This window comes from Streptomyces sp. NBC_00250, from assembly GCF_036192275.1.
Classification (GTDB): domain Bacteria; phylum Actinomycetota; class Actinomycetes; order Streptomycetales; family Streptomycetaceae; genus Streptomyces.
In genome coordinates this window covers 5,162,335-5,220,005 of record NZ_CP108088.1, presented here as the reverse complement: position 1 = coordinate 5,220,005, position 57,671 = coordinate 5,162,335, and the positions used below count along the sequence as shown (strand labels likewise).

The following is a 57,671-nucleotide window of genomic DNA, read 5'->3' as shown; positions in this document are numbered from 1 at the left end:
GCTGGAGGACGCCCGCCCGGCCCTGGTCCCGGCGCGGCGCAGCGCGGACATACCGGCGGTCATCGGCTGGACGGGACCGCTGAACCACGAGAACGACGTGGCGCGGCTGTGTGCGGTGCTGCGGTCCTGGGAGGACCGTTTCGGGGCCCGTGTCGTCGCGCTGACCTTCGACCAGCTGGTGGTCTCGGTGGCGGCCCCGCCCGGGACGGTGGAGGAGGCCGAGGCGGTGGCGGCGGAGCACTTCGCGTTCTGCCCGGACACCATCACCCAGGGCAGCCACGACGGACTGCGCAAGTACGCCCGGACGGGGCTGCTGGACAGCCCCGTCTGGACCTTCTGGTGGGACTAGCCCTGCCGCGGCCAGCCTCGCCGCGCCCCGGCTAGCCGCGCGCGGCGGACAGCTTCTGGGCGACCTCGGTGGCCCAGTAGGTGAGGATCAGCTGCGCGCCGGCCCGCCGGATGCCGGTCAGGGTCTCGAAGATCGCCCGGTCCCGGTCGATCCAGCCCTTCTCGGCGGCGGCCTCGACCATCGAGTACTCACCGCTGATCTGGTACGCGACGACGGGCACGTCCACGGACTCGGCGACCTTGGCGACCACGTCGAGGTACGGGCCCGCCGGCTTGACCATCACCATGTCGGCCCCCTCCTCCAGATCGAGGGCGAGCTCGCGCAGGGACTCCCGCAGGTTGGCGGGGTCCTGCTGGTAGGTCTTGCGGTCGCCCTGGAGGGAGGAGCCGACGGCCTCGCGGAAGGGGCCGTAGAAGGCGGAGGAGTACTTCGCGGTGTACGCGAGGATCGACACGTCCTCCTTGCCGATGGTGTCCAGGGCGTCGCGGACGACGCCGACCTGGCCGTCCATCATTCCGGAGGGGCCGACGACGTGGACGCCGGCGTCGGCCTGGACCTGGGCCATCTCGGCGTAGCGCTCCAGCGTGGCGTCGTTGTCGACGCGGCCGTCGGCGTCGAGGACGCCGCAGTGGCCGTGGTCGGTGAACTCGTCGAGACAGAGGTCGGACATGATCACGAGCTCGTCGCCGACCTCGGCGCGGACGTCCCGGATGGCGACCTGAAGGATCCCGTCGGGGTCGGTCCCGGCCGTTCCCGCCGCGTCCTTCTTCTCGTCCTCGGGCACGCCGAAGAGCATGATCCCGGAGACCCCGGCCTCCACCGCCTCGGCCGCGGCCTTCCGCAGGGTGTCGCGGGTGTGCTGGACGACCCCGGGCATGGCCTGGATCGGCACGGGCTCGGTGATCCCCTCGCGCACGAACGCGGGGAGGATCAGGTCGGCGGGATGCAGCCGCGTCTCGGCCACCATCCGCCGCATGGCAGGCGTCGTCCGCAGCCGCCGCGGCCGCGCCCCGGGAAAGGATCCGTACGAGTTCATGACCCCGAGGCTACGCCCGCCCGAAGAGTGCTTTTACCGACCACTTGTGGGCATGCGCTCCCGCCTCCGCTGCGGGACACGACACGCACTCCCGCACCACCAGGCCCTGCAAGCCGAAGGGGCGGGGCCCGAGTAAGGCCCCGCCCCGAAGAAGCACCCGACTACGTGGTCCGCCGTCGCCTGGCGCCAGGACGCCGCTCACTGGGCCGGGTCACAGGATCCCCCGCCTCAAGCGCAGCCTCCCGCCGCCGCAGCCCGAAGTCCGCCAGCGCCTCGGCCAGCTTGTGCACGGACGGCTCGGGCGACAGCACGTCCACCCGCAGCCCGTGCTCCTCGGCGGTCTTGGCCGTGGCGGGACCGATGCACGCGATCACGGTCACGTTGTGCGGCTTCCCGGCGATGCCGACCAGGTTCCGCACGGTCGAGGACGACGTGAAGAGAACGGCGTCGAACCCGCCCCCCTTGATCGCCTCCCGCGTGTCCGCCGGCGGCGGCGAAGCCCGTACGGTCCGGTAGGCGGTGACGTCGTCGACCTCCCACCCGAGCTCGATGAGCCCCGCGACCAGCGTCTCGGTCGCGATGTCGGCCCGCGGCAGGAAGACGCGGTCGATCGGGTCGAAGACCGGGTCGTACGGCGGCCAGTCCTCGAGCAGACCGGCCGCGGACTGCTCCCCGCTCGGCACCAGGTCCGGCTTCACACCGAAGTCGACGAGCGCGGCGGCCGTCTGCTCGCCCACCGCCGCGACCTTGATGCCGGCGAAGGCACGCGCGTCGAGCCCGTACTCCTCGAACTTCTCCCGCACCGCCTTGACCGCGTTGACCGAGGTGAAGGCGATCCACTCGTAGCGTCCGGTGACCAGGCCCTTGACGGCCCGCTCCATCTGCTGCGGCGTGCGCGGCGGCTCGACGGCGATGGTCGGCACCTCGTGCGGCACGGCGCCGTACGAACGAAGCTGGTCGGAGAGCGACGCGGCCTGCTCCTTGGTGCGCGGCACGAGCACCCGCCACCCGAAGAGCGGCTTCGACTCGAACCACGACAGCTGGTCCCGCTGCGCCGCGGCGCTGCGCTCGCCGACCACGGCTATGACCGGCCGGTGGCCCTCGGGCGAGGGGAGGACCTTGCCCTGCTTGAAGACCTGGGCGATGGTGCCGAGCGTGGCGTTCCAGGTCCGCTGCCGGGTGGTGGTGCCGCCGATGGTGACGGTGAGCGGGGTGTCCGGCTTACGGCCGGCCGCCACCAGTTCACCGGCGGCGGCGGCCACCGAGTCGAGCGAGGTGGACACGACGACGGTGCCGTCGGAGGCGCCGACCTCGGTCCAGCACCGCTCGTCGGCGGTGCGGGCGTCGACGAAGCGCACGTCGGTGCCCTGCGCGTCACGCAGCGGCACACCGGCGTACGCGGGTACGCCGACGGCCGTGGCCACGCCGGGCACGACCTCGAAGGGGATGCCCTCGGCGGCGCAGGCGAGCATCTCGGCTCCCGCGTTGCCGTCGAGGCCGGGGTCGCCGGTCACCGCACGGACGACCCGCCTGCCGCCCCTCGCGGCCTCCATGACAAGATTGGCCGCATCCCTCAACACGGGGACACCGGCGGTTGTTGACGCCTCGTCAACAACCGTCAGCTCCGGCGTGCTCACCCCCGCGCGCGCGTGGCACCGAACGACCTCGAGCACCTCCGGCTCGGCGATCAGGACATCCGCTCCGGCGAGGGCCTCGACGGCCCTGAGGGTCAGGAGTCCGGGGTCACCGGGTCCTGCGCCGAGGAATGTGACGTGCCCATGGCCTGCAAAAGCCGGGGACAGCGGGCTGGTGGTCGGGCTGGTGGGGTTCAAAGTGCTCGCTCCCCCATAAGACCGGCCGCACCCTTGGCGAGCATCTCGTCCGCGAGTTCGCGTCCGAGCGCCATGGCCTCGTCGTGCGAGGTGGGTACGGGTCCGGTGGTGGACAGCTGCACCAGCGTCGAGCCGTCGGTGGTGCCGACGACGCCGCGCAGGCGCATTTCGGTGACAACCTGCCCGTGACCGGGGTCGTCGGCCAGCAGGTCGGCCAGCGCACCCACAGGTGCGGAGCAGCCGGCCTCCAGGGCGGCGAGCAGGGATCGCTCGGCGGTCACGGCGGCCCGGGTGAGCGGGTCGTCGAGCTCGGCGAGCGTGGCGACGAGTGCGGCGTTGGACGCCAGGCACTCGATCGCCAGGGCCCCCTGGCCGGGGGCGGGCAGGACGGAGTCGACCGACAGGTGGTCGAGCGACAGGGAGCCGGTGAGCTCCGCCGTCCCGCCGATGCGGTTGAGGCCTGCCGCGGCGAGAACCACCGCGTCCAGTTCTCCGCTGCGTACGTAGCCGACCCGGGTGTCGATGTTGCCCCGGATCGGGACGCAGGTGATCTCCAGGCCGTGATTGCGCGCGTACGCGTGGAGCTGGGCCATGCGTCGCGGCGAACCGGTGCCGATCCGAGCGCCCTGGGGCAGCCGGTTCAGCGTCAGGCCGTCGCGGGCGATCAACACGTCGCGCGGGTCCTCGCGCTCCGGGATCGCGGCCAGCACCAGGTCGGGGTGCTGCGCGGTCGGCAGGTCCTTCAGGGAATGGACGGCGAAGTCCACCTCGTCGGCGAGCAGCGCGTCCCGCAGCGCGGCGACGAAGACGCCGGTGCCGCCGATCTGCGCGAGGTGCTCCCGGGAGGTGTCCCCGTACGTCGTGATCTCCACGAGCTCGACGGGCCGGCCGGTCAGCTGCCGGACGGCGTCGGCCACGTGCCCGGACTGGGCCATGGCGAGCTTGCTGCGCCTGGTCCCGAGCCTCAGTGCCCTGTCGGTCATACTCGCCCTCGGTTCTTGACGTCGGCGTCATTCAGGTCGGCCCGGCTGACAGAAGCCACCGTCTCCGGGTCGAGGTCGAAGAGTGTCCGCAGCGCGTCCGCGTACCCGGCGCCGCCGGGCTCGCTCGCCAGCTGCTTGACCCGCACGGTCGGCGCGTGCAGGAGCTTGTCGACCACGCGGCGCACGGTCTGGGTGATCTCGGCGCGCTGCTTGTCGTCGAGGCCGGGCAGCCGGCCCTCGAGCCGGGCGACCTCGCCGGCCACCACGTCGGCGGCCATGGTGCGCAGGGCGACGACGGTGGGGGTGATGTGGGCGGCGCGCTGGGCGGCGCCGAAGGCGGCGACCTCGTCGGAGACGATGCCGCGCACCTGGTCGACGTCGGCGGCCATGGGCGCGTCGGCGGAGGCCTCGGCGAGCGACTCGATGTCGACGAGCCGGACACCGGGGATGCGGTGGGCGGCGGCGTCGATGTCGCGGGGCATGGCGAGGTCGAGCAGGGCGAGCGGGGTGCGGCGGCCCTGTACGGCGGTCTCGATGTCGGCCCCGGTGAGGACGAGGCCGGTGGCGCCGGTGCAGGAGACGACGACGTCGGCACGTGTCAGTTCGTCGCCGACGGCAACCATATCGACCGCGTGGGCGGTCACACCCGTGCCACCGGGCTCGCTCAGGATCTGTGCGAGCCGCTCGGCGCGGGCGAGGGTGCGGTTGGCGATGACGATCTCGGAGACGCCGGAACGCGCGAGCGTGGCGGCGGCGAGCGAGGACATCGAGCCGGCCCCGATGACGAGTGCCTTCTTGCCCTTGGCCCAGGTGTCGACGTCGGTGCCGTCGGCCAGCTGCTCAAGACCGAAGGTGACGAGCGACTGCCCGGCCCGGTCGATCCCGGTCTCGCTGTGGGCGCGCTTGCCGACCCTCAGGGCCTGCTGGAACAGGTCGTTGAGGAGGCGGCCGGCGGTGTGCAGCTCCTGGCCGAGGGCGAGGGCGTCCTTGATCTGGCCGAGGATCTGGCCCTCGCCGACGACCATGGAGTCCAGCCCGCAGGCCACCGAGAAGAGGTGGTGGACGGCCCGGTCCTCGTAGTGCACGTAGAGATAAGGGGTGAGCTCGTCCAGGCCGACGCCGCTGTGCTGCGCGAGCAGCGTGGACAGCTCGGCGACACCGGCGTGGAACTTGTCCACGTCGGCGTAGAGCTCGATGCGGTTGCAGGTGGCCAGGACGGTGCCCTCGGCGGCCGGTTCGGCGGCGAGGGTGTCCTGGAGGAGCTTGGCCTGGGTGTCCGCCGCGAGTGCTGCCCGCTCCAGGATGGAGACAGGGGCGCTGCGGTGGCTGAGGCCGACGACGAGGAGGCTCATGCCGGCATCACGGCGGGGACGTCCCCGTCGGGTCCCTTGCGGTTGCCGCCCGTGGCGCCACGGGGGGCCGGCGGCGCGACGGCCGCGGCGGTCTCCGCCTCGGCGCCCGCGTCGGCCTCGGCGTTCGACTCCTCGCCGGCCTTGCGCTGCTCGTGGAAGGCGAGGATCTGCAGCTCGATGGAGAGGTCGACCTTGCGCACGTCCACGCCGTCGGGCACGGAGAGCACGGTCGGGGCGAAGTTCAGGATGGAGGTGACTCCGGCGGCCACGAGCCGGTCGCAGACCTGCTGGGCGACACCGGCCGGGGTCGCGATGACGCCGATGGAGACGCCGTCCTCCTCGATGATCTTCTCGAGGTCGTCGCTGTGCTGGACGGGGATCCCGGCGACCGGCTTGCCGGTCATCGCGGGGTCGGCGTCGATCAGCGCGGCGACGCGGAAGCCACGGGAGGCGAAGCCGCCGTAGCCGGCGAGCGCGGCACCGAGGTTACCGATACCGACGATGACGACCGGCCAGTCCTGGGTGAGCCCCAGCTCACGGGAGATCTGGTAGACGAGGTACTCGACGTCGTAGCCGACACCACGGGTGCCGTAGGAGCCGAGGTAGCTGAAGTCCTTGCGCAGCTTCGCGGAGTTGACCCCCGCCGCGGCCGCGAGCTCCTCGGAGGAGACCGTGGGTACGGAGCGCTCCGAGAGCGCGGTGAGTGCGCGCAGATACAGCGGAAGCCGGGCGACGGTGGCCTCGGGAATTCCTCGGCTACGGGTCGCCGGTCGGTGAGTTCGGCCAGTTGCCACGGTGCTCCTGCGGGATGAGCGGGGCTGCAGGCGGCCATATGTCCCAAGACCGCCCCGTCGAATGCAGGCTATGTCTTTGTGAACGCGTGCACAAAGATGGTGTCCGTTTTGTCCGGCCAAAGTGACCGGGGTCACGCGGCTGGTTCGCATCGTCGTGGAACCGCGCGGCGCGTCAGCGCGTTGAGAACCCGAAGGGGGCAAAACCGCACACTCTCCTCACGACGCCGCCCCCGAAGCCCAACAAAACGTCCACGATGGTAGCCGTCTTTCGGTCACGCACCCAGTTCGCGCCGGAGCCGCCCGGCGTCGACACGCCAGAAGGTGTGCTGCTCCCCGTCGACCAGGACGACGGGAATCTGCTCCCAGTACGCCCGGTGGAGCTCCTCGTCCTGGGTGATGTCCTTCTCCTCCCAGCGTGCCCCCGTCTCCGCGCACACGGCCTCGATCACCGCGCGGGCGTCGTCACAGAGATGACACCCCGACTTGCCGATCAGCGTCACCGTGCGCGACCCGGCGTCCGTCTTCTTCTTCGTCCGTCCGAACATGACGTCCATTCTGTCCCGCCGGCCGCGCGGACCCCCACCACGACCGGGCGCACATGACACCGCCCGATTAACAGGGGAGCCCCACAGTGTTCACACCCCGGCATCGTCACAAGTCGGGAAGTACCGAACAGACTGGCTATGCTCACGGCATGGCCGCTCTGGGATGGCTCACCCCCCGTAGGCGCTCCGCCACCGCGCGCAGCGTCCTCGCAGGCGAGGCCGCTGCCGAGGCAGCGCGCAAGTCCTCGCTCCAGCTGGAACGGGAGCGGGAGGAGGCGGCGGCCACCGGGACCGCGGAGGCCGAGACACCGCCCGAGCCCGAGTTCCCGGTCGTCGGCGACGTACGGGCGGCCGCGTTCTTCGATCTCGACAACACCGTGATGCAGGGCGCCGCGATCTTCCACTTCGGCCGTGGCCTGTACAAGCGGAAGTTCTTCCAGCGCCGCGAACTCGCCCGCTTCGCATGGGCGCAGGCCTGGTTCCGGATCGCCGGCGTCGAGGACCCCGAGCACATGCAGGACGCCCGCGACAGCGCCCTGTCCATCGTCAAGGGCCACCGGGTCTCCGAACTGATGTCGATCGGCGAGGAGATCTACGACGAGTACATGGCCGACCGCATCTGGCCCGGCACCCGCGACCTCGCCCAGGCCCACCTGGACGCGGGCCAGAAGGTCTGGCTGGTCACGGCCGCCCCGGTCGAGACGGCCACGATCATCGCCCGCAGGCTCGGCCTGACCGGCGCCCTCGGCACGGTCGCCGAGTCCGTCGACGGCGTCTACACGGGCAAGCTGGTCGGCGAGCCCCTGCACGGACCCGCGAAGGCGGAGGCCGTACGGGCTCTCGCCGCCGCGGAGGGCCTCGATCTGAACCGCTGTGCGGCCTACAGCGACTCGCACAACGACATCCCGATGCTCTCGCTGGTCGGGCACCCGTACGCGATCAACCCGGACACCAAGCTCCGCAAGCACGCGAAGGCCCGGGACTGGCGGCTGCGCGACTACCGGACCGGCCGCAAGGCCGCGAAGGTCGGCATCCCGGCCGCCGCGGGCCTGGGCGCCCTGGCCGGCGGTACGGCGGCCGCGGTCGCCCTGCACCGCCGCCGCCACTGAGGCCCGCCGCCACTCCGTTCCTCCCCGGCGCGCCGGGGACCTGCCGATACGTTTCGGCTGCGATCGTCTGCGACAACCCCGGACCAGGCGCCCTCACCCGTCCGTGGTCGAACACCACCGCACAGGTCGACTCCCAGGCATTCGGGGCTCCTTACCCCGCAGCGGCCCCGATCACTCACCGGTCCCGCACTTGAGCACAACGCATCGCCCGCGCGATCACACTCGGAAGCAATCCGATCAACAATCGGTCACTAACCGCACCTTGATCCGACTGCAAGCAGTAACAGAACCGACGGAACCGGTGATTTGAGCAACTGGGTGTAGCGCTGCCTGTACGAAGCGTTATTCTCCTCAGACGCACAAAGGACCCCTCACGTCGCTACGACGGGTGAACGGTCCCGCACTGCACGTGATGGAAGCTCTGCCTCTGGGAGTCCCGTGTACCCACACGTCGGGGTTGACACCTCGGGCCTGGCTACGCTGCGCGCAACGGTCCTCGACCACTTGCGCGGCTTCGTCCCCACCGCGTACGCCGGCCCCGTCCCCGCCTTCGCCTTCGCCGCACCGGCACCCGCCAGCCCTTGCTATGCCCTGGCCGACGGCAGCGCCGCCGTGGGCAGACGCGGTGCCCGCTCCGCAACCTCGACCACCCCGCGCCGCCCCACCGCCGACAGCGACAGCGCCCGCATGATGGACCTGGTCGAGCGCGCCCAGGCCGGCGAGGCCGAAGCCTTCGGCCGCCTGTACGACCAGTACAGCGACACCGTCTACCGCTACATCTACTACCGCGTCGGCGGGAAGGCGACGGCGGAAGACCTCACGAGCGAGACGTTCCTGCGCGCCCTGCGCCGGATCTCCACCTTCACCTGGCAGGGCCGCGACTTCGGCGCCTGGCTCGTCACCATCGCCAGGAACCTGGTCGCCGACCACTTCAAGTCCAGCCGCTTCCGCCTGGAAGTGACCACGGGCGAGATGCTCGACGCCAACGAGGTCGAGCGCAGCCCCGAGGACTCCGTCCTGGAGTCCCTCTCCAACGCCGCCCTCCTCGACGCGGTCCGCCGCCTCAATCCCCAGCAGCAGGAGTGCGTGACCCTGCGCTTCCTCCAGGGCCTCTCGGTCGCCGAGACCGCCCGCGTCATGGGGAAGAACGAGGGGGCGATCAAGACCCTCCAGTACCGGGCCGTCCGCACCCTGGCCCGCCTCCTCCCGGACGACGCCCGCTGACCGGTCCGCGCCCCCCACACACGCCCCCGCGGACCGGCCCGCGCCCCCACACACGCCGTTCCCCCCACATCCCCACGACCCCCGCCCAACTCACAGTCGGTGACGCCTCGATGACGCACTGGTCCGATCATCTTTCGCGCGTAACCCAAGTGCCGCGCCGCTCGTTGTGCGGGATGCAGGCTCCCTGTGGACACGCCATGTCCGCAGCCACTCACTCTTTCGTGTGGATGCGCTCAAGGTGTGCAACCTTCCGGACACCCCGGGGAGTCGACCGTCATGACGAGAGGAGGTGCCGCCAGTGATCGCGAACGTATCGGCGCACCGGCGGGCGAACGCCTTCGCCCAGGCCCTGGAGGACCGGGAGTCCGAGGGCGCGGCGGCCGAGCAGCCGGAGACTCCGGCAGAACCGGCCGAGCAGGGGCGGCTGTTGGCCTTGGCGAACGGCCTCGGCGAACTGCCGAAGCCACAGCTGGATCCCGAGGTCAAGGTGGTGCAGCGAGCCCAGCTCGTCGCCGCCATGGAAGCGATGCTCATGGAGGGGAGCGCGGCCGGGAGCCCCACGGTGCCCGAGCAGCGCACCGCCGGCGGCAAGGGAGCCCACCGGGCATCCCCACTGCGGAAACTGCGACCCCGCTCCCGCTGGACGAAGGGCCTCGCCGCAGGCGGCCTCACGGTCGGTGTGGCGGCGGGTGCCTTCGGCGGAGTGGCGGCTGCCAGCTCCGACGCGCTTCCCGGTGACTCGCTCTACGGGCTCAAGCGAGGCATGGAAGACATCAAGCTGGGAATGGCGGACGACGACGCGGACCGCGGCGGCATCTACCTGGACCAGGCATCCACCCGCCTCAGCGAGGCCCGCAGACTCATGGAACGCGGCCGCTCCGGCGACCTCGACCACGAGTCCCTCACCGAGATCCGCCGGGTCCTGGGCGGGATGAAGCACGACGCCACCGAGGGCCACCGCCTGCTCCGCCAGGCGTACGAGCGGGACGGCGGGATCGCCCCGATGGCCCGGCTCAACTCCTTCGCCCAGGCCCACCGGGACACCTGGAACGGCCTCCGCGACCGACTCCCCGTCCAGCTGGCGGACGTCGGCAGCGAGGTCACCCACGTCTTCGACGCCATGGACGAAGAGGTCGAGCCACTCCAGTCCGTGCTCCCCCGCACCCCCGAGAAGGGCGCGATCGGCACGGAGAGCCCCAGCGGCAGCCCCAGCGCTCCGCGCGACCCTCAGGGCACGGACACCCAGCGTCCGCCGTCCACCCACGAGGCCCCGCCCTCGGGGAGCCACTCCGCCCCGCCCCGCCCGTCCGGCCCGAGCACGGACACCAGCCCGAGCGCGGACGGCAGCACCGACTCACCGGAGGACGACGGTCTCCTCGGCGGCAGCGCCGGCGGCCTGCTCAAGCCCCCCACCCCGACCGGCACACCGACCGACCCCACGGACGGCCAGACGACACCCGAAATGCCGGACGTAACCATTCCGCCCATCCTGCCGGGCCTGCTTCCAGGCCTCGGCATCGACAGCGAGGACGCTCGCTGACAAGAAGAAGGGGCGCCCCCACGGACGGGGGGCGCCCCTTCTTCCTTGCCTCGAAGCCCACGGAACCCGGTTCGATCAGAAGAAGACCGACCGCCGCTGCACGAGCAGCTTGTAGAGCGTGTGCTGAATCTGCTCCCGCACCTGATCCGTCAGGTTGAACATCAGCATCGGGTCCTCCGCCGCCTCCGGCGCGTACGCGTCCGTCGGGATCGGCTCGCCGAACTGGATCGTCCACTTCGTCGGCAGCGGCAGCGCCCCGAGCGGCCCCAGCCAGGGGAAGGTCGGGGTGAGCGGGAAGTACGGGAAGCCGAGCACCCGCGCCAGCGTCTTGGCGTTCCCGATCATCGGGTATATCTCCTCGGCCCCGACGATCGAGCAGGGCACGATCGGCACCCCGGCCCGCAGCGCCGTCGACACGAAGCCGCCCCGACCGAACCGCTGGAGCTTGTACCGCTCCCCGAACGGCTTCCCGATCCCCTTGAAGCCCTCCGGCATCACGCCGACGATCTCACCGGCGCGCAGCAGCCGCTCCGCGTCCTCCGCGCAGGCCAGGGTGTGCCCCGCCTTGCGGGCCAGCTCGTTGACGATCGGCAGCACGAAGACCAGGTCGGCGGCGAGCAGCCGCAGATGCCGCCCGGCCGGATGGTGGTCGTGGACGGCGACCTGCATCATCAGCCCGTCCAGCGGCAGGGTCCCCGAGTGGTTGGCGACGATGAGCGCCCCGCCCTCGGCCGGGATGTTCTCGACGCCCTTCACCTCGACCCGGAAGTACTTCTCGTACAGCGGGCGGATCAGCGACATCAGGACCTGGTCGGTGAGCTCCTCGTCGTAGCCGAACTCGTCGACCTCGTAGTCACCGGTGATCCGGCGCCGCAGGAACGCGAGCCCGCCCGCGAGCCGCCGCTCCCAGCCGCCGGACCCGGCGCCGCCCTCGGCCCCCGCGTCCGCACCAGGGGCCTCCCCGGCCTCACCGAGGGACGGACCCTCCTGGCCCCCCTCCGGCTCCTGGGGGCCCTGCTGCGGCCCGGGCAGGGCCCGTACGGCCGCCGCCTCGCCGTCGGCACGCGTGGGCCGCCGCCGGGACCGGGACCGGTCGTCGTCGAACGGAATGACCTTGGCGTCCGCCATCGCTGTCCGGTCTCCTCAGGCGCCGTCGTGAACAGGGTGAACAGGGGGTACGGAGGGCACGGGGACGGCCGGCGCCGCAGTCGACGCCCCGAGCCGCCCCGCGATCCGGTCCACCGCCCCCGCGAGCATCTCAGGCGGCAGCAGCCCGGGCCCCCGGCCACGCGCGAAGTCCGCGAAGGCCTCCGCCGTGGTGTGGCGCGGCGAGAACCCCAGGACCTCGCGCGTCTGCACCGTCGACACGACCCGGCCGTGGGTGAGCAGCCGGATCTGCTCGGGCGCGAAGTCGGTGATCCCGATCGTGCGCAGTGCCGTCCCCACCCAGGTGACGGCCGGCAGCAGCACCGGCACGGTCGGCCGCCCGAGGCGCCGCGCGCACTGGGACAGCAGCAGCACCCCGTCGCCTGCCACGTTGAAGGTCCCGCTGTTCAGGGTGGCTCTGCGGGGCTCGTGCGCCGCGAGGCGCAGCACGTCGATGACGTCGTCCTCATGGACGAACTGCAGACGCGGGTCGTAGCCGAGGACGGTCGGCAGGACCGGCAGCGCCAGGTACTCGGCGAGCGGGGAGTCGATCCGGGGCCCGAGGATGTTCGCGAACCGCAGCACGCACACGGCCACGTCCGGGCGGCGCCGGGCGAAGCCCCGTACGTACCCCTCGACCTCGACTGCGTCCTTGGCGAAGCCCCCACTGGGCAGCGACTTCGCGGGCGTCGTCTCGGTGAAGACCGCCGGGTCGCGGGGTGCGGAGCCGTAGACGCTGGTACTGGACTTGATCACCAGCCGGCCGATCCGCGGCGACTTCTGGCAGGCGCCCAGCAGCTGCATGGTGCCGATGACGTTGGTCTCCTTGACCGACGTACGGCCGCCGCCGCCGATGGCGGTACCGGTGACGTCCAGATGGACCACCGTGTCGACGTCGTGCTCGGCGAGGACCTTCGCGATCTCCGGTCGGCGGATGTCCGCCCGTACGAACTCGGCGGCGCCGAGCTGGTGCGCCGGGTCGACCGCGTCCACCGCGATCACCCGCTCCACCTCCGGATCCCGCTGGATCCGCCGCACGAAGCGACCCCCGAGATGCCGGGCGGCACCGGTGACGAGCACGACCTTGCCCAAGATCAGCGCCTTCCGTCCGTCTTCCGTTGGTCGACACCGTAGCGCCTCAAGATTTCCGCGCAAATAAAACGTGGCCCTCCACCGCGAACGGTGAAGGGCCACGCCTGGCGCGAAAATGCTGCGGTGCAGCGGTCGCCTTACTTCTTGTTGCGACGCTGAACGCGCGTGCGCTTCAGCAGCTTGCGGTGCTTCTTCTTGGCCATCCGCTTACGCCGCTTCTTGATAACAGAGCCCACGACTACCCTCGCTCACTTCTCGGAACATCCCCGCCTCCCGGCGGGGATCGGTGCGGGGCGTCTGGGCCCACACGACCTACGTCGGCCTAGCCTACCGTCCCGAGCACCCCGCTTGTAATCCGAGGGACATACGGAGCTTTACCGGCGTTGTCGCCGCGCTCGCACTACGCGGTCCCCACCCCCACGAAGGACTCCCGCAGGTACTCGTGAACCGCCTGTTCCGGCACCCGGAAGGACCTGCCCACCCGAATCGCCGGCAGATGACCGCTGTGCACCAAGCGGTACACGGTCATCTTGGACACGCGCATCACCGAGGCGACTTCCGCCACGGTCAGAAACTTGACCTCGTTGAGAGGTCGTTCGCCAGCAGCCATGACCCACCTGTACCTTCCGCCGCGACGCCCACCGGCTTCCCCTCCGGTGACTCTTCGTCGCCGAGCGCTCACTCTCCAGACTAGGGGCGGGTGGTACGAGTGGGGAAGAGGAGCTGCCACCTGCCGTTTACCGTGACAGACACGCTCGATTGAGTACATAGCGCGTCAGCGGACGGTAGTAGTCGGAGCGCACGCCGTCATCAAGCGGAACGGCCACCGACACCTGTCCCTCCGCCTCACCGACGAACAGCGCCGGATCATCCGTATCGGCGAGACCGATGGCCTCGATACCCAGCTGACCTGCCCCGCAGACCCATCCGTGGTCCCCGACCACCAGCTCCGGCAGCGGCCCGCCACCCTCCGCCGCGCTCTCCAGAACCGCCCTAACCGGCAGCGGCGAGTGGGAGTGCGCCCCCGGCTCGCGCCCACCCCCCGACGGCCCCGGCTCTCGCACCAGTGCGACCCCCCGTACGTAGTCGATGAGGTACGTGCGTACGCCGAACCGGGTCGTTATGTCGACACATCGCCCCTGCGCCGGTGTGAGAACAAGACATCCCGCCGCCGACAAGGCGTCTGCGAGAGCGACGTAGAAACCGAGCAGACGGTGCGGATGACCCGTCCCGAGGAGCACCGGAACCCGCCTCGCGGCCGCCGCCCCCAACCGCGCCGCGAACGCGTCGAGCCCCCTCAACGTACGCTCGGGATCGATGACATCGGGCCCCGACCGGTGCGCCGGATCCCCCGACACCCCGCACTTGTCGGCCATCAGCCGCAACAGATCGGCCTCACCCCACCCCCATGTGGGATCCAGCCCCAGTAACACCCGCGGATCCCGCGCGGCGAAGAGCCGATAGCTCCGCAGGCTCTCCTCCCGCGACGTCGCCACCGTTCCCGCCAACCCCGCCGCCAACAGATGCGCCCGCAGCGCCCCGGTACTCAACACCCTCCCGATGCTGCCGGAACACCCCCTCCGCGGAGCCCAAACCCACCGGACACCCCACAGTCGGCGTAACGCCCACCGGAAAGGTCCAGGGGTACGCCCCGGAGTCAGGCGAGCAGCCCCCGCAGCGGGAAAGCCGCCTTCCGGGTCGCCAGCACCGCCTGGTCCAGCCGGTCCGCCGGGTCGTACCCCTCGGACCAGTCCCGGAAGCCCACCGGCCACCGCCCGTCCGTCATCCGCCCCGGACCCGGCTGCCGGGTCCGCGCGTACACCTCGTCCCGCCAGGACGAAGGGATCACCGACTCCGGGTCCACCGGAGCATGCGCCGCGATCCCCACCAGATGCGTCCACGACCGCGGTACGACGTCGACCACCGCGTACCCACCGCCGCCCAGGGCCAGCCAGCGCCCCTCCGCGTACTCGTGCGCCAGCTCGTGACAGGCCTCCTGCACCGCCCGCTGAGCGTCGAGCGACACCGCCAGATGGGCCAGCGGATCCTCGAAGTGCGTGTCCGCCCCGTGCTGGGTGACCAGCACCTGCGGCCGGAAGTCCGCGATCAGCTCCGGTACGACCGCGTGGAAGGCCCGCAGCCACCCCTCGTCCCCCGTCCCCGCCGGCAGCGCCACGTTCACGGCCCCGCCCTCACCGGGCCCGGCCGCACCGGTCTCCTCCGGCCACCCCGTCTGCGGGAACAGCGTCCGCGGATGCTCGTGCAGCGAGACGGTCAGCACCCTGGGGTCCTCCCAGAACGCCGCCTGCACCCCGTCCCCGTGATGCACGTCCACATCCACATAGGCGACCCGCTCGGCCCCCAGCTCAAGCAGCCGCGCGATCGCCAGGGACGCGTCGTTGTAGATACAGAACCCCGAGGCCGCCCCCGGCATCGCGTGATGCAACCCGCCCGCGAAGTTCACCGCGTGCGCGGCCTCCCCGCGCCACACCGCCTCCGCCGCGCCCACGGACTGCCCGGCGATCAGCGCCGACACCTCGTGCATCCCGGCGAACGCCGGATCGTCGACCGTGCCGAGCCCGTACGCCTGGTCGGCATGCCGCGGATCGACCGACGCGGCCCGCACCGCCGCCACATAGTCCTCGCGGTGGACGAGCCGCAGCGTCGAGTCCCCCGCCGGCTTCGCCGCCACCACGTCCACAGCCCGGTCGAGCCCGTACGCCCGCACCAGAGACATCGTCAGCGCGAGCCGTACCGGATCCATCGGATGCTCGGACCCGAAGTCGTACTGCGTGACAGCTTCATCCCACATCAACAGTGCGCGGCCGCTCATGCCCGCCACCGTATCGGGCCGCTCGCGAACCGAACGACGTGGCGTACACCACCGTCACCAGGACGAGCACCATCGGCACCAGCATCGCCCCCCGATAGCTCCACGCGTCCCCGAGGGCCCCCACCAACGGGGACCCGATCAGGAACCCGACGTAGTTGAAGACATTGAGCCGCGCCACCGCCGCGTCGCTCGCCCCGGGGAACAACCGCCCGGCCGCGGCAAAGGTCTGCGGCACGATCACACTCAGCCCGAACCCGAGCACCGTGAACCCGGCGATCCCCACCCAGGCTCCCGGCGACACCGCCACCACCGCGAACCCCAGCGCCGCCAGCACGGCCCCGGCCCGCACGACCGCCGCGGCCCCGAGCCGCCGCACCCCGAAGTCCCCCACGGCCCGCCCGAGCAACGTCGTCACCATGTACGCGTTGTACGGCACGGTCGCCAGCTCCTCCGAACTGCCCAGCACGTCCTGGAGGTACTTGGCACTCCAGTTGGAGACGGTGGAGTCCCCGATGTACGCGAAGGTCATCACCAGACAGAGCGGCAGCAGCAGCGTGAAGGCGACACCGCTCCCCTTGCTCTCCCCCACCTCCTCGACGGGCCCGTCGCCACCGGCCACGTACCACCGGCTGCCTACGAACGCGAGCGGCAGCAGCACCGCCACCACCGGCAGGTAGGACGCGAAGAGCGACAGATGCCAGTGCGCCCCCACCCAGGCCAACGAGGCCCCCGCGATCCCGCCGAGGCTGTACGAGGCATGGAAGCCGAGCATGATGCTCCGCCCGTACGCCCGCTGGAGGCTGACCCCCAGCATGTTCATGGAGGCGTCCAGCGCACCCACCGCGAGCCCGAAGAGCCCCAGGGCGAGGGCCGCGTGCCACAGCTGGTCCCCCACCCCCACGGCAAGCAGCGCCAGGAGCACGAACGGCTGGGCCCACCGCAGCACCACCGCGGGCCCCACCCGGGCGACGACCTTCTCGGTTACCACACTCGCCACACCGGCCAGGATCGGCACGGCGGCCAGGAAGGCCGGCAACAGCCCGTCCGAGATCCCGTATCGGTCCTGGATCGCCGGTATTCGGGTCACGAGCAGGGCGAAGGTGACCCCCTGCACAAAAAAACTGACCGCCAGGGATCCCCGCCCACGCCGCAACCGCGCATCCGTCATGGCGGCACAGCGTACGGCCGGAACCTACCCGGGGGTAGATGGATCACAGTCCCAATATCACCGGCAGCTCGTCCATGGTCCGGAAGAACCCGTTGGCCCCGGCGAGCTTCTCCTCGGGCGTCATCGCGGTGAACCCGTACACGTCCATCCCGGCCGCCACCGCCGCCTGGACCCCGAGCCGACTGTCCTCGACCACCACACACCGCTCGGGCGCCACACCCATCCGCGAGGCGGCGTGGAGGAACAGATCGGGCGACGGCTTCCCCCGGCCGACGTCCTCGGCGCTGAAGACGATCTCGTCCCGGAACCAGGCGTCGAGCCCGGTCTTCCGGTGCCCTACCCGGATCCGCTCATGACTCCCCGAGGAGGCGACACAGTACGGAACCCCGGCATCGGCGAGCTGCTTGAGCACGTCCCCGGCCCCGGGCACGGCCTCCAACTCGGCCTGGAAGGCCGCGAAAACCCGACCGTGAAACGTCTCGTCGAACTCCGCCGGCAACCTCTCCCCGCTCCGCTCCTCGACCAGCTCGTGAATGCGGTGCATGGCGGACCCCATGTAGTCACGCACCGATTCCTCGTACGTGGTGGGATGCCCGAGCTCCGTCAGATAGCCGGCCAGCAGGGTGTTGGAAATCGGCTCGCTGTCCACGAGCACACCGTCGTTGTCGAAGATCACCAAGTCGTAGCGCATGCGCCCAGCTTAGAACGCAAAAATGCCTCAACCCCCGGACAATGTCCGGGGGTTGAGGCTAAAAATTGTTCGGCGGCGTCCTACTCTCCCACAGGGTCCCCCCTGCAGTACCATCGGCGCTGAAAGGCTTAGCTTCCGGGTTCGGAATGTAACCGGGCGTTTCCCTAACGCTATGACCACCGAAACTCTATGAAGTTGACCAACCGGATATCGGCACGGTTCGTTACTTCAGAACTAACACAGTGGACGCGAGCAACTGAGGACAAGCCCTCGGCCTATTAGTACCGGTCAGCTCCACCCATTACTGGGCTTCCACATCCGGCCTATCAACCCAGTCGTCTACTGGGAGCCTTACCCTCTCAAGGAGGTGGGAATACTCATCTCGAAGCAGGCTTCCCGCTTAGATGCTTTCAGCGGTTATCCCTCCCGAACGTAGCCAACCAGCCATGCCCTTGGCAGGACAACTGGCACACCAGAGGTTCGTCCGTCCCGGTCCTCTCGTACTAGGGACAGCCCTTCTCAATATTCCTGCGCGCGCAGCGGATAGGGACCGAACTGTCTCACGACGTTCTAAACCCAGCTCGCGTACCGCTTTAATGGGCGAACAGCCCAACCCTTGGGACCGACTCCAGCCCCAGGATGCGACGAGCCGACATCGAGGTGCCAAACCATCCCGTCGATATGGACTCTTGGGGAAGATCAGCCTGTTATCCCCGGGGTACCTTTTATCCGTTGAGCGACGGCGCTTCCACAAGCCACCGCCGGATCACTAGTCCCGACTTTCGTCCCTGCTCGACCCGTCGGTCTCACAGTCAAGCTCCCTTGTGCACTTACACTCAACACCTGATTGCCAACCAGGCTGAGGGAACCTTTGGGCGCCTCCGTTACCCTTTGGGAGGCAACCGCCCCAGTTAAACTACCCATCAGACACTGTCCCTGATCCGGATCACGGACCGAGGTTAGACATCCAGCACGACCAGAGTGGTATTTCAACGGCGACTCCACCATGACTGGCGTCACGGCTTCAAAGTCTCCCACCTATCCTACACAAGCCGAACCGAACACCAATATCAAACTGTAGTAAAGGTCCCGGGGTCTTTCCGTCCTGCTGCGCGAAACGAGCATCTTTACTCGTAGTGCAATTTCACCGGGCCTATGGTTGAGACAGTCGAGAAGTCGTTACGCCATTCGTGCAGGTCGGAACTTACCCGACAAGGAATTTCGCTACCTTAGGATGGTTATAGTTACCACCGCCGTTTACTGGCGCTTAAGTTCTCAGCTTCGCCCTGTCGAAACAGAGCTAACCGGTCCCCTTAACGTTCCAGCACCGGGCAGGCGTCAGTCCGTATACATCGCCTTACGGCTTCGCACGGACCTGTGTTTTTAGTAAACAGTCGCTTCTCGCTGGTCTCTGCGGCCACCCCCAGCTCACGGAGTAAATCCGATCACCAGACGTGGCCCCCCTTCTCCCGAAGTTACGGGGGCATTTTGCCGAGTTCCTTAACCATAGTTCACCCGAACGCCTCGGTATTCTCTACCTGACCACCTGAGTCGGTTTAGGGTACGGGCCGCCATGAAACTCGCTAGAGGCTTTTCTCGACAGCATAGGATCATCCACTTCACCACAATCGGCTCGGCATCAGGTCTCAGGCTATGTGCTGTCCGGATTTACCTGGACAACGCCCTACACCCTTACCCCGGGACTACCACCGCCCGGGTTGGACTACCTTCCTGCGTCACCCCATCGCTTACCTACTACCACCTTGGGTCAGCGGCTCCACCACTTTCCTTTCCCCGAAGGGTCCGGAACGGCTTCACGGCCTTAGCATTAATGGGCTCGATATTGGGCGTTTCAAAGCGGGTACCGGAATATCAACCGGTTGTCCATCGACTACGCCTGTCGGCCTCGCCTTAGGTCCCGACTTACCCTGGGCAGATCAGCTTGACCCAGGAACCCTTAGTCAATCGGCGCACACGTTTCTCACGTGTGTATCGCTACTCATGCCTGCATTCTCACTCGTGAACCGTCCACAACTCGCTTCCGCGGCTGCTTCACCCGGCACACGACGCTCCCCTACCCATCACAGCGGGCGTTGGCCCTATTGCTGCAATGACACGACTTCGGCGGTACGCTTGAGCCCCGCTACATTGTCGGCGCGGAATCACTTGACCAGTGAGCTATTACGCACTCTTTCAAGGGTGGCTGCTTCTAAGCCAACCTCCTGGTTGTCTCTGCGACTCCACATCCTTTCCCACTTAGCGTACGCTTAGGGGCCTTAGTCGATGCTCTGGGCTGTTTCCCTCTCGACCATGGAGCTTATCCCCCACAGTCTCACTGCCGTGCTCTCACTTACCGGCATTCGGAGTTTGGCTAAGGTCAGTAACCCGGTAGGGCCCATCGCCTATCCAGTGCTCTACCTCCGGCAAGAAACACACGACGCTGCACCTAAATGCATTTCGGGGAGAACCAGCTATCACGGAGTTTGATTGGCCTTTCACCCCTAACCACAGGTCATCCCCCAGGTTTTCAACCCTGGTGGGTTCGGTCCTCCACGAAGTCTTACCTCCGCTTCAACCTGCCCATGGCTAGATCACTCCGCTTCGGGTCTTGAGCGCGCTACTGAATCGCCCTATTCGGACTCGCTTTCGCTACGGCTTCCCCACACGGGTTAACCTCGCAACGCACCGCAAACTCGCAGGCTCATTCTTCAAAAGGCACGCAGTCACGAGATACAGCAAGCTGTATCCGACGCTCCCACGGCTTGTAGGCACACGGTTTCAGGTACTATTTCACTCCGCTCCCGCGGTACTTTTCACCATTCCCTCACGGTACTATCCGCTATCGGTCACCAGGGAATATTTAGGCTTAGCGGGTGGTCCCGCCAGATTCACACGGGATTTCTCGGGCCCCGTGCTACTTGGGTGTCTCTCAAACGAGCCGTTAATGTTTCAGCTACGGGGGTCTTACCCTCTACGCCGGACCTTTCGCATGTCCTTCGCCTACATCAACGGTTTCTGACTCGTCTCACAGCCGGCAGACTGTGAAAGAGAGATCCCACAACCCCGCATGCGCAACCCCTGCCGGGTATCACACGCATACGGTTTGGCCTCATCCGGTTTCGCTCGCCACTACTCCCGGAATCACGGTTGTTTTCTCTTCCTGAGGGTACTGAGATGTTTCACTTCCCCTCGTTCCCTCCACATGCCCTATGTGTTCAGGCATGGGTGACAGCCCATGACGACTGCCGGGTTTCCCCATTCGGAAACCCCCGGATCAAAGCCTGGTTGACGGCTCCCCGGGGACTATCGTGGCCTCCCACGTCCTTCATCGGTTCCTGGTGCCAAGGCATCCACCGTGCGCCCTTAAAAACTTGGCCACAGATGCTCGCGTCCACTGTGTAGTTCTCAAGCAACGACCAGCCACCCATCACCCCACCCGACAAGCAGATGAGTTCACTGGGGCCGGCATCGCGAAGATACAAACCTTACGGCCGTACCCTCAGATACCCAACAACGTGCCAAGCACGACCCGTCGCATCATCATCACGTTCCACGCCGAAGCAGTACTTGTGAGGTGATCCTCGAGATCGTGCCAACTAATCAACGTTCCACCCATGAGCTGACCGTGCAGAACATTTGCCTGCAATCGGTACTGTGCTCCTTAGAAAGGAGGTGATCCAGCCGCACCTTCCGGTACGGCTACCTTGTTACGACTTCGTCCCAATCGCCAGTCCCACCTTCGACAGCTCCCTCCCACAAGGGGTTGGGCCACCGGCTTCGGGTGTTACCGACTTTCGTGACGTGACGGGCGGTGTGTACAAGGCCCGGGAACGTATTCACCGCAGCAATGCTGATCTGCGATTACTAGCAACTCCGACTTCATGGGGTCGAGTTGCAGACCCCAATCCGAACTGAGACCGGCTTTTTGAGATTCGCTCCGCCTCGCGGCATCGCAGCTCTTTGTACCGGCCATTGTAGCACGTGTGCAGCCCAAGACATAAGGGGCATGATGACTTGACGTCGTCCCCACCTTCCTCCGAGTTGACCCCGGCGGTCTCCTGTGAGTCCCCATCACCCCGAAGGGCATGCTGGCAACACAGGACAAGGGTTGCGCTCGTTGCGGGACTTAACCCAACATCTCACGACACGAGCTGACGACAGCCATGCACCACCTGTATACCGACCACAAGGGGGGCACTATCTCTAATGCTTTCCGGTATATGTCAAGCCTTGGTAAGGTTCTTCGCGTTGCGTCGAATTAAGCCACATGCTCCGCTGCTTGTGCGGGCCCCCGTCAATTCCTTTGAGTTTTAGCCTTGCGGCCGTACTCCCCAGGCGGGGAACTTAATGCGTTAGCTGCGGCACCGACGACGTGGAATGTCGCCAACACCTAGTTCCCAACGTTTACGGCGTGGACTACCAGGGTATCTAATCCTGTTCGCTCCCCACGCTTTCGCTCCTCAGCGTCAGTAATGGCCCAGAGATCCGCCTTCGCCACCGGTGTTCCTCCTGATATCTGCGCATTTCACCGCTACACCAGGAATTCCGATCTCCCCTACCACACTCTAGCCTGCCCGTATCGGATGCAGACCCGGGGTTAAGCCCCGGGCTTTCACACCCGACGTGACAAGCCGCCTACGAGCTCTTTACGCCCAATAATTCCGGACAACGCTTGCGCCCTACGTATTACCGCGGCTGCTGGCACGTAGTTAGCCGGCGCTTCTTCTGCAGGTACCGTCACTTTCGCTTCTTCCCTGCTGAAAGAGGTTTACAACCCGAAGGCCGTCATCCCTCACGCGGCGTCGCTGCATCAGGCTTTCGCCCATTGTGCAATATTCCCCACTGCTGCCTCCCGTAGGAGTCTGGGCCGTGTCTCAGTCCCAGTGTGGCCGGTCGCCCTCTCAGGCCGGCTACCCGTCGTCGCCTTGGTAGGCCATTACCCCACCAACAAGCTGATAGGCCGCGGGCTCATCCTTCACCGCCGGAGCTTTCAACCAGCTCCCATGCGGAAGCCGGTGTTATCCGGTATTAGACCCCGTTTCCAGGGCTTGTCCCAGAGTGAAGGGCAGATTGCCCACGTGTTACTCACCCGTTCGCCACTAATCCACCCCGAAGGGCTTCATCGTTCGACTTGCATGTGTTAAGCACGCCGCCAGCGTTCGTCCTGAGCCAGGATCAAACTCTCCGTGAATGTTTACCCGTAATCGGGTGACACTCGCGTTGAGCGGGACAGTCAGGCCGGAATAAGGCCGACTGTCCACAGCGTCCTCGCTGTGTATGTTGCCTACCCGCCACAAGGGCCGGCAGGACTTTCAAAGGAACCTCGCCATCCGAAGATGGACGGGGTATCAACTAATCTGGCGTTGATTTTTGGCACGCTGTTGAGTTCTCAAGGAACGGACGCTTCCTTTGTACTCACCCTCTCGGGCTTTCCTCCGGGCTTCCCTTCGTTCTTGCGTTTCCGACTCTATCAGATCTTTCCGATCCGATTTCCTCGGTGCTTTCCGGTCCCATTTGCTTTCGCTCCGGGCCCTTCCGGCGGTTCCGACTCTATCAGATGTTTTCGTTCTGATTTCCTCGGTGCTTTCGAGTCCCATCGCTTTCGCGGTGGTCCCTTCCTGCGTCTCCGACTCTATCAGATGTCTGGGGGTCGGATTGCCACTTCGGGCGGCGCCCACGGGGGCCGCCGGCCACGGCCGTCGAGGAGCCGCTCCGCCGGCCAGACAATGGTCCTGAACGCAGAAAAGCCCCGCACCATAAGGTGCGGGGCTTTCCCACAATGATTGTTCGGCGGCGTCCTACTCTCCCACAGGGTCCCCCCTGCAGTACCATCGGCGCTGAAAGGCTTAGCTTCCGGGTTCGGAATGTAACCGGGCGTTTCCCTAACGCTATGACCACCGAAACTCTATGAAGTTGACCAACCGGATATCGGCACGGTTCGTTACTTCAGAACTAACACAGTGGACGCGAGCAACTGAGGACAAGCCCTCGGCCTATTAGTACCGGTCAGCTCCACCCATTACTGGGCTTCCACATCCGGCCTATCAACCCAGTCGTCTACTGGGAGCCTTACCCTCTCAAGGAGGTGGGAATACTCATCTCGAAGCAGGCTTCCCGCTTAGATGCTTTCAGCGGTTATCCCTCCCGAACGTAGCCAACCAGCCATGCCCTTGGCAGGACAACTGGCACACCAGAGGTTCGTCCGTCCCGGTCCTCTCGTACTAGGGACAGCCCTTCTCAATATTCCTGCGCGCGCAGCGGATAGGGACCGAACTGTCTCACGACGTTCTAAACCCAGCTCGCGTACCGCTTTAATGGGCGAACAGCCCAACCCTTGGGACCGACTCCAGCCCCAGGATGCGACGAGCCGACATCGAGGTGCCAAACCATCCCGTCGATATGGACTCTTGGGGAAGATCAGCCTGTTATCCCCGGGGTACCTTTTATCCGTTGAGCGACGGCGCTTCCACAAGCCACCGCCGGATCACTAGTCCCGACTTTCGTCCCTGCTCGACCCGTCGGTCTCACAGTCAAGCTCCCTTGTGCACTTACACTCAACACCTGATTGCCAACCAGGCTGAGGGAACCTTTGGGCGCCTCCGTTACCCTTTGGGAGGCAACCGCCCCAGTTAAACTACCCATCAGACACTGTCCCTGATCCGGATCACGGACCGAGGTTAGACATCCAGCACGACCAGAGTGGTATTTCAACGGCGACTCCACCATGACTGGCGTCACGGCTTCAAAGTCTCCCACCTATCCTACACAAGCCGAACCGAACACCAATATCAAACTGTAGTAAAGGTCCCGGGGTCTTTCCGTCCTGCTGCGCGAAACGAGCATCTTTACTCGTAGTGCAATTTCACCGGGCCTATGGTTGAGACAGTCGAGAAGTCGTTACGCCATTCGTGCAGGTCGGAACTTACCCGACAAGGAATTTCGCTACCTTAGGATGGTTATAGTTACCACCGCCGTTTACTGGCGCTTAAGTTCTCAGCTTCGCCCTGTCGAAACAGAGCTAACCGGTCCCCTTAACGTTCCAGCACCGGGCAGGCGTCAGTCCGTATACATCGCCTTACGGCTTCGCACGGACCTGTGTTTTTAGTAAACAGTCGCTTCTCGCTGGTCTCTGCGGCCACCCCCAGCTCACGGAGTAAATCCGATCACCAGACGTGGCCCCCTTCTCCCGAAGTTACGGGGGCATTTTGCCGAGTTCCTTAACCATAGTTCACCCGAACGCCTCGGTATTCTCTACCTGACCACCTGAGTCGGTTTAGGGTACGGGCCGCCATGAAACTCGCTAGAGGCTTTTCTCGACAGCATAGGATCATCCACTTCACCACAATCGGCTCGGCATCAGGTCTCAGGCTATGTGCTGTCCGGATTTACCTGGACAACGCCCTACACCCTTACCCCGGGACTACCACCGCCCGGGTTGGACTACCTTCCTGCGTCACCCCATCGCTTACCTACTACCACCTTGGGTCAGCGGCTCCACCACTTTCCTTTCCCCGAAGGGTCCGGAACGGCTTCACGGCCTTAGCATTAATGGGCTCGATATTGGGCGTTTCAAAGCGGGTACCGGAATATCAACCGGTTGTCCATCGACTACGCCTGTCGGCCTCGCCTTAGGTCCCGACTTACCCTGGGCAGATCAGCTTGACCCAGGAACCCTTAGTCAATCGGCGCACACGTTTCTCACGTGTGTATCGCTACTCATGCCTGCATTCTCACTCGTGAACCGTCCACAACTCGCTTCCGCGGCTGCTTCACCCGGCACACGACGCTCCCCTACCCATCACAGCGGGCGTTGGCCCTATTGCTGCAATGACACGACTTCGGCGGTACGCTTGAGCCCCGCTACATTGTCGGCGCGGAATCACTTGACCAGTGAGCTATTACGCACTCTTTCAAGGGTGGCTGCTTCTAAGCCAACCTCCTGGTTGTCTCTGCGACTCCACATCCTTTCCCACTTAGCGTACGCTTAGGGGCCTTAGTCGATGCTCTGGGCTGTTTCCCTCTCGACCATGGAGCTTATCCCCCACAGTCTCACTGCCGTGCTCTCACTTACCGGCATTCGGAGTTTGGCTAAGGTCAGTAACCCGGTAGGGCCCATCGCCTATCCAGTGCTCTACCTCCGGCAAGAAACACACGACGCTGCACCTAAATGCATTTCGGGGAGAACCAGCTATCACGGAGTTTGATTGGCCTTTCACCCCTAACCACAGGTCATCCCCCAGGTTTTCAACCCTGGTGGGTTCGGTCCTCCACGAAGTCTTACCTCCGCTTCAACCTGCCCATGGCTAGATCACTCCGCTTCGGGTCTTGAGCGCGCTACTGAATCGCCCTATTCGGACTCGCTTTCGCTACGGCTTCCCCACACGGGTTAACCTCGCAACGCACCGCAAACTCGCAGGCTCATTCTTCAAAAGGCACGCAGTCACGAGATACAGCAAGCTGTATCCGACGCTCCCACGGCTTGTAGGCACACGGTTTCAGGTACTATTTCACTCCGCTCCCGCGGTACTTTTCACCATTCCCTCACGGTACTATCCGCTATCGGTCACCAGGGAATATTTAGGCTTAGCGGGTGGTCCCGCCAGATTCACACGGGATTTCTCGGGCCCCGTGCTACTTGGGTGTCTCTCAAACGAGCCGTTAATGTTTCAGCTACGGGGGTCTTACCCTCTACGCCGGACCTTTCGCATGTCCTTCGCCTACATCAACGGTTTCTGACTCGTCTCACAGCCGGCAGACTGTGAAAGAGAGATCCCACAACCCCGCATGCGCAACCCCTGCCGGGTATCACACGCATACGGTTTGGCCTCATCCGGTTTCGCTCGCCACTACTCCCGGAATCACGGTTGTTTTCTCTTCCTGAGGGTACTGAGATGTTTCACTTCCCCTCGTTCCCTCCACATGCCCTATGTGTTCAGGCATGGGTGACAGCCCATGACGACTGCCGGGTTTCCCCATTCGGAAACCCCCGGATCAAAGCCTGGTTGACGGCTCCCCGGGGACTATCGTGGCCTCCCACGTCCTTCATCGGTTCCTGGTGCCAAGGCATCCACCGTGCGCCCTTAAAAACTTGGCCACAGATGCTCGCGTCCACTGTGTAGTTCTCAAGCAACGACCAGCCACCCATCACCCCACCCGACAAGCAGATGAGTTCACTGGGGCCGGCATCGCGAAGATACAAACCTTACGGCCGTACCCTCAGATACCCAACAACGTGCCAAGCACAGTCCGTTCCTCGAAGCTCGTTTTCCACGCCGAAGCAGTACTAACGATTTCTCGGAGAGAGACTGTGCCAACTAATCAACGTTCCACCCATGAGCTGACCGTGCAGAACATTTGCCTGCAATCGGTACTGTGCTCCTTAGAAAGGAGGTGATCCAGCCGCACCTTCCGGTACGGCTACCTTGTTACGACTTCGTCCCAATCGCCAGTCCCACCTTCGACAGCTCCCTCCCACAAGGGGTTGGGCCACCGGCTTCGGGTGTTACCGACTTTCGTGACGTGACGGGCGGTGTGTACAAGGCCCGGGAACGTATTCACCGCAGCAATGCTGATCTGCGATTACTAGCAACTCCGACTTCATGGGGTCGAGTTGCAGACCCCAATCCGAACTGAGACCGGCTTTTTGAGATTCGCTCCGCCTCGCGGCATCGCAGCTCTTTGTACCGGCCATTGTAGCACGTGTGCAGCCCAAGACATAAGGGGCATGATGACTTGACGTCGTCCCCACCTTCCTCCGAGTTGACCCCGGCGGTCTCCTGTGAGTCCCCATCACCCCGAAGGGCATGCTGGCAACACAGGACAAGGGTTGCGCTCGTTGCGGGACTTAACCCAACATCTCACGACACGAGCTGACGACAGCCATGCACCACCTGTATACCGACCACAAGGGGGGCACTATCTCTAATGCTTTCCGGTATATGTCAAGCCTTGGTAAGGTTCTTCGCGTTGCGTCGAATTAAGCCACATGCTCCGCTGCTTGTGCGGGCCCCCGTCAATTCCTTTGAGTTTTAGCCTTGCGGCCGTACTCCCCAGGCGGGGAACTTAATGCGTTAGCTGCGGCACCGACGACGTGGAATGTCGCCAACACCTAGTTCCCAACGTTTACGGCGTGGACTACCAGGGTATCTAATCCTGTTCGCTCCCCACGCTTTCGCTCCTCAGCGTCAGTAATGGCCCAGAGATCCGCCTTCGCCACCGGTGTTCCTCCTGATATCTGCGCATTTCACCGCTACACCAGGAATTCCGATCTCCCCTACCACACTCTAGCCTGCCCGTATCGGATGCAGACCCGGGGTTAAGCCCCGGGCTTTCACACCCGACGTGACAAGCCGCCTACGAGCTCTTTACGCCCAATAATTCCGGACAACGCTTGCGCCCTACGTATTACCGCGGCTGCTGGCACGTAGTTAGCCGGCGCTTCTTCTGCAGGTACCGTCACTTTCGCTTCTTCCCTGCTGAAAGAGGTTTACAACCCGAAGGCCGTCATCCCTCACGCGGCGTCGCTGCATCAGGCTTTCGCCCATTGTGCAATATTCCCCACTGCTGCCTCCCGTAGGAGTCTGGGCCGTGTCTCAGTCCCAGTGTGGCCGGTCGCCCTCTCAGGCCGGCTACCCGTCGTCGCCTTGGTAGGCCATTACCCCACCAACAAGCTGATAGGCCGCGGGCTCATCCTTCACCGCCGGAGCTTTCAACCAGCTCCCATGCGGAAGCCGGTGTTATCCGGTATTAGACCCCGTTTCCAGGGCTTGTCCCAGAGTGAAGGGCAGATTGCCCACGTGTTACTCACCCGTTCGCCACTAATCCACCCCGAAGGGCTTCATCGTTCGACTTGCATGTGTTAAGCACGCCGCCAGCGTTCGTCCTGAGCCAGGATCAAACTCTCCGTGAATGTTTACCCGTAATCGGGTGACACTCGCGTTGAGCGGGACAGTCAGACCGGAATAAGGCCGACTGTCCACAGCGTCCTCGCTGTGTATGTTGCCTACCCGCCACAAGGGCCGGCAGGACTTTCAAAGGAACCTCGCCATCCGAAGATGGACGGGGTATCAACTAATCTGGCGTTGATTTTTGGCACGCTGTTGAGTTCTCAAGGAACGGACGCTTCCTTTGTACTCACCCTCTCGGGCTTTCCTCCGGGCTTCCCTTCGTTCTTGCGTTTCCGACTCTATCAGATCCTTTCGGCGTCTGATTCCCAGTCAGCGGGAGTTGTCTTTCCGGCTGTTGGGCCGTTCCGACGAGTGAGACTTTAGCGGATTCCCTGCCTCCGACGCTAATCGGGCGGCTGCGTCCAGACTTCGAACGCGGATTCCTCATTTCGCAAAAACGCACGGAAAGCAGAATGGCACGGCAAAGCACCATCAGCTTCTGTTGATCTTGCGGGATGGCTGTCCGGGGCCGACCGGGGTCGGTGCTCACGTCGGACAACTCGGAGAACCTTACGGATCCGTCAATCCCGTGTCAACCCCGGTCCTCGGGCGTACTCTCTGCGCATGACTACGCGTGCGCACACCACCCAGTGGTGGGCCGCCTGACGGCGGCCCACCACTCGCGCATGCAGCAAGCGGCCGCCGCCTCGGCGGCCGTTCGCGTATCCCCTCCGGGAGCCGGCCGTCGGGTCGGCGCCCAGGAGACAAGGGAGAGCGAACGCGATGACGAGGATCTTCAGCGGGGTCAAGCCGACCGGGCACCTGACGCTGGGCAATTACCTCGGGGCCGTACGACGGTGGGTCGAGGTCGATCAGCATCAGGCGGAGGCGCTGTTCAGCGTCGTGGACCTGCATGCGCTGACCGTGGAGCACGATCCGGCGCGGGTGCGGCGGCTCAGCCGGCAGGCGGCCACGCTGCTGCTGGCCGCGGGGCTGGATCCGAAGCTGTGCACCTTGTTCGTGCAGAGCCATGTGGACGAGCACGCTCGGCTGTCGTACCTGCTGGAGTGCACGGCCACGGACGGCGAGCTGCGGCGGATGATCCAGTACAAGGAGAAGAGCGTCCGGGCGCGGACGTCGGGGCAGGGCGTGCGGCTGTCGCTGCTGACGTATCCGGTGCTGATGGCGGCGGACATCCTGGCGTACGGGGCCGACGAGGTGCCGGTGGGTGAGGACCAGACGCAGCACGTGGAGCTCACCCGGGATCTGGCGGTGCGGTTCAACCAGCGGTACGGGCACACGTTCACAGTGCCGCGGGCGACGCGGCCGGAGGTGGCGGCTCGGGTCATGGACCTTCAGGACCCCACGTCGAAGATGGGGAAGTCGCACGCGAACGGGGCCGGGATCGTCTATCTGCTCGACGACGCGGAGACCGTGCGGCGGAAGGTCATGCGGGCCGTGACCGACAGCGGGCGGGACGTGGAGTACGACCGGGACGCCAAGCCGGGGGTCGCCAACCTGCTCGATCTGATGGCGGCCTCGACGGGTGGGAACCCCGAGGCGCTGGCCGGTGTATATGAAACGTACGGATCGTTGAAGAAGGACACGGCGGACGCGGTCGTCGAGCTGCTGAGGCCCCTGCGGGAGCGGCATGCCGAGCTCGCGGCGGATCCCGGCTATGTGGATCAGGTGCTACGGGACGGGGCCCAGCGGGCCCGGGAGACGGCGCGGCCCATGGTGGACCGGGCCTATCGGGCGATCGGGCTGTTGCCCGCCGGGTGACGGAACGCGTTGCGGTAGTCGCGTGGGCTGGTGGCGAGGTGCGAGGCGAAGTGCTGGCGCATCGTGACCTCGCTGCCGAAGCCCGCGCGGCGGGCCACCTCGGGGAGGGGGTGGTCGGTGAGTTCGAGGAGTTTCTGGGCGGCGGCGACGCGCTGGGTGATGAGCCAGTGCAGGGGGGTGGTTCCGGTGGTGGCGTGGAAGTGGCGGGCGAAGGAGCGGGGGGACATGCCGGCGCGGGCGGCCAGGGTCGCGACGGTGTGGGGCTCGTCCAGGTGGGCGAGGGCATGGGCGCGGACGTCGGCCAGGGCGTCGGCGTCGCGGTCGGCGCGGGGGGTGGGGTGCTCGATGAACTGGGCCTGGGTGCCGGTGCGGAAGGGGGCGGTGACCATCGCTCGGGCGATGGCGGCGGCTGCCTCGGCTCCGTGCGCGGTGCGGACGAGGTGGAGGCAGAGGTCGATACCGGCGGCGGTGCCGGCGGAGGTCCAGACTCCGGTGTCCTCGACGAAGAGGGCGTCGGGTTCGACCTGGATCGCGGGGTGGCGGGCGGCCAGGGTCCGGGCCAGGTGCCAGTGGGTGACGGCGCGGCGGCCGTCGAGGAGGCCTGCGCGGGCGAGCACGAAGGCGCCGGCGCAGAGGGAGGCGACCGGGGTGCCCGCGGTGTGGGCGCGGCGGAGTGCGTCGAGGACGGGGGCCGGGAGGTCGGCGTCGGGGTCTTCGATGCCGGGGACGAGGACCAGGTCGGTGGGGGTGAGGTCGTCGAGCCAGGTGAGTGGGCGGTCGGGGGTGAGGGTGAGACCGCCGCGCACGGGGATGGGGGTGTGCGGGTCGGTGGCAGTCCTGCGGAGTTCGAAGGGTGGGACGCCGCGGAGGGTGCGGTCGCTGCCCCAGACCTCGGTGATGACGGAGATGTCGAAGGCGCGGATGCCGGGGAAGGAGAGGAGCGCGATGCGCTGGGGGCGGTGCGCGGGGGGCGGCGGCACGGGTGACATGGGTGGCAGTAAACCATCGATCGCTGTCATTCGACCCTCTGGGAGAGGGTCGAGGCCGGCGGCAGGATCGTGGGCATGGAGATCGCAGAGAACGCAGCGCTGGTTGTCATCGACGTGCAGAAGGGCTTCGAGGAGGAGTTCTGGGGGAAGCGGAACAACCCGGCCGCCGAGGAGAACATCGCGGCTCTGATCGACCTGTGGCAGGAGACGGGGCGGCCGGTCGTCTTCGTGCGGCACGACTCGGTGGAGGGCTCGCGGTCGCCGCTGCGGACGGGGTACGAGGGGAACGACTTCAAGGACTTCGTCGAGGAGCGGCGCGGGAAGGGCAGCGGTCCTGAGCTGCTGGTGACGAAGAGCGTGAACTCGGCCTTCTACGGGGAGCCGTCGCTGGACGCGTGGCTGGCCGGGCAGGAGATCGCTCAGTTCGTGATCGTCGGGATCCAGACGAACATGTGCAACGAGACGACGGCCCGGATGGGCGGGAACCTCGGGTACGAGGTGGTGTTCCCGCTGGACGCGATGCACACCTTCGACCTGGAGGGGCCGTTCGGTTGGTCGCGGACCGCGGATGAGCTGGCACAGGCGACGGCCGTGTCCCTGCACGGGGGGCGCTTCGCGAAGGTCGTGACGACGGAGGAGGTCGTGAAGGGGGCGTCCGTCGGGGTCCGGTGACCCCGGCAGGAGGCGGAACGCAGGAGGCGGATCGCGGGAGGCGGGCCTTCGGGGCGCGGGGGCGCCAGGAGTTCCTGGCGCCGGGCGTCCGGGGGTCAGCTGTTGCCGGAGGCGAGTTCGCGGCTGCGGTCGCGGGCGGCTTCGAGGGCGGCGATGAGGGCGGCGCGGACGCCGTGGTTCTCCAGCTCGCGGATGGCGCTGATGGTGGTGCCGGCCGGGGAGGTGACGGCCTCGCGGAGCTTGACCGGGTGTTCGCCGCTGTCGCGGAGCATCACGGCGGCGCCGATGGCGGCCTGGACGATCAGGTCGTGGGCCTGGGCGCGGGGCAGGCCGAGGAGGATGCCGGCGTCGGTCATGGCCTCGACGAGGAAGTAGAAGTACGCCGGGCCGGAGCCGGAGAGGGCGGTGGCGGCGTCCTGCTGGGACTCGGGGACGCGGAGGGTCTTGCCGACGCCGCCGAAGATCTCTTCGGTGTGGGCGAGGTGCGCGGGGGTGGCGTGGCTGCCGGCCGAGATGACGGACATGCCTTCGTCGACCAGGACGGGGGTGTTGGGCATGACGCGGACGACGGGGGTGCCGGTGGTGAGGCGTTCCTCGATGAAGGAGGTGGGGATGCCGGCGGCGGCGCTGATGACCAGGCGGTCGGCGGCGACGTGCGGGGCGAGTTCGTCGAGGAGGCGGCCCATGTCCTGGGGCTTGACGGCCAGGATGAGGGTGTCGGCGCGCTTGGCGGCCTCGGCGTTGGTGACGGTCTCGACGCCGTAGCGGGTGCGGAGCTCCTCGGCGCGTTCGGCGCGGCGGGCGGTGACCAGGAGGTTTGCGGGGCGCCAGCCGGCGCGGATCATGCCGCTGAGGAGCGCTTCACCGATCTTGCCGGTGCCGAGGACTGCGACGGTCTGGGTCATGGCTCTGTTCACCTCGCCGGAGGGGGTATGTGTCGTCATCCTCGCACCGGCGGGGCGGGTGGTGTGCGGGTGTCCGAGGGGCGGTCACGCGGTGCGGCGGCGGAGGGTGGCCGCGCCGAGGCCGAGGACGAGGAGTGCGCAGCCTGCGACGACGAGGGCGTCGCGGACGAAGTCGCCGGTGACCTCGGGGTGTCGGAGGACCTGGTTCATGCCGTCGACGGCGTACGACATGGGCAGGACGTCGGAGATCGCTTCGAGGGCGGGGGCCATCCGGTCGCGCGGGGTGAAGAGTCCGCAGAGCAGCAGCTGGGGGAAGATCACGGCCGGCATGAACTGGACGGCCTGGAACTCGGAGGCGGCGAAGGCGGAGACGAAGAGGCCGAGGGCGGTGCCGAGGAGGGCGTCGAGGAGGGCGACCAGGAGCAGGAGCCAGGGGGAGCCGATGACGTCGAGGCCGAGGAACCAGACGGCGAGGCCGGTGGCCAGGACGGACTGGACGACGGCCAGGAGTCCGAAGGCGAGGGCGTAGCCGGCGATGAGGTCGGCCTTGCCGAGGGGCATGGCGAGGAGGCGTTCGAGGGTGCCGGAGGTGCGTTCGCGGAGGGTCGCGATGGAGGTCACCAGGAACATGGTGATGAGCGGGAAGATGCCGAGCAGCGAGGCACCGATGTTGTCGAAGGTGCCCGGGCTTCCGTCGAAGACGTACCGCAGCAGCAGGAGCATCACGCAGGGCACGAGGAGCATCAGGGCGATCGAGCGCGGGTCGTGGCGCAGCTGACGCAGGACGCGGGCGGCGGTGGCGAGGGTGCGGGCGGGGCTCATGAGCGGGGCTCCTCGTGGGCGGCTCGGGCGGCGGCTGCGTCGACGAGGCGGAGGAAGGCCTCTTCGACGGTGGCGGTGTCGTTGCGGCGGCGGAGGGCCTCGGGGGTGTCGTCGGCGAGGATCTCGCCCTCGCGCATGAGGAGGAGGCGGTGGCAGCGTTCGGCCTCGTCCATCACGTGGGAGGAGACGAGGAGTGTCGTGCCCCGGTCGGCGGCGATCTGGTGGAAGAGGTTCCACAGGTCGCGGCGGAGGACCGGGTCGAGGCCGACGGTGGGTTCGTCGAGGACGAGGAGTTCCGGGGTGCCGAGGAGGGCGACGGCGAGTGAGACCCGGCTGCGCTGGCCGCCGGAGAGCCGGCCCGCGAGGGAGTCGGCGTGCGAGGCGAGGTCGACGTCGTCGATGGCCCGGCCGACGGTGGCGCGGCGTTCCTGGCGGTGGGTGCGGCCGGGCAGCAGGACGGCGGCGAAGTAGTCGAGGTTCTGGCGGACGGTGAGGTCGTCGTAGACCGAGGGGGCCTGGGTGACGTAGCCGATGCGGGAGCGGAGGGTGGGGTCGCCGGCGGGGCGACCGAGGACCTGGAGGGTGCCGTCGACCTTGGCCTGGGTGCCGACGATCGCGCGCATCAGGGTGGTCTTGCCGCAGCCGGAGGGGCCGAGGAGGCCGGTGATGCGGCCGGCTTGGACCGTGAAGTCGAGGTCGCGCAGGACGGTGCGGTAGCCGCGGACGGTCGTGAGGCCGTGCGCGGCGATCGCGGTGTCGGACGCGTCGGCTGTGTCGGATCGGCCGGCTGTCTCGGATCGGCCGGCTGTCTCGGCCGTGGCCGTCTTGTCGGTGGCGGCCCTGTCCGTGGGCTTGGGCGTGGCCTGGTCGGCGGCCTCACCCGCCGGGTAATTCATCATGTGATGAATAGTCCTCCCGGCGGTATCGGCCGTCAAGCACCCGGCGGCGACGGGCGTTCAGTGGCGGTGGGCCGACCGGCGGATGAACCAGGTCGCACCGCGTACCACCAGCTCCTTGAACGCGGCCGCCGGGCGGCCCGTGAGGAGGCGGTCGCGGGGTGAGTCGTCCGGGCGGACGAACTGGATGAGCCCGTCGCGGCGGCCGAGGCTGACGCACTGGAAGTGGTAGGCGAACCCGAGGGGCTCGGGTTCCTCGCCGCGCAGTTCGCGGGCGATCGACCGGGCCGTGTGGATGCCCGTGGGCAGCGCGGTGGCGCAGGCCATCCGCAGCTCGCCGCCCGCCTCCGCGGTGGCGGCGGCGCCCGCGTCGCCGGGGACGTAGATCTCCGGGTGGGAGACCGAGCGCAGTGAGGAGTCGACGGCGACCCGGCCCGAGGGGGCGAGGGTGAGGCCGGCGGAGGCGGCGAGCTCGGCGTTCGGGAGAAGGGAGGCGGCCCAGACGACCACGTCCGCGTCGACCTCGTCCGGGGTCGCGATCCTGCGGCCCTCCTCGACGCGCACACCCCTGGCCTGGAGGACCCGGTGGACGTGCGCCGCGCCGCGCGGGGAGAGACCGGCGCCCACCGGGCCACCGGAGAGGAGTCGTACCGACGTGCCGAGCGGGCGGTAGGTCTCGGCGAGTTCGGTGGCCATCTCGATGCCGGTGAGACCGCCGCCGACGACGGCGACCGTGCCGGGGCGGTCCCTCAGGTGCTTGTGCAGCGCGTCGGCCGACTCCGCCGTGTAGGCACGGGGGTCGCCCGTCGTGGCGGGCAGGGCGGTGCGGCTGCCGAGGGCGTAGACCAGCCGGTCGTACGGAAGACGGCGCCCGTCGTCCGTGGTGACGAGGCGGGCCTCCGGGTCGAGGGCGGTGGCGCGGGCCGGGACGTGCTCGATGCCGGTGCGGTGGAGGAAGTGGGCGAGGGGGTGGGTCACGTCGGGGCGGCCGGCCGCGCGCTCGTGGAGCCGTACGCGCTCGGTGAAGTGGTCGGCCGGGTCGATCAGGGTGACCTGGGCGTGCGGGCCGAGGCGGAGGGCGGTCATGAGCCCCGCGTATCCCGCGCCGAGGACGAGGACGCGGTGGGTGGGGTGGCCGGGGCGCTGCTGCGGTGTCGTCGTCATGCAAGGGGGACGAGACAGCCCCCGCGAGATGTGACATCGCGGGGGCTTTTTTCGCTGCGGGCCGGCTGCGTGCCCCGGAACGTTGCTCTCCCGGGCCCGCTGCTCACTGAGGCCCGTTGCCCGCTCGGGCCCATCGCTCAGGCCCGTTGCCCGCTCAGGCCCCTTGCCCGCTCAGGCCCCTTGCCCGCTCAGACCCCTTGCTCGCTGAGGCCTGTTGCTCGTTCGGGTCGGCCGGTTACTTGCGCTTGGGCTTCTTGCGGGCGGCCGGGTTGCCCGTACGGGTGCCACGTCGCTTCTCGTACTGGGCGAGGGCCGTGTCGTGCTCGGCGCGGCGGAGGTTCTCGCCGGGCGCCTCGACGAAGCAGCGGGCGCAGTAGGCGAGGAGCGAGCCGATGAAGCCGATCGCCTTGAGGCTTCGCAGGGACTCCTCGCGAGCCGGGTCGGCCGGCCTGCGGACGAAGCCCTCCCAGGTCTTGCGGAAGGCGATGGCGCTGCAGACGGCGAACATGAGGACGACCAGCATGTTGACGATGCCGCCGACGTCCGCGATCTCCAGGCCCTCGTACGCGAAGCGCAGCACGAAGCAGGCCGCGACGGCGGCGGCGAGCGAGCCGGCGGCGAGGCCTACGCGGCGCAGCGTGTAGGCGCCGCTGTGGTCGACCCAGGTCGTGCCGAAGAAACGGATCTCCTCGGGCTGCGGCCCGGCAGGAGTGCCGCCGGTCGGGCCGCCGGTGGTGCTGGGGGTCTGCTCGTCGTCGCTCACGATGTCGATTATCCCCGGGGCGGCGGAGGAGGTCCTCAGGCGCAGCGCGGTGCGACGAAGCCGTCGCTGCCCGTACGGACGTACGCGTCGGAGATGTACTCGCCCGGCGCTATGTTGTCCCAGATCCTCGTGGTGCCGTACGGGCCGCTGATCCACTCGCCGTTCTTCTGGCAGGAGATCGCGACGGTGGCGCCGAGCGGCAGTGCCCGGACGATCGGGTACTGGGTGCTCGGGCCCGAGCGCACGTTGACCCGGTAGCCGGGCGCGACCGTGTAGCGCGTGGCGGCGTTCGCCGCCGCCGTCGTCGTTGTCTTGTTCTCGTCCGTACCCATGGTGTTCTCCCCCTTGGCGCAAAAGCGCTCCGCCGAGTTTCACTCTCCGCGACGCGCAGGCTAGCAAGCCCCACCGACATCGTGGGGGCCATGGACTAGGCTCCGTCGGGTCGCGCAGGTGCGCGCGAGGTCGACGGGCAACCACACGGGGGTGGGCGATGCCGCCGTTGCGAGGTACCGGTGCCGACCGGGAAGCAGAGGGACCCGAGTACGCGGGCGACTACCGTCTCCAGGCATGTCTGGGCGCCGGCGGCATGGGCGTCGTGCACCTCGCCGCCTCCGCCTCCGGGCTGCGGCTCGCGGTCAAGGTCGTGCACGCACGGTACGCGGAAGACCCCGAGTTCAGGGCACGTTTCCGCCAGGAGGTCGCGGCCGCCCGTCGGGTCAGCGGGGCCTTCACCGCGCCGGTCGTCGACGCCGACCCCGATGCCGTACGCCCCTGGATGGCCACCCTCTACGTCCCCGGGCCCACACTCGCCGACCAGGTGAGGCGGAACGGTCCGCTGGCCCCGGCCGAGCTCCGCCGGCTCACCGCCGGACTCGCCGAGGCGCTGCGCGACATCCACCGCGCCGGGGTCGTCCACCGCGACCTCAAGCCCAGCAACGTCCTGCTGACCGACACCGGCCCCAAGGTCATCGACTTCGGCATCTCCCGGCCCGTCGACAGCGATCTGCACACCGAGACCGGCAAGCTCATCGGCTCGCCGCCGTTCATGGCACCCGAGCAGTTCCAGCGGCCGCGCGAGGTCGGGCCCGCCGCGGACGTCTTCGCGCTCGGCTCGGTGCTGGTGCACGCGGCGACCGGGCACGGCCCGTTCGACTCCGACAGCCCGTACATCGTGGCGTACCAGGTCGTCCACGACGAGCCCGATCTGACGGGTGTGCCGGCGGAGCTGGCGCCGCTCGTCGCGCGCTGCCTCGCCAAGGAACCCGCGGAGCGGCCCACCCCGGCCCAGATCATGTCGGCGCTGCTGCCGCCCTCGTACGCGGCGGAGGCGTTCATACCGGCGCAGCGGCGACGGCCCGCCCTGCCCCACGGCGAGGAACGCGCGTACGGCGAGCCCGGCCCCGCGCCCGCGTGGGACGCGGACACGCCGGTACGGGCCACCCCGCCGGCCCCGCCCCGCCCGGCTCCGCGCCTCCGCCGGGTGCGCCTCAGGCCGCGTCCGACGCTCGCCGTCGCCGCCGCGCTCGCCCTCGCGGGGGCCGGTCTGTACGCGGCCATGAGCCCCCCGGCGCTCGGCGAGGTCGACCCACCGACCCGCCCGGACGAGGTGGCCACCGCCTTCGCCGGCTGGCACACCACGCTCCAGAAGCACGGCCCGACCGCGGCGCCCGCGTGCACGCACGGCGGGGGCGGGCTGTACTGCGCGGCCCGGGGCGTGGGGCTCGCCCGGCTCGACCCCGTCACCGGGGCGGTCCTCTGGTCGCGTACCGCGCCCGTCAAGGCCGAGTCCCCGGTGGCGCCCTTCCTCCTCGCCGACGGCCTGGTCGGGGCCGCCGCTCCGGCGGACCCGGTCCGGTCGTACGCGGCCGGCGACGGCGCTCCCGGCTGGACCGCCGGGGCGAAGCTCCCCGAGCTGTACGTGCCGGCCGGCTCCGCCGTCGTCCTGTCCGACGGGCAGGGCGGGCTCCGGGCGGTCGACAGCCGCAGTGGGAAGGAACTCTGGCGGCACGGCCTGCCCGGTTTCGGGGTGCCGCGCCCGGGGCCGTACGACGCCCCGTCCGGTCTCGTCGCCGTGTCCGAGACCTCGGTGGACGGGACGCACACGCGCGTGGGCGAGATCCGTCCCCGGACCGGCGAGGAGGTCTGGCAGCGGAACCTGAAGGGCGACCTCGACCCGCTGGGCCGCACCGGCGACGGCGCGCTGCTGTTCGCCTCCCGCTACCAGGCCTCGCTGATCGACTCGCTGGTGCTGCTGGACCCCGACAGCGGCTCCGAGCGCCGGCTGTCCCTGCCCCACCGGATCGAGATCCGGGGCGTCGCCGTGCGTGGCGAGGTCGTCCACATCCTCGACGCGAACGGGCACCTCACCGCCTTCGACACCGCGGCGCCCAAGGGGCGGGTGCTGTGGGAGCTGGAGACGGGCGCGGGGAACGTGTCAGCGCCGGTCGTCGGCCCCGGCGACCGGCTCTACTTCTCCGTCCAGGACGGACGGCTGCTCGCCGTGGACACCGTCCGCGGGGCCCTGATCGGCCAGACCCGGCCGCGGCTGCTCAACGGCCGCCTCGAGTACGCGCCCCTGGTGCCCGCGCCGCTGGTCGCCGGGGACCGGGTCTTCGGGACGGCCCCCGACGGATCGGTCTTCGCGGTGGACGCGCGCGACCCCGCGTCCTGGTGAACGACACCTGACGAGAACGGCTGGGAGCGGGCGTCACCGCCCGCTCCCAGCCGTCTCGGGTCGTACCGCGGGGCTCAGCCCAGCTTCGACACGTCGCGGACCGCGCCCTTGTCCGCGCTCGTCGCCATCGCCGCGTACGCGCGCAGGGCCGCCGACACCTTGCGCTGCCGGTTCTTCGGCTCGTACACGCCGTTCAGCGCCTCGCGGCGGGCGGCGAGGGTCTCCTCGTCGACGAGGAGCTCGATCGAGCGGTTCGGGATGTCGATGCGGATCCGGTCGCCGTCCTCGACGAGGGCGATCGTGCCGCCCGAGGCCGCCTCCGGCGACGCGTGGCCGATGGACAGGCCGGACGTACCGCCGGAGAAGCGTCCGTCGGTGACCAGCGCGCAGGTCTTGCCCAGGCCCCGGCCCTTGAGAAAGGAGGTCGGGTAGAGCATCTCCTGCATGCCGGGGCCGCCGCGCGGGCCCTCGTAGCGGATGACGACCACGTCGCCGTCCGTGACCTGCTTGTTCAGGATCTTCTCGACGGCCTCGTCCTGCGACTCGCAGACCACGGCCGGGCCCTCGAAGGTCCAGATCGACTCGTCGACGCCGGCGGTCTTCACGACGCAGCCGTCGGCGGCGAGGTTGCCGTGCAGAACGGCGAGGCCGCCGTCCTTCGAGTACGCGTGGGCCGCGTCGCGGATGCAGCCGCCTGCGGCGTCCACGTCGAGCGTCTCCCAGCGCTCGGACTGCGAGAAGGCGGTCGCCGAGCGGACGCAGCCGGGGGCCGCGTGCCACATCTCGACGGACTCGTCGGTCGGGGAGCCGCCGCGCACGTCCCAGGCGTCCAGCCACTCCTTGATGGAGCGGGAGTGGACGGAGTGGACGTCCTCGTTGAGGAGGCCGGCGCGGTAGAGCTCGCCGAGGATGGCCGGGATGCCGCCCGCCCGGTGCACGTCCTCCATGTAGTACGTACGGTCCTTGGCGACGTTCGGGGCGACCTTGGCCAGGCAGGGCACGCGGCGCGAGACCTCGTCCATGTCCGGCAGGCCGTAGTCGAGCTCGGCCTCCTGGGCGGCGGCGAGCAGGTGCAGGATCGTGTTGGTCGAGCCGCCCATGGCGATGTCGAGGGCCATGGCGTTCTCGAAGGCGGCGCGGGTCGCGATCGAGCGCGGCAGGACGGAGGCGTCGTCCTCGTCGTAGTAGCGCCGGGTGATCTCGACGACCGTGCGGGCGGCGTTCTCGTACAGCGCCTTGCGGCCGGTGTGGGTGGCGAGCAGCGAGCCGTTGCCCGGGAGGGAGAGGCCGATGGCCTCGGTCAGGCAGTTCATCGAGTTGGCGGTGAACATGCCGGAACAGGAGCCACAGGTCGGGCAGGCGTTCTCCTCGATGCGGGCGATGTCCTCGTCCGAGATCTTCGGGTTCACGGCGTCGGAGATCGCGTCGACCAGGTCGAGGGTGCGGACCGTGCCGTCGACGAGGGTCGCGCGGCCGGACTCCATCGGGCCGCCGGAGACGAAGACCGTCGGGATGTTGAGGCGCAGGGCGGCCATCAGCATGCCCGGGGTGATCTTGTCGCAGTTGGAGATGCAGATCAGGGCGTCGGCGCAGTGCGCCTCGACCATGTACTCGACGCTGTCCGCGATCAGGTCGCGGGAGGGCAGCGAGTAGAGCATGCCGCCGTGGCCCATGGCGATGCCGTCGTCGACGGCGATCGTGTTGAACTCGCGCGGGATGGCCCCGGCGGCCGTGATGGCCTCGGAGACGATCCGGCCGACGGGCTGCAGGTGGGTGTGGCCCGGGACGAACTCCGTGAAGGAGTTGGCGACCGCGATGATCGGCTTCCGGCCGATGTCCGCGCCGGGTACACCGGAGGCGCGCATAAGGGCGCGTGCGCCCGCCATGTTGCGGCCGTGGGTGACTGTGCGGGACCTCAGCTCGGGCATCGTCGCTCGCTCCTCGTGATGGGTGTGCTTGCAATCGAGCGTACGCCGGTGCTCCAAGATCTGGACAGGGTGTCCGCATGGCGGACCGGCTGTTCAGCTTTCGGGCAGCCCCGCCCGGCGGTCCTCAGGCCTCGGTCAGATAGCGCTGGAGGGTCGGGGCGACCATCTCCACGATCTTCTCCGGGTCCGCGGAGGCCATCGGTTCGACCTGGATCACGTACCGCAGGATCGCGATCCCGATCATGTGGGAGGCCGCCAGCTCCGCCCGGAACTTCGGGTCCGGTACGTCGAGTTCGTCCGCGATCCGCTCCAGGAGCCGCCGCAGCACGAAGGTCCGGAGCACCTTGGCCGCCGCCTCGTGGGTCAGCGCGGAACGGACGATGGCGAGGAGCGGGGCGCGGCTGACCGGGTTCTCCCAGACGCCGATGAAGAAACGGGCGAGCCGTTCCCCGATGGTCTCGCGCGGGCCGCCGACGATCGCCGGGACGACCGCCGCGGGTTCGAAGGAGACCTCGATCGCCGCCGCGAAGACCTCGTCCTTCGTACCGAAGTAGTGGTGGACCAGGGCCGCGTCGACGCCGGCCGCCTTGGCGATGCCGCGTACCGAGGTCTTGTCGTAGCCCCGCTCCGCGAACTGGGCGCGGGCCGCCTCCAGGATGCGCTCGCGCGCGCCCGGTCCGCTCTCCTCCTCGGTACGGGACGGGCGGCCGCGCCTGCGGGGGGCCGGTTCGGTCACGGTCGCGGCACCCTGGACGGACGGGAGGCCGCGGAGGCGAGGTGGAGCCGGGTGAACGCCAGGGCCTCCGCGAGATCGGCCTCGCGTTCGGCGGCTGACATCGCGCGGCGGGTGTTGACCTCGATGACGACATGGCCGTCGAAGCCGGTGAGCGCGAGGCGCTCCAGGAGCTCGGCGCAGGGCTGCGTGCCGCGCCCCGGGACCAGGTGCTCGTCCTTGGCGGAGCCCTTGCCGTCGGCGAGGTGGACATGGCCGAGCCGGTCGCCCATGCGGTCGATCATCGCGAGGGCGTCGGTGCGGGCGGTCGCCGTGTGCGAGAGGTCGACGGTGAAGTGCCGGTAGTCGTCCTTGGTGACGTCCCACTCCGGGGCGTACGCGAGCATCTCGCGGTCCTTGTACCGCCACGGGTACATGTTCTCGACGGCGAACCGCACGTCGGTCTCGTCCGCCATCCGCCAGATGCCGGTGACGAAGTCCTTGGCGTACTGGCGCTGCCAGCGGAACGGCGGGTGCACGACGACCGTCGACGCGCCGAGCCGCTCGGCCGCCGACCGGGCGCGCTGGAGCTTGACCCACGGGTCGGTGGACCAGACGCGCTGGGTGATGAGGAGGCAGGGGGCGTGCACGGCCAGGATCGGGACCTGGTGGTAGTCGGAGAGCCGGCGCAGTGCCTCGACGTCCTGGCTGACCGGGTCGGTCCACACCATGACCTCGACACCGTCGTAACCGAGGCGCGCGGCGATCTCGAAGGCCGTCGCCGTCGACTCCGGATAGACCGAGGCCGTCGACAGGGCGACCTTCGCATCCGGGATGCGCACCACTGGTTCTGCCACGGGGACAGGGTACGGGGCTGGCCGGGGGGTCGTGGCGTGGTTCAGGTCACGGGTGGTTCGGGTCACGCGGGGGCGGGTACGCGCGCGTGCCGCCCTGCCCGGCACGGTCCGCTGCCCGTGGAACGGGGGCGGGGCGCCCGCGTTCCACCCCTGCCCGGCATGGTCTGCTTCGCGCGGAGCGGGGGCGCGTTCTACGTGGGGCGGGGACGCTTTTCACGTGGGGCGGAGGCGCGTTTCACAGGGCGGCGGGGACGCATTCCACGGGTGCAGGGACGCGCGGCCCGCCGGGCCGCTCCACGCGCGCGCCCGGCGTCCCCGCGGGCGGACGGCGTCCCCGCGGGCGGACGGCTCCTACGCCTCCGGCAGGTGGTCCAGGCGCCGCAGGATGACGCCCTCGCGCAGGGCCCAGGGGCAGATCTCCAGCTCCTCCACCCCGAGCAGGTCCATCGCGCCCTCCGCGACCAGCGCGCCCGCGAGGAGCTGTCCGGCGCGACCCTCCGACACCCCCGGCAGGGCGGCCCGCTCGGACGTGGTCATCCCGGTGAGGCGCGGGACCCACTCCTCCAGGGACTTGCGGGTCAGGATCCGCTCGACGTAGAGGCCCTCCCCCGAGCCGGGCGCGCCGGCGATCCTCGCCAGCTGCTTGAAGGTCTTGGAGGTGGCCACGACATGGTCGGGGCGGCCGAAGCGGCTGAACTCGCCGACCGTCCGGGCGATCTGCGCGCGCACATGGCGGCGGAGCGCCTTCACGTCGGCGCCGTCGGCCGGGTCGCCCGGCAGCCAGCCGGCGGTCAGCCGACCCGCGCCGAGCGGCAGGGAGACCGCCGTGTCGGGGTCCTCGTCGATGCCGTACGCGACTTCGAGGGAGCCGCCCCCGATGTCGAGGAGGAGGAGCTTGCCCGCGGACCAGCCGAACCAGCGGCGGGCGGCGAGGAAGGTGAGCCGGGCCTCCTCCTCGCCGGTGAGGACCTGGAGGTCGACCCCGGTCTCGTCCTTCACGCGCGCGAGGACGGCGTCCGCGTTGCTGGCCTCGCGGACCGCGGAGGTCGCGAACGGCAGCACCTCCTCGCAGCCCTTGTCCTCGGCGGCGAGCAGCGCGTCCCGGACGGTCGCGATGAGCCGCTCGACGCCGTGCGGCGCGATGGCGCCCCGCTCGTCGAGGAGTTCGGCGAGCCTGAGCTCCGCCTTGTGGGAATGGGCGGGCAGCGGCCGGGCGCCGGGGTGGGCGTCCACCACCAGGAAGTGCACCGTGTTCGAACCGACGTCGAGGACTCCGAGTCTCATGGACGGAACGCTACTGCGCCCATCCGCATACGCTTGGACTTGTGCCAAAGACGAAGAAGGCGAAGCCGGGCAAAGTGAGCGCCAAGGACAACGTCAAAGACAGCGCGGTGAAGAACGGGAAGAAGCGGGCCAAGAACGTGGAGCCGGACGAGAAGGGCCTCGACTTCGCGCGCGCGTGGGTCGAGTTTCCCGACCCGGCCGACGAGGAGCAGGTCTTCCGCTGCGACCTGACCTGGCTCACCTCCCGCTGGACGTGCGTCTTCGGCAGTGGCTGCCAGGGCATCCAGGCGGGCCGGGCCGACGACGGTTGCTGCACGCTGGGCGCGCACTTCTCCGACGAGGACGACGAGAAGCGGGTCGCGTCGCACGTGGCGCGCCTCACCCCGGAGCTGTGGCAGTTCCACGACGTCGGTACGGACTCGGGCTGGACGCAGCTCGACGAGGACGGCGACCGGCAGACCCGCCGCTGGGAAGGCTCCTGCATCTTCCAGAACCGTCCCGGGTTCGCGGGCGGCGCGGGCTGCTCGCTGCACATCCTGGCCCTCAAGGAGGGCAAGGAGCCGCTGGAGACCAAGCCGGACGTCTGCTGGCAGCTGCCGGTGCGGCGCACGTACGACTGGATCGAGCGGCCCGACGACACCAAGGTCCTCCAGGTGTCGATCGGTGAGTACGACCGCCGGGGCTGGGGTCCGGGCGGCCACGACCTGCACTGGTGGTGCACGTCGGCCACGTCGGCGCACGGGGCCGGGGAGCCGGTCTACGTCACGTACCGGCCCGAGCTCACCGAGATGATGGGCAAGGAGGGGTACGAGGTCCTGGCCGGGCTGTGCGAGGCGCGGCTCTCCTCGCAGCTGCCGCTGGTGGCCCCGCACCCGGCCGACCCGAAGCGCTAGCCCCCCCCTTTTTCGGCTCGGCTCAGGAAGACGACGGCGGCGGTTCCTCCGTGGCCGGCGGAGGCGTGGTCGGCTCCGTCGGGCCCGGGTCCGTCGTCGTCGGGGGCGGTTCCTCCGTCGTCGGCGGAGGGGTCGTCGGCTCCGTGGTCGGCGGACTCGTCGGCGGCGTGGTCGGTTCCGTCGTGGTCGGGGGCGGTTCCTCCGTGGTCGGCGGAGGGGTCGTCGGCTCCGTGGTCGGCGGACTCGTCGGCGGCGTCGTGGGCTCGGTCGTCGTCGGGGGCGGCGTGATCGGGTCGACGACGGGCGGCGGGGACGTTTCTCCGCGTCCGTCGATCCTGACCACCGCGCCCGAGGGGTTCACCCCGATCCGGGCGCTCCAGGCACCCTGCGGCTCGCGGCCGTGGTCGACGCGGACCGTGACGGTGACCGTCTCTCCGGGGCGGAGCGTGCCGGAGGCGCGGGTCACGTACAGCCAGGGCGCGTCCGTCCACAGCGACCAGTCGACCGGGGACCCGCCGGAGGCGGTGAGCGTGAGCAGGGTCAGGTCGCCGTGGCCGCGCGCGGCCACCGTGATCCAGCCGGCGGCGGACTCGCCCGGCGCGGTGGGGTCCGTGGGGCCGGTGGGGCCACCGGGGCTGAGTACCTCGACGGAGACGTCGGGAGCGCGGCTGCCCCGGGTGAAGCGGGGCTCGGGGGTGGTACGCGCGTTGCCCGCGTTCTCGTACCGGTCGTACGGGCGTCCGTCGGGGCCGTCCGGTTCGTCGGCCTCGCGCGCGCTGATCCGGGACCCGTCGCGGGCGCTCGTGTCGGCGACCGGGGTGCCCCGGTAGGAGGTCCACAGGGCGAGGACGGGCGCGGCGACCACGGCCGCGACGACGGTGGTCGTCACCGCGCGGGCCCGCAACCGGTCGCGGCGGGCCACATGGTCCTTGGGGTCCATGGGGAAGCCGGTCGGCGAGAAGCGCGGGGCACCGGCACGCGCGCGGGGGACGTGCAGCATCGCCATGTACGCGGCGGCCCGGGGCGCCTCGACGAGCGGCAGGATGGCCTGCGGCAGGGATCCGGCGCCGGGCCAGGGGCCGGCGGCGCCGACGCGCTCGGCGGCCTTCCGACATCGGGGGCAGTCGTCGACGTGCCGGACGAGTTCGGCGCGCAGGGCGGCCGAGAAGAGCACCTGATGGTCGCCGGTGAACCGGGCGACGGTGGGGCAGCTGCCGGTCTCGACGACGGCGAGGGCCGCGCGGGTGCGCTCGACCTCGCAGCCCGCGGTGGCGAGGAGCTCGCGGGCGGCGAGCGGGTCGAGGGAGAGCACGGCGGCGACCTGACGGTGACTGAGGCCGTGCCGTACGGCCAGCTCCAGGGCCTCGCGCTGTTCGGGTGTGGTGCCGGCGGCCTCGGGCCAGGCGAGCCGGGCGAGTTCGGCACGGCGCCGCTCGGCGGTCTCCTCGGGGACCCGGGGCGGCTCGGGCGCGGTGACGGCGGGCCGCCCCGTGTGGGCGCCCTGGCGCCGTCCGCGCTGCTCGCCGAGGCTGCGCAGACAGGCCCAGCGGGCGAGGGCGTACAGCCAGGCCGTCCGGCCGTCCTCGTCGGAGGGACAGCGGCCGTGGTGGCGCTCGGCGACGGCGAGGACGTCGCCGAGGACGGCGGTGGCCGTGTCGTGATCGCAGAGCACGGAGAGGCAGTACGTGAAGAGCCCGTCGAGGGCGGCCTCGTAACGGGCGGGGGGCCTCCGGCCGAGCGCGCGCGGTCCCTGGTCCGGGGCGTCCGCGGCGCGGTGCGCCCGGTGTGCGCCGGTGGTGCGTGCGGGGGATTCCAGCCTGCTGCTCGTCACCGGTCGACCGTAGGCAGCGTGGGGGTCACTTTTCGTACCGGTTGCGTACTTCTCATTCTTACGGGTGAAGGTATCGCTCGAAAGGGGACAGGAACTCGGCATTCCGGGGGCGGCGGGCGACCCGGCGCCCGCTGTCAGTGGTGGCCGCTACGGTGGGCGACATGGCTGCCCGTACGAAATCGACCAAGGACCGGCCGTCCTACCGCTGCACCGAGTGCGGCTGGCAGACGGCCAAGTGGCTCGGCCGCTGCCCCGAGTGCCAGGCCTGGGGGACGGTCGAGGAGTACGGCGCGCCCGCCGTCCGCACGACCGCGGCGGGCCGGGTCTCCACCGCCGCCGTCCCCATCGGCCAGGTCGACGGCCGGCAGGCGACCGCCCGCTCCACCGGCGTCGACGAGCTGGACCGGGTCCTCGGCGGGGGTCTGGTGCCGGGCGCCGTCGTGCTGCTCGCGGGCGAACCGGGCGTCGGCAAGTCCACGCTCCTGCTCGACGTGGCGGCCAAGGCGGCCAGCGACGAGCACCGCACGCTCTACGTCACCGGCGAGGAGTCCGCGAGCCAGGTCCGACTGCGCGCCGACCGGATCAACGCGCTCAGCGACCATCTCTACCTGGCGGCCGAGACCGACCTGTCGGCCGTCCTCGGGCACCTCGACGCCGTGAAGCCCTCGCTGCTGATCATGGACTCGGTGCAGACCGTCGCCTCCCCCGAGATCGACGGCGCGCCCGGCGGCATGGCCCAGGTCCGCGAGGTCGCGGGCGCGCTCATCCGGGCCTCCAAGGAGCGCGGCATGTCCACGCTCCTCGTCGGCCATGTCACCAAGGACGGGGCCATCGCGGGCCCCCGGCTCCTGGAGCACCTGGTCGACGTCGTCCTGAGCTTCGAGGGCGACCGGCACGCGCGCCTGCGTCTGGTCCGGGGCGTGAAGAACCGGTACGGGGCGACGGACGAGGTCGGCTGCTTCGAGCTGCACGACGAGGGCATCACGGGTCTGGCCGACCCGTCCGGGCTCTTCCTGACCCGGCGTGACGTGGCCGTGCCGGGCACCTGTCTGACGGTCACCCTGGAGGGCCGCCGCCCGCTCGTCGCCGAGGTCCAGTCGCTGACGGTGGACTCCCAGATCCCCTCCCCCCGCCGGACCGTCTCCGGTCTGGAGACCTCCCGTGTCTCGATGATGCTGGCGGTCCTGGAGCAGCGGGGCCGGATCAGCGCGCTGGGCAAGCGGGACATCTACAGCGCGACCGTGGGCGGCGTGCGGCTCACCGAGCCCGCCGCCGACCTGGCGATCGCCCTCGCCCTCGCCTCCGCGGCGAGCGACACCCCGCTGCCGAAGAACCTCGTCGCGATCGGCGAGGTCGGCCTCGCGGGCGAGGTCCGGCGGGTGACCGGCGTCCAGCGACGGCTGGCCGAGGCCCACCGACTGGGCTTCACACACGCGCTGGTCCCCACGGACCCGGGCAAGGTGCCGGCGGGCATGAAGGTGACCGAGGTGGCGGACATGGGCGACGCCCTGCGGGTGCTGCCGCGCAGCCGCCGCGCGAAGGCGCCCGAGGGGGCGGAGAAGTAGCGGAGCCGTAGCGGAAGGGGCGGCCGACCGGCCCGGCGCGGGGACGCGCGCGGGTGGCGCTCGGCCCGCTGCCGGAAGGGACCGGCGAGGCTCGGGTCGCTGGGGGCAGGACCGGCGGGGTGACTCGGACCACTGCGGGCAGGACCTGGACGGTGGTCGACCGGCCCGGCGCGGGGACGCGTGCGGGTGCGGCTCGGCCCGCCTCGGAGAGGGCCGGCAAGGGGCTCGGGGCGCTGTGGGCAGGACCTGGCCGGTGGGTGTCGGGGCGGTCGGTGCGGAATGTTCACACCGTGCGGACGGTTCGCTCCGTACCCTTCGCAAAGACGCGGAGGGTTAGGTCCGTGTCGGGGCGGGGACCCCTTTCGGACCACCGTGATCGATCGGGGGCGGGGGGCGACGGGGTGGTGTCGCTAGACTTTGCCCTGGTCTCGCCCATCCGTACGAGCCGGAGGAGTGCAGTGGCAGCCAAGGACGGGGCATCAGCTCCTGGAAAGTCCGGCGCGGGCTCCGGCAACGAAGCGCTGATGCGCGCCGCCCTGAGCGCCGTCGCGCCGGGCACCGCGCTGCGTGACGGCCTGGAGCGGATCCTCCGCGGCAACACGGGCGGTCTCATCGTGCTGGGCCTGGACAAGACGGTCGACTCGATGTGCACCGGCGGTTTCGTGCTGGACGTCGAGTTCGCCGCCACGCGCCTGCGTGAGCTGTGCAAGCTCGACGGCGCGCTCGTCCTCGACAAGGACATCACCAAGATCCACCGCGCGGGCGTGCAGCTGGTCCCGGACGCCTCCATCCCCACCGAGGAGACCGGCACCCGGCACCGCACGGCGGACCGGGTCTCCAAGCAGTGCAACTTCCCGGTCGTCTCCGTCTCCCAGTCGATGCGTCTGATCGCGCTGTACGTGGACGGCGAGCGACGGGTCCTGGAGGAGTCGGGCACGATCCTGTCCCGCGCCAACCAGGCGCTCGCGACCCTGGAGCGGTACAAGCTCCGGCTCGACGAGGTGGCCGGCACGCTCTCCGCCCTGGAGATCGAGGACCTGGTCACGGTCCGGGACGTCACCGCCGTCGCCCAGCGTCTGGAGATGGTCCGCCGGATCGCCACCGAGATCGCCGAGTACGTGGTCGAGCTCGGTACGGACGGGCGGCTCCTCTCGCTCCAGCTCGACGAGCTGATCGCGGGCGTGGAGCCGGAGCGCGAGCTGGTGATCCGGGACTACGTGCCGGAGCCGACGGCCAAGCGCTCGCGGACGGTGGCGGAGGCGCTCACCGAGCTGGACGCGCTGACCCACACCGAGCTGCTCGAACTTCCGGTCGTGGCGCGTGCGCTGGGCTACAGCGGTTCGCCCGAGACCCTCGACTCGGCGGTCTCGCCGCGCGGCTACCGGCTCCTCGCCAAGGTGCCGAGACTGCCGGGCGCGATCATCGAGCGGCTCGTGGAGCACTTCGGCGGGCTGCAGAAGCTGCTCGCGGCCAGCGTGGACGACCTCCAGACCGTGGACGGCGTCGGCGAGGCCCGCGCCCGCAGCGTGCGCGAGGGTCTGTCCCGGCTGGCGGAGTCCTCGATCCTGGAACGGTACGTCTGATCCGGCAACGAGAGCTGGGCCGGGTCGGAGTCCTGGAATCGGGTTGAGGCCGGAGGCCGGGTGCGAGGTTGGTCCGCTCAGTCCTTGGCGAGGGTGAACGAGGCCGGGAGCACCTTGGTGCCCGGCATCGTCGCCTCCACGAGGTAGGTGCCGGGGCCGGCCGGGCCCTTCGGGGCGGTGGCGCACTGCGGGGCGCTCTGCCCGCGGTCCCACTCCACGGTGTGGGTGACGGTGGCGCCCGCGGGGACGCGCAGCAGGATCGGGTTTCCGGGACGCGGGCAGTCGGCGGAGGACCAGACCTCGTCGTCCTGCTTGTCGCTGATCGTCAGAACCGCGCTGCGGGGCCCGAAGTCGGCCTTGCAGGCGGCGTCCGAGGTGTTCTTGGCGACGAGGTGGAAGCGCGGCTTCTCGCCCGCCTCGTAGCTGACCTTGGCGCTGCGGAGCGTCAACTGCAGCGCTCCGGCGGGGCAGTTCGGGAGCGGGGAGTCGACCGGAACCTGCTGTCCCGCACCGGTGCCCGCTCCTCCGTCGCCGCCCGCGCCGTCCGTGTCGCCGTTCTTGCCGCCGCTGCCGTTTCCGGCGGTCGCGCCCGCGTCCGTACCGGCGGTCGTGCCGGCGTCGGCGCCCGATCCCGGGTCCGTACCGGAGCCGCCCGAACCGCTGTCGCCGCCCGTGGTGTCACCGGAGTCGTCCGACTCGTCGCGGCCGCCGGGCTGTTGACTGATCGCCGGTCCGCTGCCGGAGGGCCCGGGGGTGATCGATGGAGGGGTGGGAGAGGAGCCGTTGACCCCGTCGTTCGCCTTCTTCCCGCCTCCGTCACCGGAGGTGACGGCCCAGACGGCGAGGAGTGCGAGAAGCGCCACCAGGCACGCCGCCACCGCCCTCCGTCGCCAGTAGATGGTGGAGGGAAGCGGCCCGACCGGATTGCGCAAAGATCCCACGACCCGAACCTTACGAGAGATCCGGCCCAACTCCCGCCCCACCCGCCGCCCGAGGCATCAAGTTTTGCCGATGATCACATCCGTCCGTTCCGGGAACTTTTCCCGGGGTCTCGCCCCTGCACCCCCGCAACCCCGTCTGAAACCGGTGGGAACCGGACCGAATCGCAGAACCCCCACTTTCGTCAGGGGTCGTTGTGGCCGTTGGCCCGGGGCGGCGGACTCCGGATTCCGGTTAGCGTCGTCCACCATGAACACCCTCCTCGACCTCTCCGACCGGCTGTACCTCGATGTCGCCGATTTCGCCCACTCCACCCCCCACTGGTTCCAGTGGCTCGCCGAGGTCTGGACCGAGGCCGGACTGCTCTTGTTCGGCGCCCTGTTCCTGGCCGGCTGGTGGCGCTCCCGCGAGGGATCGAGCCGGGCGATGGCGCTCGCGCTGCTCGCTCCGCTCGCCACCGCCTTCGGTTACGTGGTGAGCGAGGCGCTGAAGTCGCTGATCGACGAGGAACGTCCGTGCCGCGCGGTCGTCGGGGCACCCGCCTCGCTCATCACCTGCCCGCCGCACGGCGACTGGTCCTTCCCCAGCAACCACTCGGCGATCGCGGGAGCCGCCGCGATCGCGCTCGCCCTGTCGTGGCGGGGGATCGTCTGGCTGACGGTGCCGATGGCTCTGCTCATGGCGTTCTCCCGGGTCTTCGTCGGCGTGCACTACCCGCACGATGTGACCGTCGGCCTGCTCCTCGGTGGTCTGGTCGCCCTCGTCGTGATGAAGGCGGCGGTCCGGCCGGTGGGCGCTCTCGTGGAGACGGCCCGGTCGAGCCGGAGCTCGGCCGTGGTGTGGTGCGCGGGGCGCGGGCCCCGGACACACGCCCCCTCGCACGCCGAGGCTCCCCGGCGCGCACGCCACGGCGCGTACTGACCGCATCCCTGGGCGATCCGCGCTCCGGCACGCGCGCCGCGGCACGTGAGGCCCCTCTTTCGGCCGTGCGGGCCACCCCCTTGTACGAGCGCCACAGCGCGCGCCGAGGAACCCCGGCGCGCGCACCCCGGCGCGTATCGATCCCACCCTGGCGCCGGTGCCACGGCGCGTGCTGATCTCGTCGTGGACGTGCCAGGATCGTGGGTGCCATGACTTCCATCGACGCTCCCCTCACGCCCGAGTCCCCTGAGGCCCCCGAAGCCGCCGCCCGGGCCTTCGAGGCCGCCGCCGCCTTCGAAGACCCCGCTCTCCCGACGCCCCCCGCCGAGCTGCACGGGCCCGTCCTCGCCTGGTTCGACCGGCACGCCCGCGACCTGCCCTGGCGCCGCCCCGAGGCCGGCGCCTGGGGTGTCATGGTCAGCGAGTTCATGCTCCAGCAGACCCCGGTGGTCCGGGTGCTCCCGGTGTACGAGCAGTGGCTCGCGCGCTGGCCCCGCCCGGCCGACCTGGCCGCCGACGCCCCCGGTGAGGCGGTCCGCGCCTGGGGCCGGCTCGGCTATCCGCGCCGGGCGCTGCGGCTGCACGCGGCGGCCGTCGCCATAAAGGAACGGCACGGCGGCGAGGTACCGAGCGATCACGGGCAGCTGCTCTCGCTGCCCGGCATCGGCGAGTACACGGCGGCGGCGGTGGCCTCCTTCGCGTACGGGCAGCGGCATGCCGTCCTGGACACCAATGTGCGCCGGGTCTTCGCCCGGGCGGCGACCGGCGTCCAGTACCCGCCGAACGCGACGACGGCCGCCGAGCGGCGGCTCGCCCGCGCGCTGCTTCCGGCGGACGAGACGACGGCCTCCCGCTGGGCCGCCGCCTCCATGGAGCTGGGCGCGCTCGTCTGTACGGCGAAGAACGAGGACTGCGGGCGCTGCCCGATCTCCGGGCAGTGCGCCTGGCGGCTCTCGGGGAAGCCGGCGCACGACGGTCCGCCGCGGCGCGGCCAGACGTACGCCGGGACCGACCGACAGGTCAGGGGCCGGCTCCTCGCGGTGCTGCGGGAGTCGAAGGACCCGGTGGCCCAGGCGGTCCTGGACACGGTCTGGGACGAGCCGGTGCAGCGGGCCAGGGCGCTGGACGGCCTGGTCGCGGACGGTCTGGTCGAGCCGCTGGACGACGGGTACTACCGGCTGCCCGTGGCCTGAGGTCCCTCCCGGCCGTCGGCGAAGCGCCACCGGCCGAGAGCCCTCGACCCGGAGCCCTCGACCGAGCACCGCCCCCCGGCCGAGAGCCCCCGACCTGGGGGCCGCGGACGCGGCACCCCTGACGAACCGTCTCCATCCCCGCTGTTACACAACCGATGGGTAGCCGTGCGTCCACCGACGGCTGCCCCGCACAACCCCGTGACAAGCGCTCCGTAGCGTCGTCCACGACACGAGGAACAAAGCTGGTCACGGGGTTCGGAGGCGGTTCGGATGAGGCATGGCGAGGTGCTCGATTTCGAGGAGTACGTACGCACGCGACAGGACGCGCTGCTGCGCAGTGCACGTCGTCTCGTGGCCGACCCCGTCGACGCCCAGGACCTCCTCCAGACGGCCCTCGCCCGTACGTTCGGCCGCTGGGACGGCATCGCCGACAAGTCCCTGGCCGACGCCTACCTCCGCCGGGTCATGATCAACACCCGGACCGAGTGGTGGCGCTCCCGCAAGCTCGAAGAGGTGCCCACCGAGCAGCTGCCCGACGCCTGTGTCGACGACCCGACCGAGCAGCACGCCGACCGGGCCCTCCTCATGGACATCCTGAAGGTGCTCGCGCCGAAGCAGCGCAGCGTCGTCGTCCTGCGCCACTGGGAACAGATGAGCACCGAGGAGACGGCGGCGGCGCTCGGCATGTCGACCGGTACGGTGAAGTCGACGCTCCACCGCGCGCTCGCCCGGCTCCGCCAGGAGCTGGAGAGCCGTGACCTCGACGCCCGGGCTCTGGGGCGGCCCGGGGAGCGGACGAGCGTACGAGGCGACGAACGGGGGCGGGAGCGGTGCGCGGCCTAGACGGCGAAGCCGACGGCAGAAGACACGACGGCATCGGCGGCATCGACGACGGTGCCGGCCCGGGCGGCGACAGCGGTGGCGGCCCCGGCGGCGACGACCGGTACGGAACCGGGCGGCGCCCCCGGCGCCGTACCGCCAAGGCGGCGAGCATCACGGCGACGGCCGGGCTCGTCGCCGTCGGGCTGTCCATGGCCGCCTGCTCCACCGGCGGCACCGGCTCCCGCGACGAGGGCGCGGCCGCCACTCGCGAGGTGGCCGCGGCGGCGCCCACCCCGTCCCCCTCGGCCGGCGACGAGCAGCAGTACGCCGCCGAGCGGGTGGATCCGATCGAGCTGCTCAAGGCCGACCCGAAGATCGACGAGCGGTTCAAGACCGATCTGAAGCCGTGCGTCGCGGACGCGTACCCGGTGGACGCCTCGTACGGGAACCTCACCGACGCGCCCGCGCCGGATGTCGTGGTGAACGTGATGACCTGCGGCGATGCCGTCGGGATCGGTACGTACGTCTACCGGAAGCAGAGCGACCGGTACGAGAACGTGTTCATGGCGGAGGACGCCGCGGTCTACGCCACGATCGACCGGGGCGAACTGGTCGTCACCAAGCAGGTGTACGCGAAGGGCGACCCGGTCGCGTATCCCTCGGGCGAGGACGTGATCACGTATCGCTGGTCGGGGAACAAGTTCACCCAGCACGACTGGGTGCACAACGACTACAGCCGGGCGGTCGGCGACGGCGAGGTCGAGGAGCCCGCGCCGAGCGAGCCCCCCGCCAACTGAGCCGTGACCCCGTACCGCTGAGCCGGCCGTACCGCGAACCCGGCCGTACTCCGAAGCCGGCCGTACTCCTCCGAACGCAGAAGAAGCGCCCCCGCCCGCGGACACGGCGCAGAGACCCGAAGGGCACCGCACGATGGCCGAAACCCATGTCCTGTTCGTCGAGGACGACGACGTCATCCGTGAGGCCACCCAGCTCGCCCTGGAGCGGGACGGCTTCCGGGTCACGGCCATGCCCGACGGGCTCTCCGGCCTGGAAGCCTTCCGGGCGCAGCGGCCGGACATCGCCCTGCTCGACGTGATGCTGCCGGGCATGGACGGGGTCAGCCTCTGCCGCCGGATCCGCGACGAGTCGACGGTGCCGGTGATCATGCTGTCGGCGCGCGCCGACTCGATCGACGTCGTCCTCGGCCTGGAGGCCGGGGCCGACGACTACGTCACCAAGCCCTTCGACGGCTCCGTGCTGATGGCCCGGATCCGCGCCGTGCTGCGCCGCTTCGGGCACGCGGGCGGCGGCGCCGGCGAGCAGGGGGACGAGGGTCCGGACGGCGGCGGGCTCCTCGTCTTCGGCGACCTGGAGGTCGACACCGAGGGCATGGAGGTCCGCAAGGGCGGGGCGCCGGTCGCGCTGACGCCGACCGAGATGCGGCTGCTCCTGGAGTTCTCGTCCGCGCCGGGCACCGTGCTGTCCCGGGACAAGCTCCTGGAGCGGGTCTGGGACTACGGCTGGGGCGGCGACACCCGGGTCGTCGACGTCCATGTGCAGCGGCTGCGCGCCAAGATCGGCCAGGACAGGATCGAGACGGTCCGCGGCTTCGGCTACAAGCTCAAGAGCTAGGGCGGCATGATCCACACGACACCCCCCGAGACGGGCACGTACCGGTGAAGCTGCTCCCCCTCCGTACCGGCGTCCGCTGGAAGATCGCCGTCGCCATCGCGGCGGTCGGCGCGCTGATCGCGGTCACCCTGAGCGTGGTCGTGCACAATGCCGCCCGCATCTCGATGCTCGACAACGCGCGCGAGGTGCAGATGGAGCGGCTGCTCTTCGCCCAGCGGATGTACGAGACGTCGAAGCCGAAGGAGCCGCGCTTCGGCACGAAGATCAACGACCCGTCGTTGCCCGCCCAGCTCGACCAGCTGATGCGGGACAAGCGGCGCGGCACGTACGTGCAGGAGCACCGGCACGGCGGGCCGCCCGACGTGTGGGCCGCGGTGCCGCTCGCCAACGGTGACGTGCTTTCGCTGCACATCCCCTTCGCCGACCGCAGCGCGACGATCATGAACGATCTGGACCGGGCCCTCGTCATCGGCTCGGTCTCGGTGGTCTTCGGCGGCTGCGCGCTGGGCGTGCTCATCGGCGGCCAGCTCTCCCGGCGGCTGCGGAAGGCCGCCGTCGCGGCCGGCCGGGTCGCCCAGGGGAACACGGACGTCCGGGTCAGGGAGGCCGTCGGCGGGGTCGTACGCGACGAGACCGACGACCTGGCGTGGGCGGTCGACGCCCTGACCGACGCGCTCAACGAGCGGATCGAGGCGGAACGGCGGGTCACCGCGGACATCGCGCACGAGCTGCGCACCCCGGTGACCGGGCTGCTCACGGCGGCCGAACTGCTGCCGCCGGGCCGTCCGACCGAGCTCGTACGGGACCGGGCCCAGGCCATGCGGACGCTGGTCGAGGACGTCCTGGAGGTGGCCCGGCTCGACAGCGCGTCGGAGCGGGCGGAACTGCAGGAGATCGCGCTCGGCGAGTTCGTGGAGCGGCGGATGCGGGCCCTCGACCCCGAGGTGGTCGTCCGGGTCGTCCACGACTCCTGGGTGAACACCGACCCGCGGCGCCTGGAGCGCGTCCTGGGCAACCTCCTCGCGAACGCCGCCAAGCACGGCAAGCCGCCGGTGGAGGTCACCGTCGAGGGCCGGGTCGTGCGCGTCCGCGACCACGGTCCCGGTTTCCCGGAGGCGCTGCTCAAGGAGGGGCCGAGCCGGTTCCGTACGGGTACGAGCGACCGCGCGGGTCAGGGCCACGGCCTGGGTCTGACGATCGCGGCGGGCCAGGCGCGGGTCCTCGGCGCCCGGCTGACCTTCCGGAACGTGGCCTCCGAGGCGGCGCCGAACGGGGTGGGCGGCGCGATCGCGGTGCTGTGGCTGCCCGATCACGCGCCGACGAACACGGGAAGCTTCCCGATCCTGCGGCCGGCGGACTGAAGACCGCCGTGGGAGTACGAGGGTGGGGCCGGTCCTTTTCCAGGACCGGCCCCACCCTCGTACGACCGCCTCACCAGATGGTCAGACCGTCTCGGCGACCTTCACCTCGTCGTCGCCCGCGGCGGCCTTCGGGGCCGTCGCGGGACCGGCGCCGCGGAGCGCCACCTCCTTGACGAAGAGGGCGAAGACGAAGGCCAGGACGGAGACCGCACCGGCGAGCAGGAAGGCACCGTGCGTACCCGAGGCCACGGCCTCCTGGTAGGCCTCGCGGAGCGCCGCCGGCAGCTTGGCCAGGCTCGCCGCGTCGAGCTGGGCGGTCCGCTCGGTGAGCCCGGATCCGCCCTGCGTCGCCATCTCGTCCTGGACGCGGCTCGTGAAGAGCGCGCCCATGATCGCGACGCCGAAGGAGGAGCCGAGCGTCCGGAACAGGGTGGTGGAGGACGAGGCGACGCCCATGTCCTTCATCTCGACGCTGTTCTGGGCGACCAGCATGGTGATCTGCATCATGAAGCCCATGCCGGCACCGAGGACGGCCATGTAGATCCCGGAGGTCAGCCGCGAGCTGCCGGTGTCCATCGTGGAGAGCAGGAAGAGGCCGACCGTCATGAGGACGCCGCCCGCGATCGGGAAGATCTTGTACTTGCCGGTGCTGGTGGTGAAGCGGCCGACGACCAGCGAGACGACCATCATCGCGAGCAGCATCGGCAGGAGCAGCAGCCCGGAGTTGGTCGCCGAGGCGCCCTGGACGGACTGCTGGAAGATCGGCAGGTAGAGGACCGCGCCGAACATCACGAAGCCGGTGATGAAGCCGATCAGGGACATCAGGGTGAAGTTGCGGCTGCGGAAGATGTGCAGCGGCATGATCGGGTCCTCGGCCTTGGTCTCCACCCACAGGAAGGCGGC

Annotated in this window: 44 protein-coding genes and 6 rRNA genes (2 of these 50 only partly in view); 16 read left to right on the top strand and 34 right to left on the bottom strand. The window is 69.3% G+C overall.

What is annotated here, in order from left to right:
* Positions 1-349, top strand: the 3' portion of a protein-coding gene (locus tag OG259_RS23720; RefSeq protein WP_328944085.1) for a DUF4253 domain-containing protein. 428 nt of this gene lie to the left of the window's left edge; only the last 349 of its 777 coding nucleotides appear in the window; the start codon falls outside the window, past its left edge; it ends in the stop codon at positions 347-349.
* Between the two features lie 31 nt (positions 350-380).
* On the opposite strand, the gene hemB is transcribed toward OG259_RS23720, so the two are convergent.
* The 6 genes from hemB to OG259_RS23690 all read right to left on the bottom strand — a co-directional run bounded on the left by hemB (position 381) and on the right by OG259_RS23690 (position 6,900).
* The gene (gene hemB, locus OG259_RS23715; RefSeq protein WP_328944084.1) at positions 381-1,385 is read right to left on the bottom strand and encodes a porphobilinogen synthase; all 1,005 of its coding nucleotides are present in this window, start codon (positions 1,383-1,385) and stop codon (positions 381-383) included.
* 161 nt (positions 1,386-1,546) lie between these two features.
* On the bottom strand, positions 1,547-3,217 hold the full coding sequence (locus tag OG259_RS23710) for a uroporphyrinogen-III synthase (protein WP_266893137.1): 1,671 nt from the start codon (positions 3,215-3,217) through the stop codon (positions 1,547-1,549).
* Positions 3,214-4,200, bottom strand: a complete 987-nt coding sequence (hemC, locus tag OG259_RS23705) for a hydroxymethylbilane synthase (protein WP_328944083.1) — start codon at positions 4,198-4,200, stop codon at positions 3,214-3,216. Before hemC ends, OG259_RS23710 begins: the two co-directional genes overlap by 4 nt.
* Positions 4,197-5,552 carry a glutamyl-tRNA reductase gene (locus OG259_RS23700; RefSeq protein ID WP_328944082.1) on the bottom strand — a complete coding sequence of 452 codons (1,356 nt, stop codon included), beginning with the start codon at positions 5,550-5,552 and terminating at the stop codon, positions 4,197-4,199. The genes hemC and OG259_RS23700 overlap by 4 nt, the downstream gene beginning before the upstream one ends.
* On the bottom strand, positions 5,549-6,346 hold the full coding sequence (locus OG259_RS23695; RefSeq protein WP_328944081.1) for a redox-sensing transcriptional repressor Rex: 798 nt from the start codon (positions 6,344-6,346) through the stop codon (positions 5,549-5,551). Before OG259_RS23695 ends, OG259_RS23700 begins: the two co-directional genes overlap by 4 nt.
* Before the next feature lie 272 nt (positions 6,347-6,618).
* A complete protein-coding gene (locus OG259_RS23690; protein ID WP_328944080.1) occupies positions 6,619-6,900 on the bottom strand; it encodes a glutaredoxin family protein in 282 nt (93 codons plus the stop codon).
* 140 nt (positions 6,901-7,040) lie between these two features.
* Here OG259_RS23690 and OG259_RS23685 point away from each other — a divergent pair, with 140 nt between their 5' ends.
* The 3 genes from OG259_RS23685 (at position 7,041) to OG259_RS23675 (ending at position 10,764) form a co-directional block, all read left to right on the top strand.
* Positions 7,041-8,000 (top strand): HAD family hydrolase, encoded by a 960-nt coding sequence (locus tag OG259_RS23685; RefSeq protein WP_328944079.1) that lies wholly within the window; start codon positions 7,041-7,043, stop codon positions 7,998-8,000.
* A gap of 438 nt (positions 8,001-8,438) precedes the next feature.
* A complete protein-coding gene (locus tag OG259_RS23680; RefSeq protein ID WP_328944078.1) occupies positions 8,439-9,224 on the top strand; it encodes an ECF subfamily RNA polymerase sigma factor, BldN family in 786 nt (261 codons plus the stop codon).
* A gap of 298 nt (positions 9,225-9,522) precedes the next feature.
* On the top strand, positions 9,523-10,764 hold the full coding sequence (locus tag OG259_RS23675) for a DUF5667 domain-containing protein (protein ID WP_328944077.1): 1,242 nt from the start codon (positions 9,523-9,525) through the stop codon (positions 10,762-10,764).
* 75 nt (positions 10,765-10,839) lie between these two features.
* On the opposite strand, the gene OG259_RS23670 is transcribed toward OG259_RS23675, so the two are convergent.
* The 14 genes from OG259_RS23670 to OG259_RS23605 form a co-directional block, all read right to left on the bottom strand.
* Positions 10,840-11,892: a lysophospholipid acyltransferase family protein gene (locus OG259_RS23670; protein ID WP_328944076.1), complete on the bottom strand. Its 1,053-nt coding sequence runs from the start codon at positions 11,890-11,892 to the stop codon at positions 10,840-10,842.
* A gap of 15 nt (positions 11,893-11,907) precedes the next feature.
* The gene (locus tag OG259_RS23665) at positions 11,908-13,002 is read right to left on the bottom strand and encodes an NAD-dependent epimerase/dehydratase family protein (protein ID WP_328944075.1); all 1,095 of its coding nucleotides are present in this window, start codon (positions 13,000-13,002) and stop codon (positions 11,908-11,910) included.
* Positions 13,003-13,139: 137 nt separating this feature from the next.
* A complete protein-coding gene (locus tag OG259_RS23660; protein WP_003948845.1) occupies positions 13,140-13,238 on the bottom strand; it encodes a 30S ribosomal protein bS22 in 99 nt (32 codons plus the stop codon).
* A 164-nt stretch (positions 13,239-13,402) separates the two neighbouring features.
* Positions 13,403-13,612, bottom strand: a complete 210-nt coding sequence (locus OG259_RS23655; RefSeq protein WP_015034391.1) for a helix-turn-helix domain-containing protein — start codon at positions 13,610-13,612, stop codon at positions 13,403-13,405.
* Positions 13,613-13,739: 127 nt separating this feature from the next.
* Entirely contained in the window at positions 13,740-14,555 is an 816-nt protein-coding gene (locus OG259_RS23650) for a phosphatase (protein ID WP_266893167.1), read from the bottom strand.
* Positions 14,556-14,659: 104 nt separating this feature from the next.
* Positions 14,660-15,835: an acetoin utilization protein AcuC gene (locus OG259_RS23645; RefSeq protein ID WP_328944074.1), complete on the bottom strand. Its 1,176-nt coding sequence runs from the start codon at positions 15,833-15,835 to the stop codon at positions 14,660-14,662.
* Entirely contained in the window at positions 15,804-17,003 is a 1,200-nt protein-coding gene (locus tag OG259_RS23640; protein WP_328944073.1) for an MFS transporter, read from the bottom strand. Before OG259_RS23640 ends, OG259_RS23645 begins: the two co-directional genes overlap by 32 nt.
* Positions 17,004-17,046: 43 nt before the next feature.
* Positions 17,047-17,694 (bottom strand): HAD family hydrolase, encoded by a 648-nt coding sequence (locus OG259_RS23635; RefSeq protein ID WP_328944072.1) that lies wholly within the window; start codon positions 17,692-17,694, stop codon positions 17,047-17,049.
* A gap of 67 nt (positions 17,695-17,761) precedes the next feature.
* A 5S ribosomal RNA gene (rrf, locus tag OG259_RS23630) occupies positions 17,762-17,878 on the bottom strand.
* A 74-nt stretch (positions 17,879-17,952) separates the two neighbouring features.
* A 23S ribosomal RNA gene (locus OG259_RS23625) occupies positions 17,953-21,071 on the bottom strand.
* A gap of 288 nt (positions 21,072-21,359) precedes the next feature.
* Positions 21,360-22,885, bottom strand: a 16S ribosomal RNA gene (locus tag OG259_RS23620).
* 594 nt (positions 22,886-23,479) lie between these two features.
* Positions 23,480-23,596: ribosomal RNA gene (gene rrf, locus OG259_RS23615) — 5S ribosomal RNA — on the bottom strand.
* A 74-nt stretch (positions 23,597-23,670) separates the two neighbouring features.
* Positions 23,671-26,788: ribosomal RNA gene (locus tag OG259_RS23610) — 23S ribosomal RNA — on the bottom strand.
* 289 nt (positions 26,789-27,077) lie between these two features.
* A 16S ribosomal RNA gene (locus OG259_RS23605) occupies positions 27,078-28,603 on the bottom strand.
* Together the 16S, 23S and 5S rRNA genes form the textbook arrangement of a ribosomal RNA operon.
* A 760-nt stretch (positions 28,604-29,363) precedes the next feature.
* Here OG259_RS23605 and trpS point away from each other — a divergent pair.
* Positions 29,364-30,362, top strand: a complete 999-nt coding sequence (gene trpS, locus OG259_RS23600; RefSeq protein WP_328944071.1) for a tryptophan--tRNA ligase — start codon at positions 29,364-29,366, stop codon at positions 30,360-30,362.
* On the opposite strand, the gene OG259_RS23595 is transcribed toward trpS, so the two are convergent.
* Positions 30,329-31,351 carry a GlxA family transcriptional regulator gene (locus OG259_RS23595; protein ID WP_328944070.1) on the bottom strand — a complete coding sequence of 341 codons (1,023 nt, stop codon included), beginning with the start codon at positions 31,349-31,351 and terminating at the stop codon, positions 30,329-30,331. The genes trpS and OG259_RS23595 overlap by 34 nt on opposite strands.
* A gap of 75 nt (positions 31,352-31,426) precedes the next feature.
* On the opposite strand from OG259_RS23595, the gene OG259_RS23590 reads away from it, so the two are divergent.
* Positions 31,427-32,023, top strand: a complete 597-nt coding sequence (locus OG259_RS23590; RefSeq protein WP_328944069.1) for a cysteine hydrolase family protein — start codon at positions 31,427-31,429, stop codon at positions 32,021-32,023.
* A 95-nt stretch (positions 32,024-32,118) separates the two neighbouring features.
* On the opposite strand, the gene proC is transcribed toward OG259_RS23590, so the two are convergent.
* The 6 genes from proC to OG259_RS23560 form a co-directional block, all read right to left on the bottom strand.
* Positions 32,119-32,928 (bottom strand): pyrroline-5-carboxylate reductase, encoded by an 810-nt coding sequence (gene proC, locus OG259_RS23585; protein WP_189836075.1) that lies wholly within the window; start codon positions 32,926-32,928, stop codon positions 32,119-32,121.
* Positions 32,929-33,012: 84 nt separating this feature from the next.
* Complete coding sequence (locus OG259_RS23580; protein WP_328944068.1) at positions 33,013-33,750, bottom strand: ABC transporter permease; 738 nt, start codon at positions 33,748-33,750, stop codon at positions 33,013-33,015.
* A complete protein-coding gene (locus OG259_RS23575) occupies positions 33,747-34,649 on the bottom strand; it encodes an ABC transporter ATP-binding protein (RefSeq protein WP_328944067.1) in 903 nt (300 codons plus the stop codon). Before OG259_RS23575 ends, OG259_RS23580 begins: the two co-directional genes overlap by 4 nt.
* Before the next feature lie 57 nt (positions 34,650-34,706).
* Positions 34,707-35,810, bottom strand: a complete 1,104-nt coding sequence (locus tag OG259_RS23570) for an NAD(P)/FAD-dependent oxidoreductase (RefSeq protein ID WP_328944066.1) — start codon at positions 35,808-35,810, stop codon at positions 34,707-34,709.
* A 235-nt stretch (positions 35,811-36,045) separates the two neighbouring features.
* The gene (locus tag OG259_RS23565; protein WP_328944065.1) at positions 36,046-36,573 is read right to left on the bottom strand and encodes a hypothetical protein; all 528 of its coding nucleotides are present in this window, start codon (positions 36,571-36,573) and stop codon (positions 36,046-36,048) included.
* Positions 36,574-36,608: 35 nt separating this feature from the next.
* The gene (locus OG259_RS23560; RefSeq protein WP_328944064.1) at positions 36,609-36,905 is read right to left on the bottom strand and encodes an SH3 domain-containing protein; all 297 of its coding nucleotides are present in this window, start codon (positions 36,903-36,905) and stop codon (positions 36,609-36,611) included.
* A 158-nt stretch (positions 36,906-37,063) separates the two neighbouring features.
* Between OG259_RS23560 and OG259_RS23555 the strand changes: the two genes are divergently transcribed.
* Positions 37,064-39,247 (top strand): serine/threonine-protein kinase, encoded by a 2,184-nt coding sequence (locus OG259_RS23555; protein ID WP_328944063.1) that lies wholly within the window; start codon positions 37,064-37,066, stop codon positions 39,245-39,247.
* A gap of 74 nt (positions 39,248-39,321) precedes the next feature.
* On the opposite strand, the gene ilvD is transcribed toward OG259_RS23555, so the two are convergent.
* From ilvD to OG259_RS23535, 4 genes are all read right to left on the bottom strand, one after another.
* On the bottom strand, positions 39,322-41,175 hold the full coding sequence (ilvD, locus tag OG259_RS23550; protein WP_328944062.1) for a dihydroxy-acid dehydratase: 1,854 nt from the start codon (positions 41,173-41,175) through the stop codon (positions 39,322-39,324).
* A gap of 124 nt (positions 41,176-41,299) precedes the next feature.
* Positions 41,300-41,911 carry a TetR/AcrR family transcriptional regulator gene (locus OG259_RS23545; protein ID WP_328944061.1) on the bottom strand — a complete coding sequence of 204 codons (612 nt, stop codon included), beginning with the start codon at positions 41,909-41,911 and terminating at the stop codon, positions 41,300-41,302.
* Complete coding sequence (locus OG259_RS23540; protein WP_328944060.1) at positions 41,908-42,744, bottom strand: sugar phosphate isomerase/epimerase family protein; 837 nt, start codon at positions 42,742-42,744, stop codon at positions 41,908-41,910. The genes OG259_RS23545 and OG259_RS23540 overlap by 4 nt, the downstream gene beginning before the upstream one ends.
* Positions 42,745-43,095: 351 nt before the next feature.
* Entirely contained in the window at positions 43,096-44,028 is a 933-nt protein-coding gene (locus OG259_RS23535) for a Ppx/GppA phosphatase family protein (protein ID WP_328944059.1), read from the bottom strand.
* A gap of 137 nt (positions 44,029-44,165) precedes the next feature.
* Between OG259_RS23535 and OG259_RS23530 the strand changes: the two genes are divergently transcribed.
* Positions 44,166-44,921 (top strand): hypothetical protein, encoded by a 756-nt coding sequence (locus OG259_RS23530; protein ID WP_328947158.1) that lies wholly within the window; start codon positions 44,166-44,168, stop codon positions 44,919-44,921.
* A 22-nt stretch (positions 44,922-44,943) separates the two neighbouring features.
* Here OG259_RS23530 and OG259_RS23525 read toward each other — a convergent pair whose 3' ends face one another.
* Positions 44,944-46,752, bottom strand: a complete 1,809-nt coding sequence (locus OG259_RS23525) for a BACON domain-containing protein (protein WP_328944058.1) — start codon at positions 46,750-46,752, stop codon at positions 44,944-44,946.
* A 161-nt stretch (positions 46,753-46,913) separates the two neighbouring features.
* Between OG259_RS23525 and radA the strand changes: the two genes are divergently transcribed.
* Both radA and disA read left to right on the top strand, forming a co-directional pair.
* Positions 46,914-48,317 carry a DNA repair protein RadA gene (gene radA / locus OG259_RS23520; RefSeq protein WP_266893205.1) on the top strand — a complete coding sequence of 468 codons (1,404 nt, stop codon included), beginning with the start codon at positions 46,914-46,916 and terminating at the stop codon, positions 48,315-48,317.
* Positions 48,318-48,775: 458 nt separating this feature from the next.
* Entirely contained in the window at positions 48,776-49,900 is a 1,125-nt protein-coding gene (gene disA, locus OG259_RS23515; RefSeq protein WP_266893207.1) for a DNA integrity scanning diadenylate cyclase DisA, read from the top strand.
* 77 nt (positions 49,901-49,977) lie between these two features.
* Here disA and OG259_RS23510 read toward each other — a convergent pair whose 3' ends face one another.
* Complete coding sequence (locus tag OG259_RS23510; protein WP_328944057.1) at positions 49,978-50,841, bottom strand: hypothetical protein; 864 nt, start codon at positions 50,839-50,841, stop codon at positions 49,978-49,980.
* A gap of 247 nt (positions 50,842-51,088) precedes the next feature.
* Here OG259_RS23510 and OG259_RS23505 point away from each other — a divergent pair, with 247 nt between their 5' ends.
* The 6 genes from OG259_RS23505 to cseC all read left to right on the top strand — a co-directional run bounded on the left by OG259_RS23505 (position 51,089) and on the right by cseC (position 56,768).
* Entirely contained in the window at positions 51,089-51,760 is a 672-nt protein-coding gene (locus OG259_RS23505) for a phosphatase PAP2 family protein (RefSeq protein WP_328944056.1), read from the top strand.
* Positions 51,761-51,969: 209 nt separating this feature from the next.
* Entirely contained in the window at positions 51,970-52,953 is a 984-nt protein-coding gene (locus OG259_RS23500) for an A/G-specific adenine glycosylase (protein ID WP_328944055.1), read from the top strand.
* 270 nt (positions 52,954-53,223) lie between these two features.
* Positions 53,224-53,796, top strand: coding sequence for a SigE family RNA polymerase sigma factor (locus tag OG259_RS23495; RefSeq protein WP_266893215.1), 573 nt, complete (start codon positions 53,224-53,226; stop codon positions 53,794-53,796).
* A complete protein-coding gene (locus tag OG259_RS23490; RefSeq protein ID WP_328944054.1) occupies positions 53,784-54,572 on the top strand; it encodes a hypothetical protein in 789 nt (262 codons plus the stop codon). Before OG259_RS23495 ends, OG259_RS23490 begins: the two co-directional genes overlap by 13 nt.
* Before the next feature lie 133 nt (positions 54,573-54,705).
* Entirely contained in the window at positions 54,706-55,407 is a 702-nt protein-coding gene (cseB, locus tag OG259_RS23485; RefSeq protein ID WP_328944053.1) for a two-component system response regulator CseB, read from the top strand.
* A gap of 44 nt (positions 55,408-55,451) precedes the next feature.
* Positions 55,452-56,768 (top strand): two-component system sensor histidine kinase CseC, encoded by a 1,317-nt coding sequence (cseC, locus tag OG259_RS23480; protein WP_266893221.1) that lies wholly within the window; start codon positions 55,452-55,454, stop codon positions 56,766-56,768.
* A gap of 81 nt (positions 56,769-56,849) precedes the next feature.
* Here cseC and OG259_RS23475 read toward each other — a convergent pair whose 3' ends face one another.
* Positions 56,850-57,671, bottom strand: the 3' portion of a protein-coding gene (locus tag OG259_RS23475; RefSeq protein WP_328944052.1) for an MDR family MFS transporter. Its footprint extends 765 nt past the window's final position; the window shows 822 of its 1,587 coding nt (coding positions 766-1,587); its start codon lies off the right edge, out of view — the gene reads right to left on this strand; the stop codon is at positions 56,850-56,852.

Coding starts and splice junctions, on each gene's coding strand:
- OG259_RS23580 (WP_328944068.1), bottom strand. CDS start 33,750: ATGAGCCCCGCCCGCACCCTCGCCACCGCCGCCCGCGTCCTGCGTCAG.
- OG259_RS23645 (WP_328944074.1), bottom strand. CDS start 15,835: ATGAGCGGCCGCGCACTGTTGATGTGGGATGAAGCTGTCACGCAGTAC.
- cseB (WP_328944053.1), top strand. CDS start 54,706: ATGGCCGAAACCCATGTCCTGTTCGTCGAGGACGACGACGTCATCCGT.
- radA (WP_266893205.1), top strand. CDS start 46,914: ATGGCTGCCCGTACGAAATCGACCAAGGACCGGCCGTCCTACCGCTGC.
- OG259_RS23595 (WP_328944070.1), bottom strand. CDS start 31,351: ATGTCACCCGTGCCGCCGCCCCCCGCGCACCGCCCCCAGCGCATCGCG.
- OG259_RS23535 (WP_328944059.1), bottom strand. CDS start 44,028: ATGAGACTCGGAGTCCTCGACGTCGGTTCGAACACGGTGCACTTCCTG.
- OG259_RS23495 (WP_266893215.1), top strand. CDS start 53,224: ATGAGGCATGGCGAGGTGCTCGATTTCGAGGAGTACGTACGCACGCGA.
- OG259_RS23575 (WP_328944067.1), bottom strand. CDS start 34,649: ATGATGAATTACCCGGCGGGTGAGGCCGCCGACCAGGCCACGCCCAAG.
- OG259_RS23635 (WP_328944072.1), bottom strand. CDS start 17,694: ATGCGCTACGACTTGGTGATCTTCGACAACGACGGTGTGCTCGTGGAC.
- OG259_RS23560 (WP_328944064.1), bottom strand. CDS start 36,905: ATGGGTACGGACGAGAACAAGACAACGACGACGGCGGCGGCGAACGCC.
- OG259_RS23670 (WP_328944076.1), bottom strand. CDS start 11,892: ATGGCGGACGCCAAGGTCATTCCGTTCGACGACGACCGGTCCCGGTCC.
- OG259_RS23655 (WP_015034391.1), bottom strand. CDS start 13,612: ATGGCTGCTGGCGAACGACCTCTCAACGAGGTCAAGTTTCTGACCGTG.
- OG259_RS23685 (WP_328944079.1), top strand. CDS start 7,041: ATGGCCGCTCTGGGATGGCTCACCCCCCGTAGGCGCTCCGCCACCGCG.
- ilvD (WP_328944062.1), bottom strand. CDS start 41,175: ATGCCCGAGCTGAGGTCCCGCACAGTCACCCACGGCCGCAACATGGCG.
- OG259_RS23700 (WP_328944082.1), bottom strand. CDS start 5,552: ATGAGCCTCCTCGTCGTCGGCCTCAGCCACCGCAGCGCCCCTGTCTCC.
- hemC (WP_328944083.1), bottom strand. CDS start 4,200: ATGACCGACAGGGCACTGAGGCTCGGGACCAGGCGCAGCAAGCTCGCC.
- hemB (WP_328944084.1), bottom strand. CDS start 1,385: ATGAACTCGTACGGATCCTTTCCCGGGGCGCGGCCGCGGCGGCTGCGG.
- OG259_RS23570 (WP_328944066.1), bottom strand. CDS start 35,810: ATGACGACGACACCGCAGCAGCGCCCCGGCCACCCCACCCACCGCGTC.
- OG259_RS23690 (WP_328944080.1), bottom strand. CDS start 6,900: ATGGACGTCATGTTCGGACGGACGAAGAAGAAGACGGACGCCGGGTCG.
- OG259_RS23500 (WP_328944055.1), top strand. CDS start 51,970: ATGACTTCCATCGACGCTCCCCTCACGCCCGAGTCCCCTGAGGCCCCC.
- trpS (WP_328944071.1), top strand. CDS start 29,364: ATGACGAGGATCTTCAGCGGGGTCAAGCCGACCGGGCACCTGACGCTG.
- OG259_RS23640 (WP_328944073.1), bottom strand. CDS start 17,003: ATGACGGATGCGCGGTTGCGGCGTGGGCGGGGATCCCTGGCGGTCAGT.
- OG259_RS23590 (WP_328944069.1), top strand. CDS start 31,427: ATGGAGATCGCAGAGAACGCAGCGCTGGTTGTCATCGACGTGCAGAAG.
- OG259_RS23555 (WP_328944063.1), top strand. CDS start 37,064: ATGCCGCCGTTGCGAGGTACCGGTGCCGACCGGGAAGCAGAGGGACCC.
- OG259_RS23505 (WP_328944056.1), top strand. CDS start 51,089: ATGAACACCCTCCTCGACCTCTCCGACCGGCTGTACCTCGATGTCGCC.
- proC (WP_189836075.1), bottom strand. CDS start 32,928: ATGACCCAGACCGTCGCAGTCCTCGGCACCGGCAAGATCGGTGAAGCG.